Origin of the sequence: Brevibacillus sp. HB1.3, assembly GCF_013186635.1 — a bacterium.
Lineage (GTDB): Bacteria > Bacillota > Bacilli > Brevibacillales > Brevibacillaceae > Brevibacillus > Brevibacillus brevis_D.
In genome coordinates, this window is sequence record NZ_JABMIT010000002.1 from 1 (window position 1) to 57,671 (window position 57,671).

The 57,671-nt window shown below is 47.9% G+C and carries 52 protein-coding genes and 1 riboswitch (1 of these 53 running past the window's edge); of the genes, 8 read left to right on the top strand and 44 right to left on the bottom strand.

From position 1 onward, the window contains the following. Nucleotides 1-274 precede the first annotated feature (274 nt). The 14 genes from hisIE to uvrB form a co-directional block, all read right to left on the bottom strand. The gene (gene hisIE, locus HPY31_RS04715; RefSeq protein WP_172138971.1) at nt 275-919 is read right to left on the bottom strand and encodes a bifunctional phosphoribosyl-AMP cyclohydrolase/phosphoribosyl-ATP diphosphatase HisIE; all 645 of its coding nucleotides are present in this window, start codon (nt 917-919) and stop codon (nt 275-277) included. Further along, nucleotides 916-1,674 (bottom strand): imidazole glycerol phosphate synthase subunit HisF, encoded by a 759-nt coding sequence (hisF, locus tag HPY31_RS04720; protein WP_172138973.1) that lies wholly within the window; start codon nt 1,672-1,674, stop codon nt 916-918. Before hisF ends, hisIE begins: the two co-directional genes overlap by 4 nt. Continuing rightward, a complete protein-coding gene (gene hisA, locus HPY31_RS04725; RefSeq protein ID WP_172138975.1) occupies nt 1,664-2,413 on the bottom strand; it encodes a 1-(5-phosphoribosyl)-5-[(5-phosphoribosylamino)methylideneamino]imidazole-4-carboxamide isomerase in 750 nt (249 codons plus the stop codon). The genes hisF and hisA overlap by 11 nt, the downstream gene beginning before the upstream one ends. Next, complete coding sequence (gene hisH, locus HPY31_RS04730; protein WP_172138977.1) at nt 2,410-3,024, bottom strand: imidazole glycerol phosphate synthase subunit HisH; 615 nt, start codon at nt 3,022-3,024, stop codon at nt 2,410-2,412. The genes hisA and hisH overlap by 4 nt, the downstream gene beginning before the upstream one ends. Before the next feature lies 1 nt (nt 3,025). Beyond that, nucleotides 3,026-3,625: an imidazoleglycerol-phosphate dehydratase HisB gene (gene hisB, locus HPY31_RS04735; protein ID WP_172138979.1), complete on the bottom strand. Its 600-nt coding sequence runs from the start codon at nt 3,623-3,625 to the stop codon at nt 3,026-3,028. Then, nucleotides 3,622-4,920, bottom strand: a complete 1,299-nt coding sequence (gene hisD, locus HPY31_RS04740) for a histidinol dehydrogenase (protein ID WP_172138981.1) — start codon at nt 4,918-4,920, stop codon at nt 3,622-3,624. Before hisD ends, hisB begins: the two co-directional genes overlap by 4 nt. Before the next feature lie 19 nt (nt 4,921-4,939). Continuing rightward, nucleotides 4,940-5,587, bottom strand: a complete 648-nt coding sequence (hisG, locus tag HPY31_RS04745; protein WP_016742315.1) for an ATP phosphoribosyltransferase — start codon at nt 5,585-5,587, stop codon at nt 4,940-4,942. Nucleotides 5,588-5,590: 3 nt separating this feature from the next. Next, entirely contained in the window at nt 5,591-6,766 is a 1,176-nt protein-coding gene (locus HPY31_RS04750) for an ATP phosphoribosyltransferase regulatory subunit (protein WP_172138983.1), read from the bottom strand. Nucleotides 6,767-6,947: 181 nt separating this feature from the next. After that, nucleotides 6,948-7,451 (bottom strand): acyltransferase, encoded by a 504-nt coding sequence (locus HPY31_RS04755; RefSeq protein WP_172138985.1) that lies wholly within the window; start codon nt 7,449-7,451, stop codon nt 6,948-6,950. A gap of 15 nt (nt 7,452-7,466) precedes the next feature. Next, entirely contained in the window at nt 7,467-8,402 is a 936-nt protein-coding gene (gene hprK, locus HPY31_RS04760; protein ID WP_172138987.1) for an HPr(Ser) kinase/phosphatase, read from the bottom strand. A gap of 155 nt (nt 8,403-8,557) precedes the next feature. Further along, nucleotides 8,558-8,926 (bottom strand): phage holin family protein, encoded by a 369-nt coding sequence (locus tag HPY31_RS04765; protein ID WP_064200491.1) that lies wholly within the window; start codon nt 8,924-8,926, stop codon nt 8,558-8,560. Nucleotides 8,927-8,965: 39 nt separating this feature from the next. Then, a complete protein-coding gene (locus HPY31_RS04770) occupies nt 8,966-9,595 on the bottom strand; it encodes an HD domain-containing protein (RefSeq protein WP_172138989.1) in 630 nt (209 codons plus the stop codon). A gap of 65 nt (nt 9,596-9,660) precedes the next feature. Continuing rightward, complete coding sequence (gene uvrA / locus HPY31_RS04775; RefSeq protein ID WP_172138991.1) at nt 9,661-12,528, bottom strand: excinuclease ABC subunit UvrA; 2,868 nt, start codon at nt 12,526-12,528, stop codon at nt 9,661-9,663. Between the two features lie 15 nt (nt 12,529-12,543). Continuing rightward, entirely contained in the window at nt 12,544-14,520 is a 1,977-nt protein-coding gene (gene uvrB / locus HPY31_RS04780) for an excinuclease ABC subunit UvrB (RefSeq protein WP_016742320.1), read from the bottom strand. Nucleotides 14,521-14,700: 180 nt separating this feature from the next. Here uvrB and HPY31_RS04785 point away from each other — a divergent pair, with 180 nt between their 5' ends. Next, nucleotides 14,701-15,633: a flagellar hook assembly protein FlgD gene (locus tag HPY31_RS04785; RefSeq protein WP_172138993.1), complete on the top strand. Its 933-nt coding sequence runs from the start codon at nt 14,701-14,703 to the stop codon at nt 15,631-15,633. Between the two features lie 63 nt (nt 15,634-15,696). On the opposite strand, the gene HPY31_RS04790 is transcribed toward HPY31_RS04785, so the two are convergent. The 6 genes from HPY31_RS04790 to ftsE all read right to left on the bottom strand — a co-directional run bounded on the left by HPY31_RS04790 (nt 15,697) and on the right by ftsE (nt 23,268). Continuing rightward, a complete protein-coding gene (locus HPY31_RS04790; RefSeq protein WP_172138995.1) occupies nt 15,697-17,406 on the bottom strand; it encodes a hypothetical protein in 1,710 nt (569 codons plus the stop codon). 120 nt (nt 17,407-17,526) lie between these two features. After that, on the bottom strand, nt 17,527-18,888 hold the full coding sequence (locus tag HPY31_RS04795; protein WP_172138997.1) for a PDZ domain-containing protein: 1,362 nt from the start codon (nt 18,886-18,888) through the stop codon (nt 17,527-17,529). 15 nt (nt 18,889-18,903) lie between these two features. Then, a complete protein-coding gene (locus HPY31_RS04800) occupies nt 18,904-20,373 on the bottom strand; it encodes a S41 family peptidase (protein WP_172138999.1) in 1,470 nt (489 codons plus the stop codon). A 92-nt stretch (nt 20,374-20,465) separates the two neighbouring features. Continuing rightward, nucleotides 20,466-21,668, bottom strand: coding sequence for a murein hydrolase activator EnvC family protein (locus HPY31_RS04805; protein ID WP_172139001.1), 1,203 nt, complete (start codon nt 21,666-21,668; stop codon nt 20,466-20,468). Between the two features lie 27 nt (nt 21,669-21,695). Then, nucleotides 21,696-22,592, bottom strand: coding sequence for a permease-like cell division protein FtsX (gene ftsX, locus HPY31_RS04810; RefSeq protein WP_016742325.1), 897 nt, complete (start codon nt 22,590-22,592; stop codon nt 21,696-21,698). Further along, on the bottom strand, nt 22,582-23,268 hold the full coding sequence (gene ftsE / locus HPY31_RS04815) for a cell division ATP-binding protein FtsE (protein WP_015893511.1): 687 nt from the start codon (nt 23,266-23,268) through the stop codon (nt 22,582-22,584). The genes ftsX and ftsE overlap by 11 nt, the downstream gene beginning before the upstream one ends. 336 nt (nt 23,269-23,604) lie before the next feature. Between ftsE and HPY31_RS04820 the strand changes: the two genes are divergently transcribed. After that, nucleotides 23,605-24,762: an iron-containing alcohol dehydrogenase gene (locus HPY31_RS04820; protein ID WP_172139003.1), complete on the top strand. Its 1,158-nt coding sequence runs from the start codon at nt 23,605-23,607 to the stop codon at nt 24,760-24,762. 43 nt (nt 24,763-24,805) lie between these two features. Here the strand turns inward: HPY31_RS04820 and HPY31_RS04825 are convergent, their stop codons facing one another. Then, the gene (locus HPY31_RS04825; RefSeq protein WP_172139005.1) at nt 24,806-25,894 is read right to left on the bottom strand and encodes a GerAB/ArcD/ProY family transporter; all 1,089 of its coding nucleotides are present in this window, start codon (nt 25,892-25,894) and stop codon (nt 24,806-24,808) included. Between the two features lie 132 nt (nt 25,895-26,026). Here HPY31_RS04825 and HPY31_RS04830 point away from each other — a divergent pair, with 132 nt between their 5' ends. Beyond that, nucleotides 26,027-26,938, top strand: coding sequence for an acetamidase/formamidase family protein (locus HPY31_RS04830; RefSeq protein ID WP_172139007.1), 912 nt, complete (start codon nt 26,027-26,029; stop codon nt 26,936-26,938). Between the two features lie 60 nt (nt 26,939-26,998). Here HPY31_RS04830 and argH read toward each other — a convergent pair whose 3' ends face one another. Both argH and HPY31_RS04840 read right to left on the bottom strand, forming a co-directional pair. Further along, nucleotides 26,999-28,444, bottom strand: a complete 1,446-nt coding sequence (gene argH / locus HPY31_RS04835; protein ID WP_172139009.1) for an argininosuccinate lyase — start codon at nt 28,442-28,444, stop codon at nt 26,999-27,001. Continuing rightward, a complete protein-coding gene (locus HPY31_RS04840) occupies nt 28,441-29,700 on the bottom strand; it encodes an argininosuccinate synthase (RefSeq protein WP_047069728.1) in 1,260 nt (419 codons plus the stop codon). Before HPY31_RS04840 ends, argH begins: the two co-directional genes overlap by 4 nt. A gap of 277 nt (nt 29,701-29,977) precedes the next feature. On the opposite strand from HPY31_RS04840, the gene HPY31_RS04845 reads away from it, so the two are divergent. After that, complete coding sequence (locus HPY31_RS04845; protein ID WP_172139011.1) at nt 29,978-30,517, top strand: histidine phosphatase family protein; 540 nt, start codon at nt 29,978-29,980, stop codon at nt 30,515-30,517. Nucleotides 30,518-30,545: 28 nt separating this feature from the next. Here the strand turns inward: HPY31_RS04845 and HPY31_RS04850 are convergent, their stop codons facing one another. The 10 genes from HPY31_RS04850 to HPY31_RS04895 form a co-directional block, all read right to left on the bottom strand. Next, nucleotides 30,546-31,883, bottom strand: coding sequence for an HD-GYP domain-containing protein (locus HPY31_RS04850; protein ID WP_172139013.1), 1,338 nt, complete (start codon nt 31,881-31,883; stop codon nt 30,546-30,548). Continuing rightward, on the bottom strand, nt 31,867-32,418 hold the full coding sequence (locus tag HPY31_RS04855; RefSeq protein WP_172139015.1) for a DUF5317 domain-containing protein: 552 nt from the start codon (nt 32,416-32,418) through the stop codon (nt 31,867-31,869). The genes HPY31_RS04850 and HPY31_RS04855 overlap by 17 nt, the downstream gene beginning before the upstream one ends. A 255-nt stretch (nt 32,419-32,673) precedes the next feature. Further along, a riboswitch (cyclic di-GMP riboswitch) is annotated at nt 32,674-32,754 on the bottom strand. Nucleotides 32,755-32,849: 95 nt separating this feature from the next. After that, nucleotides 32,850-33,821, bottom strand: coding sequence for an ornithine carbamoyltransferase (gene argF / locus HPY31_RS04860; protein WP_172139017.1), 972 nt, complete (start codon nt 33,819-33,821; stop codon nt 32,850-32,852). Then, nucleotides 33,766-37,008, bottom strand: a complete 3,243-nt coding sequence (gene carB, locus HPY31_RS04865; RefSeq protein ID WP_172139019.1) for a carbamoyl-phosphate synthase (glutamine-hydrolyzing) large subunit — start codon at nt 37,006-37,008, stop codon at nt 33,766-33,768. The genes argF and carB overlap by 56 nt, the downstream gene beginning before the upstream one ends. Next, nucleotides 37,001-38,107 (bottom strand): carbamoyl phosphate synthase small subunit, encoded by a 1,107-nt coding sequence (locus tag HPY31_RS04870; protein WP_172139021.1) that lies wholly within the window; start codon nt 38,105-38,107, stop codon nt 37,001-37,003. Before HPY31_RS04870 ends, carB begins: the two co-directional genes overlap by 8 nt. 148 nt (nt 38,108-38,255) lie before the next feature. Further along, on the bottom strand, nt 38,256-39,437 hold the full coding sequence (locus HPY31_RS04875) for an aspartate aminotransferase family protein (protein ID WP_172139023.1): 1,182 nt from the start codon (nt 39,435-39,437) through the stop codon (nt 38,256-38,258). Between the two features lie 19 nt (nt 39,438-39,456). Continuing rightward, on the bottom strand, nt 39,457-40,254 hold the full coding sequence (gene argB / locus HPY31_RS04880; RefSeq protein ID WP_172139025.1) for an acetylglutamate kinase: 798 nt from the start codon (nt 40,252-40,254) through the stop codon (nt 39,457-39,459). A gap of 13 nt (nt 40,255-40,267) precedes the next feature. Further along, nucleotides 40,268-41,308 (bottom strand): N-acetyl-gamma-glutamyl-phosphate reductase, encoded by a 1,041-nt coding sequence (gene argC, locus HPY31_RS04885; RefSeq protein WP_172139027.1) that lies wholly within the window; start codon nt 41,306-41,308, stop codon nt 40,268-40,270. 136 nt (nt 41,309-41,444) lie between these two features. Beyond that, a complete protein-coding gene (locus tag HPY31_RS04890) occupies nt 41,445-41,861 on the bottom strand; it encodes a c-type cytochrome (RefSeq protein WP_172139029.1) in 417 nt (138 codons plus the stop codon). A 76-nt stretch (nt 41,862-41,937) separates the two neighbouring features. Next, nucleotides 41,938-42,207: a YciI family protein gene (locus HPY31_RS04895; RefSeq protein WP_015893531.1), complete on the bottom strand. Its 270-nt coding sequence runs from the start codon at nt 42,205-42,207 to the stop codon at nt 41,938-41,940. Nucleotides 42,208-42,349: 142 nt separating this feature from the next. Here HPY31_RS04895 and HPY31_RS04900 point away from each other — a divergent pair, with 142 nt between their 5' ends. Next, the gene (locus HPY31_RS04900; protein WP_172139031.1) at nt 42,350-43,786 is read left to right on the top strand and encodes a PAS domain-containing sensor histidine kinase; all 1,437 of its coding nucleotides are present in this window, start codon (nt 42,350-42,352) and stop codon (nt 43,784-43,786) included. Here HPY31_RS04900 and prfB read toward each other — a convergent pair. The 4 genes from prfB to hpf form a co-directional block, all read right to left on the bottom strand. Continuing rightward, nucleotides 43,776-44,889 (bottom strand): peptide chain release factor 2 gene (gene prfB, locus HPY31_RS04905; RefSeq protein ID WP_015893533.1). Its coding sequence is split into 2 segments (ribosomal slippage): nt 43,776-44,807 and nt 44,809-44,889, totalling 1,113 coding nucleotides; the frame shifts between segments, so codons are not numbered across the junction. The two genes, HPY31_RS04900 and prfB, sit on opposite strands and share 11 nt — an antisense overlap. A gap of 114 nt (nt 44,890-45,003) precedes the next feature. Continuing rightward, nucleotides 45,004-45,465, bottom strand: a complete 462-nt coding sequence (locus HPY31_RS04910; RefSeq protein WP_172139033.1) for a hypothetical protein — start codon at nt 45,463-45,465, stop codon at nt 45,004-45,006. A gap of 245 nt (nt 45,466-45,710) precedes the next feature. Next, nucleotides 45,711-48,230, bottom strand: a complete 2,520-nt coding sequence (gene secA, locus HPY31_RS04915; RefSeq protein WP_172139035.1) for a preprotein translocase subunit SecA — start codon at nt 48,228-48,230, stop codon at nt 45,711-45,713. A 198-nt stretch (nt 48,231-48,428) separates the two neighbouring features. Continuing rightward, nucleotides 48,429-48,986 (bottom strand): ribosome hibernation-promoting factor, HPF/YfiA family, encoded by a 558-nt coding sequence (gene hpf / locus HPY31_RS04920; protein ID WP_015893536.1) that lies wholly within the window; start codon nt 48,984-48,986, stop codon nt 48,429-48,431. Between the two features lie 209 nt (nt 48,987-49,195). On the opposite strand from hpf, the gene HPY31_RS04925 reads away from it, so the two are divergent. Beyond that, a complete protein-coding gene (locus HPY31_RS04925) occupies nt 49,196-50,248 on the top strand; it encodes an HD-GYP domain-containing protein (RefSeq protein WP_172139037.1) in 1,053 nt (350 codons plus the stop codon). A gap of 82 nt (nt 50,249-50,330) precedes the next feature. On the opposite strand, the gene HPY31_RS04930 is transcribed toward HPY31_RS04925, so the two are convergent. The 4 genes from HPY31_RS04930 to HPY31_RS04945 all read right to left on the bottom strand — a co-directional run bounded on the left by HPY31_RS04930 (nt 50,331) and on the right by HPY31_RS04945 (nt 53,773). Then, nucleotides 50,331-51,005 (bottom strand): amino acid ABC transporter permease, encoded by a 675-nt coding sequence (locus HPY31_RS04930; RefSeq protein ID WP_172139039.1) that lies wholly within the window; start codon nt 51,003-51,005, stop codon nt 50,331-50,333. A gap of 87 nt (nt 51,006-51,092) precedes the next feature. Beyond that, complete coding sequence (locus HPY31_RS04935) at nt 51,093-51,896, bottom strand: basic amino acid ABC transporter substrate-binding protein (protein WP_172139041.1); 804 nt, start codon at nt 51,894-51,896, stop codon at nt 51,093-51,095. 292 nt (nt 51,897-52,188) lie between these two features. Then, nucleotides 52,189-52,971: an OmpA/MotB family protein gene (locus HPY31_RS04940; RefSeq protein WP_172139043.1), complete on the bottom strand. Its 783-nt coding sequence runs from the start codon at nt 52,969-52,971 to the stop codon at nt 52,189-52,191. Continuing rightward, the gene (locus HPY31_RS04945; protein WP_015893541.1) at nt 52,964-53,773 is read right to left on the bottom strand and encodes a motility protein A; all 810 of its coding nucleotides are present in this window, start codon (nt 53,771-53,773) and stop codon (nt 52,964-52,966) included. Before HPY31_RS04945 ends, HPY31_RS04940 begins: the two co-directional genes overlap by 8 nt. A 158-nt stretch (nt 53,774-53,931) precedes the next feature. On the opposite strand from HPY31_RS04945, the gene HPY31_RS04950 reads away from it, so the two are divergent. Beyond that, a complete protein-coding gene (locus tag HPY31_RS04950; RefSeq protein WP_172139045.1) occupies nt 53,932-54,108 on the top strand; it encodes a putative motility protein in 177 nt (58 codons plus the stop codon). Nucleotides 54,109-54,156: 48 nt separating this feature from the next. Further along, nucleotides 54,157-55,254, top strand: coding sequence for a DUF2920 family protein (locus HPY31_RS04955; protein WP_371811674.1), 1,098 nt, complete (start codon nt 54,157-54,159; stop codon nt 55,252-55,254). Between the two features lie 217 nt (nt 55,255-55,471). Here the strand turns inward: HPY31_RS04955 and HPY31_RS04960 are convergent, their stop codons facing one another. The 3 genes in view from HPY31_RS04960 to fliD are tightly spaced (at most 15 nt apart) and all read right to left on the bottom strand, a layout consistent with a single transcriptional unit that may run on beyond the window. Then, nucleotides 55,472-55,831 (bottom strand): flagellar protein FliT, encoded by a 360-nt coding sequence (locus HPY31_RS04960; protein WP_253901695.1) that lies wholly within the window; start codon nt 55,829-55,831, stop codon nt 55,472-55,474. A gap of 7 nt (nt 55,832-55,838) precedes the next feature. Beyond that, nucleotides 55,839-56,216 (bottom strand): flagellar export chaperone FliS, encoded by a 378-nt coding sequence (fliS, locus tag HPY31_RS04965; protein ID WP_172139856.1) that lies wholly within the window; start codon nt 56,214-56,216, stop codon nt 55,839-55,841. 15 nt (nt 56,217-56,231) lie between these two features. Then, nucleotides 56,232-57,671: the 3' portion of a flagellar filament capping protein FliD gene (gene fliD / locus HPY31_RS04970; RefSeq protein ID WP_172139049.1), read on the bottom strand. 48 nt of this gene lie beyond the right edge of the window; the window shows 1,440 of its 1,488 coding nt (coding positions 49-1,488); its start codon lies off the right edge, out of view; the stop codon is at nt 56,232-56,234.

Consider the following 57,671-nt stretch of genomic DNA (forward strand, 5'->3'; position numbering starts at 1 on the left):
TTGTCGAACGTTTTACATCTTATCACGTTCGTTATTAGCGAGTCAAGAAGTTTTTTATCGAATCTCGTTTTCTTTTCTCGTATTTTGTCGTCGTTCTTGGCGACAAGGAATAATCTATCACATATAAAATTCTAAATCAAGAGTAATTTTAAAAGTTTTTTTATCAAAAAGAGAAAAATAGCTAAAATATCGCGATACGAAAGGAAAAAGAGCGAGAAAAACATCCCGCTCTTTCTATCAAAAATCTCTACTACATTCATGCTTGAGCTATCTTTTAACGACGTCTCTGAAGCTCCGTCAGTACTTCATCCAGTGGCAGCTTTTGCTCGCGCAACAAAACCATCAAATGGAAGATCAGATCAGATGCCTCATACCGCAGTTCCTCACGACTTCGATTTTTCGCTGCAATAATGACCTCGGCAGCCTCTTCCCCGACCTTTTTCAGGATTTTATCTACGCCTTTTTCGAACAAGTAGGTGGTGTAGGAGCCTTCCGGGCGCTCTGCCTCCCGCTCAGCAATTAGTTCCTCTAGCTCACTTAAGATGGCAAACCGATCTACTTGTACTGGCTCATCATCTGTATCGGTGAGAACCTCCTGCGAGAAACAGCTATACGCTCCCGTATGACACGCAGGCCCATTCGGTTCGACCATCACAACCAGTGCATCTCCGTCGCAATCATACCGCATAGAGACGATCCGCTGTGTATGACCCGAGGTCTCACCCTTGTGCCACAATTGTTGTCGAGAACGGCTCCAAAACCATGTTTCTTTGGTCGCCAATGACTTTTGTAGCGATTCTTCATTCATATAGGCAAGCGTCAAGACCGTCTTGCTTCCGGCATCCTGCACGATGACAGGGATCAAACCCTTTTCGTCAAAACGCAATTTTTCCACGGCAAACGCTTCTGCTCCTGTCATGGTCGTATGACAACTCCTTTGGTTTGCAAATACTCTTTGACTGATTGAATCGATGTCTCGTCATAGTGAAAAATGGAAGCGGCGAGCGCGGCATCTGCCTTTCCTTGCGTCAGCACATCGTAAAAATGCTCCCTCAAGCCCGCTCCACCAGAAGCAATGACCGGGATTCCAACCGCCTCTGATACCCGCTTGGTCAATTCGAGGCCAAAGCCTTTCTTTTCCCCATCGTCGTCCATGCTGGTCAAAAGAATTTCACCCGCTCCCAGCGCTTCTGCCTCCTTTGCCCAGCGGATGACGTCCGTACCCGTCGCATTCCGTCCACCATGGGTATACACTTCCCAGCGATCTTCCCCGACACGTCTCGCATCAATCGCCACGACGATACATTGTGAGCCAAAGACTGTCGCTCCCTCGCGAATCAATTCCGGACGCAAAACAGCCGCTGTATTCAACGAGATTTTGTCCGCACCCGCACGCAAAATCCTTTTCATATCGTCGACACTGTTAATGCCACCGCCAACCGTGAAAGGAATCGTAATGTTTGCGGCCGTTTTTTCGATGACATCTACCATCGTCTTGCGCCCTTCATGGGACGCAGAAATATCGAGAAAGATCAGCTCGTCTGCTCTCTCGTCGCTATACTTTTTTGCCAGTTCAACCGGGTCGCCTGCATCGCGAAGTCCGACGAACTGCACGCCTTTTACCACCCGTCCGTCTTTTACATCGAGACACGGGATGATTCGTTTAGCCAGCATAGGAGTCACGCCCCTCCATACGCTGGAGCGCTTCTTCCAATGTAAAAGCGTCCGTGTAGAGTGCTTTGCCAACAATGGCTCCTGAGACTCCGTCCGAAGCATGGGCAGCCAGCGTCAACACGTCGTCCAGTTGGCTGACACCTCCCGAAGCTATCACCGATTTTCCTGTTGCCATCGCCAAGGCTGCAATTTCTTCTACATTCGGTCCTGTCATTGTGCCATCACGGGCGATATCGGTGTAAATAAACGTCTCGGCGCCATACGTAACCAACCGCTTGGCAAGCTCTGTCGCTTGCACATCTGTCGTGGTCAACCAACCTCTGGTGGCCACCAGCCCATTCCGGCAGTCCAGACCAATCGCAATTTTGTCTCCATCGTTTTGAAGAATTCGCTTCGTAAAAGGCTCGTCTTCGATTGCAGCAGTCCCGACAATCACTCGCGCGACGCCCGCTTCCAAATAGTCCGCGATCTGCTCTTCTGTCCGAATGCCGCCTCCAACCTGCACGGGTACAGGGATCGAGCGCGCTATCTCCTTGATGATCGCTGCATTTGCAGGCTTGCCTTCCTTTGCTCCGTCCAAATCTACGAGATGAACCCAGGATGCACCTTGCTCTACCCAGCGTTTCGCCATCGCGAGCGGTGAATCGGCGTACACTGTCTCTTGTCCGTAATCTCCTTGGAAAAGTCGAACACACTTGCCCCCGCGAATATCGATCGCCGGATAAACAATAAAGCTCATGTCAAAACCCCCTCGCATTGAACGGCAAAGTTGCGCAGCAGCAGCATTCCTGTCTCTCCGCTTTTTTCCGGGTGAAACTGCATACCGTATACGTTGTCACGATTTACAATGGCTGTGACCTCCTGGTTATAGTCACTCGTCGCCAGCAAAACATCAGACTGACACAAGACATGATACGAATGGACAAAATAAACGTAATCGCCATCCTGCACACCGTTTAGTAACGATTGCTTTTGCTTAATCATAAGTTGGTTCCAGCCCATGTGCGGTACCTTGTAATCCCCGCGAAAACGAACGACCTCACCACCGAGCAGTCCCAAGCCCGTATGCTCGCCATGCTCCGCACTTTGCTCGAATAAAAGCTGCATGCCGAGACAAATACCCAAAATCGGACGACCTGTTGCTGCGTATCCCTTGATTGCTTGCTCTAATCCGAGCTCACGTATATTGGCGATAGCATCTCCGAACGCCCCGACTCCCGGCAAAATCAACCCGCTATATTCTTGCAGACGCTCTGCTTGTGAGACGAACTCGTACGAATAGCCCAATCTTTCCAGCGCCTTGCTCAAGCTGTACAAATTCCCCATGCCGTAATCGATGATGCCGATCATGTTACAAAACCCCTTTTGTTGACGGAACCCCTTTTACACGCGGATCGATCGTCGTCGCTTCATCCAGTGCACGGCCCAGTGCTTTGAAAATCGCCTCGATCATGTGGTGCGTATTGTGACCGTAGTGCAGGATCACATGAAGATTGATCCGCGCCTCCAGTGCGAGTTTCCATAAAAATTCGTGCACCAGCTCCGTCGGAAACTGACCAACCATATTCGTCGGGTACGTAGCGCGATATTCCAGATGAGGACGGTTACTGATATCAATGACGACCTGTGCGAGCGCGTCATCCATCGGGACAAACGCATTTCCATAACGCTTGATGCCTCTTTTGTCTCCCAACGCTTCCCGCAGTGCATTCCCAAGACAAATCCCGATATCCTCTACTGTGTGGTGATAATCGATTTCGATATCTCCCTTTGCCTTTACAGTCAGGTCAAAATGTCCGTGTCGGGTAAACAGGTCTAGCATATGATCTAAAAATGGTACACCCGAGTTTTGCTTGCTTTCACCCGCACCGTCTACTGCAAAGGAAAGCGCGATCTGCGTCTCATTCGTATTGCGTTCGATCTGTGCTACACGTTGTTTCCCTTCACTCATCTCTTTTCACTCTCCTGCTCTTCGGTCTCAAAATCTCGCAAACGCGCAAGGATCGCTCGACCGTGCCCAGACAATCCTTCCTGCTCTGCCAGCGCCACAATTTTATGTCCATTTTCCCGCAAATCTCGCTTACTGTAGGAAACAACACTCGACTTCTTGATAAAATCATCGACGGATAATGGCGAGGAAAATCTCGCTGTTCCATTCGTAGGAATCACATGATTGGTACCAGCAAAATAATCGCCAACCGGCTCTGAGCTGTATGGGCCGAGGAAAATCGCACCTGCATTTTCCACTTTTCCGAGATGCTCAAACGGCTCCGCTATCATGACTTCCAAATGCTCGGGTGCGATGCGGTTAATGACAGCAAAACCTTCTTCCAAATCGGCGACGAGTAAAATAGCCCCGTAGTCGCGTATTGCCGCTTCTGCAATCGATTTGCGTGGAAGATCGGCAAGCTGTCTCTCTACTTCCTGTGACACCTGCTCCGCCAACGTTTGCGATGTCGTAACCAATATAGCGGCTGACATCGGATCATGCTCGGCTTGAGACAGCAGGTCTGCCGCGACGTAGCGTGGGTTGGCTGTTTCATCTGCGATCACCGCAATTTCGCTAGGCCCTGCCACCATGTCGATACTGACCAATCCGAATACTTCTCGCTTTGCCAGTGCGACGAAAATATTACCGGGTCCAACGATTTTATCGACCGACTTGATTTGCTCCGTCCCGTAGGTCAATGCTGCAATCGCCTGCGCTCCGCCTACCTTGTATATCTCACTTACTCCTGCAATTTGAGCTGCAACGAGTATCGCCGGATTGATTTTTCCATCCGCTCCTGGTGGTGTTGTAATGACGACTTCAGGAACACCTGCGATTTTGGCAGGGATGGCATTCATCAATACACTAGATGGATAAGCTGCCGTCCCGCCTGGAACATACAACCCTACGCGCTGCAATGGCCGTATCAGTTGGCCCAGCAATGTGCCACTTTCTTTGGTGGTAAACCAGGACTGGCGTACTTGCCGCTCATGGTACACCCGAATGTTTTCGGCTGCTTCTTCCAATGCCGCTTTGACTTGTGAAGAAACGAGCTCACATGCTTCTGCAAATTCTCCTTCGCTCACACGGAAGTTTTGTAGAAGCACACGATCAAATCGCTCTGTGTAATAGCGCAACGCCTCGTCGCCTTGCTGGCGAACCGAGGTGAGGATCGCCTTCACTGCTTCTTGCTGTTCTCTCGTCCCAGCGTCTACCGATCGTTTCCCGTCATACTGGCTGGCTGACATGATACGCATAGCTGTCTCCCCTTCTCCACTAGTTCCCGCGAGGAATGACCTCCAGAAATTTTCCAGCGATCTCATCCACCGCTTCACTTTTCATCCGATAGCTGGCTCGATTGGCAATGAGCCTCGTCGTAATTTCACAAATGCTCTCCAGTTCGACCAAGCCATTTTCCCGCAATGTCCTCCCTGTCGAAACAATATCCACTATACGGTCAGCCAGCCCAATCATCGGCGCAAGCTCCACTGACCCATTCAGCTTGATTACCTCAACCTGCTGTCCCTGCTCTCGAAAATAACGTGACGCAATCTTCGGATATTTCGTCGCAACACGCAGGGCTTCCGTCGGTTTCCAGTCTGGCAGACCCGCTACCATCATGCGACAATAGCCAATATGCAAATCCAACAGCTCGTAAACATCTCGTTCTTCTTCCAATAAAACGTCCTTGCCGACCACGCCAACATCAGCCACCCCATACTCGACATAAGTAGGAACATCGGTTGGCTTCGCCATAATGAATTCGAGCTTGGCATTTTCCACAGGGATGATCAGTTTGCGCGAATCTTGTAGATCCGCAGTGACCTGCAAGCCAGCCTGCTGAAGAAAGTAGACGGCCTCTTCAAAAATCCGCCCTTTTGGCATGGCGATCGTCAGTTTTTGGTCGTTTTTCGTGAGTGCCATCTCCTACTCCTCCTGTTGTGTCATGCAAATAACCTTGGTAAATCCCGCATCTTGTCCAACCTGTGTATCATCTATCTTGGAGACGAGACGTGTCACTACTACGAGCCCGTCTTCACGTAATAGCTGTGCCTCTGCCAAAGCGGTGCCGCGGCAATCCTCCGTGTAAACAAGCAAAACGCGCGCAGGTGCTTGCCTTTTTACGGAAGGAGTGACCTGAAGTAGCCGATCCATCTTGATCGCAAAGCCTGTAGCGGATGCAGCCCGCCCAAATTGGGAGAGTAATTGATCGTAGCGTCCTCCGCCCAATAGCGGGGAGCCCAAGTCAGCAGCGTATCCTTCAAAAACGACGCCTGTATAGTAGTTCAAGTTGATGATCAGATTGAAATCGATCAACAAATCTTCTGTCACCCCGTAGGCTTCTAACGACTCCCACAAGGAAGCAATCGTCTCGACTGCCCTCCCTGCCTTTCCGTTGCCTGCCAGTTTGCGGGCGACCTCGATTTTCCCTTTTCCCCCTTGCAACCGTAGCAAGGCTTCCAATCGGCTTTTTGCTGCTGTCGAAATATCTACTGTCGCGAGTAGCTGCCGGAAGCCAACGAAGTCCCGCTCGTACAAAAACTGGCGGAATTGATTGCGAATAGGCTCATCCTCAATCTCTTCCTCCAAAAGACCGTCTACAAAGTCGACATGCCCAATGGCAATCCGAAACGTTTCCACACCAGCTGCCCGCAAGCACACTACCGCAAGCGCAATGGCTTCCGCATCCGCGTCGACAGACGCATCTCCGATCAGCTCGATCCCGGTTTGAGAAAACTCCGCATTCCGTCCCGCTTCCTTTTCTTGTGCCCGAAACACATTCGCCTGATAATACAGCCGAATCGGCAATGGAACATCTTTATAAAGGGAGGAAACAACTCTTGCAATTGGCGTCGTCATGTCCGGCCGCAGGACAACGGTGTGACCTTGTTTATCCAAGAGGCGAAACATCCGATCTGTCAGCGTCGCACTTGCGGCTCCTACCGTATCGAAGTATTCCAGAGAGGGTGTGGATATTTCGTCATAGCCCCATCTCTCGATACACTGCCGCAGTTCCCGCTCCAAGTGCCGTTGCTTCGCCAGTGATTCCGGCAGTATGTCCCGCATCCCGAGCGGCTTTTCAAATCCCAACGGCTTTGCCATCTTTGTTCCCTCCATCACATTCGCTTTACTCTGCTAATATGGTAACAAACTAAAGTGTTATGAAGAAGATTACCACGTCGAGAATCTTAGGTCAACCAAGATAAGAATAGTCGGAAAATTTAACACAAAACAAAAAACCGCCAGGATAAGCACCTGACGGCTGATCATAATGGAAGTGACACTACATGACTTCTTCCTCTGAAGCTTTCATTCGAATGAGCTGCATGGGATTCCCACCTACAAAAGCACCAGGCGGGACATCTTTATGAACAACCGTTCCCGCTGCGACAATGGCGCCTTTTCCAATCGTTACCCCAGGCAAAATGGTAGTGTTGGCCCCCACTAGGACAGCATCCTCAATAATCACTTCCCCCAAACGGTATTCATCTATTAAATATTCATGGGCGAGTATGGTCGTATTGTAACCGATCACGCAATTACGACCGATCTTGATTTTCTCGGGAAACATGATATCCATCATCACCATCAACGCAACCGCACTATGCTGCCCTACTTCCATACGCAAAAATGTGCGAAACATCCAGTTCTTCCATGAAACAATCGGCGTATATCTGGAGAGTTGGATGACGATAAAATTTTTCATGACTTTCCAGAAGCTTACCGTTCGATACATGTGCCAAAGCGGGTTTACCCCATTTACGGGATAACGTGTTGTCTTCCTCATATGCGTCTCTTTCTCCTACAAGTCAGAATCGGCATCTTCTAAAATGGCATTCGACTGTTTCCGCGTGAAGTGCATCGCTGCGTTGTAACCCATCCGTTTCAGACGGAAGTTCATCGCTGCAACCTCAATGATGACTGCCAAGTTTCGTCCTGGTCGAACAGGAACGGTAATAATCGGAATTTCCGTATCCATGATCTTCAATGTTTCCTCATCGAGCCCCAACCGCTCGTACATTTTATGTGGCTCCCACAACTCTAGCTGGACAACCATCTCGATGTTTTTCACATTGCGCACGGCACCTGCACCAAACATCGTCATAATGTTGATAATCCCCACACCGCGGATTTCCAAGAGATGTTGAATCAGCTCAGGAGCGCTACCGCTTAGCTGCCCCCCCTGTGTCTGCTTAATCTCCACTGCGTCATCTGCTACGAGTCGGTGCCCGCGCTTTACAAGCTCAAGTGCAGCTTCACTCTTCCCGATTCCGCTCGATCCCATAATCAAAACACCGACGCCGTAAATGTCTGTGAGTACCCCATGTATCGTCGTCGTTGGTGCAAGACGATTCTCCAGGAAGTTGGTTACTTTCCCGACCAACGTCGTCGTTGCCAGAGGGGACTGAAGTACAGGTACCCCCAACCGATTGGAAACATCAATCATCTCTTCAGGCACCATCTGATTACGGGTCACACAGAAGCAAGGAACCTGACTTTGCATGAGAAAATTCATCCGTTCCAGCCGTTCCTCTGGCGTCAGGGTTTGAAAAAAGTTGATTTCCGTCAAACCGAACAATTGAATCCGCTCTTCCACAAAGTACGAATAGTAACCGGCTAACTGCAGTCCCGGACGACTCAAATCCGTTACGGTAATCTCACGACCCAAGCCCTCTTCCCCGCTCAAGATCGTCATATTGAAATGATCCACTAAATGGCTCACATTCGTCTTACGCATGAAGCTTCCCCCTCACATGGGATTTTCCGTCCCTATGGTTGTGTCTCTATTGTATCGAAACCTTTGTGCTTACGACAACCTCATAAGACCGAGCATCCTGATTAACCAAAAACCCCGCTACTCGTTTGAGAGAATACGGGGCTTTTTCGAACATACTACCTCTTTTCTTTTCTCGTCCCTACCACAACTTCAATGAGGTAGCCAAAAATACTCATCAGTGCTGCTGCCACGATGACCGTGCCAATGTTATCAGGCCATGGTCCCACTTCAAATCCATCAATAAAGTAGGCAGTCAATGCAAACGTCACGGCATTAATGACAAACCAGAACAAACCGATCGTCAATACTTGCAAGGGAAAAGTAAAAAACAGCAGAATCGGCCGAATCACTGTGTTGACCATCCCCAGAATCAATATAGCCCATAGTGCTACTGTGAAATTCGCGACATAAATGGAATGGAACCAATTGCTGATCAAAAGCAGCGCAGCCCCATTTAAAAGCATTTTGATTATCCAGCGGCTCATGGTGCATTCCCCCTATACAGTCTGGACTTCGCGCAACAATTAGCGAATCCCTTTTACTTCCCATTCCCATTGTTCAAAAAACGTTGTCATGAATCGATGTCTGTCTTCGGCGACTTTCTGGGCAGTCTTGGTGAAGAGCATGTCTTTGATGCGCTGCAGCTTCCACGTGTATTCCTTATAAGGCGTATGCTGATTGGGGTCATCCGATTGTATGGGTTGCCCAATAACCCCAGTATAAGCAAAAACCCGCGCTACTCCAATAGCCCCAATCGAATCCAGCTTGTCGGCATCAAACAAGACCTTTTCTTCCAGGGTATGTGGAGGTCGTTCTTTGCGAAAACGATGGGCGAGAATCGCAGACTGCACACGTGAGATGAAGGCCTCCGTCATACTGCGTTCGGCGAGCCATTCCCCTGCTAGTCTTGCGCTGATTTCGGCATGGCACTCTCCTGTTTGCCGTTCTTCTGCTCTCCCGATGTCATGCAGCAAAGCAGCGAGGCGTAGCACTTCCATATCTGCCCCTTCCTCGCGGCCAATCCGCTCACACATCGCCATCACACGCAAATTATGCTGCCAATCGTGTGCAGGATCTTGTCCATCAAAGCGCTTCTGTGCTTCTGCCACCAGCTCAGCAGGTAGTGCGGGAATAGAATCCTTCACGTAATCCATCTTTTCTCCCCCTTTGCGCTCACGTAGAAAAGATGCCCCCCTGAATCAGGGAGGCAGTCTCTCGATTACTTTGAAACGAATTGCTCTAGCTTGGCATTCGTCCGTTCTTTATCGCGTTCCAAAATCGGCTTCAAATAGATACCCGTGTAGGAGCCCTCCATTTTTGCCACTTCCTCTGGTGTACCCGTTCCGACAATTTCTCCGCCACGGGTACCACCCTCTGGTCCCAAATCCACGATGTAATCCACCGTTTTGATGACATCCAGATTGTGCTCGATGACCAGCACCGTATCTCCGTTTTCCACCAATCGCTGCAGTACTTTCAGCAAACGATCGATATCGTCTGTATGCAGACCGGTTGTCGGCTCATCCAAAATGTACAGAGTTCGTCCTGTGCTGCGTCGATACAGCTCAGAGGCTAGCTTGACGCGTTGTGCTTCCCCGCCAGAGAGGGTGGTGGCAGGCTGCCCAAGCTTCATATATCCCAATCCTACGTCTACGATGGTCTGGAGCTTGCGCTCAATCTTCGGCAGATTGCGGAAAAACTCTACACCATCCTCGATCGTCATTTCCAAAACATCAGCAATGCTCTTGCCTTTGTATTTCACATCGAGCGTCTCGCGGTTGTAGCGCTTGCCATGGCAAACTTCGCAAGGCACGTACACATCCGGCAAAAAGTGCATCTCGATTTTAATGATCCCGTCACCACTGCACGCTTCACAACGGCCACCCTTGACGTTAAAGCTAAAGCGACCTTTTTTATAGCCGCGCACTTTGGCTTCGTTGGTGGAAGCAAACAGGTCGCGAATATCATCAAAGACACCTGTATATGTCGCCGGATTGGAACGTGGTGTACGTCCAATTGGAGATTGGTCGATGTCGATCACCTTGTCCAAATGCTCCAGTCCCAGGATGCGACGATGCTCACCTGGCTTCACCTTTGCCTTATTCAAATCGCGTGCCAGTGTCTTTTGCAAAATTTCATTGATCAGCGTACTTTTTCCTGAGCCAGATACACCTGTTACGGCAACAAAAACGCCAAGAGGAAGCTTCGCAGTGACGTTTTTCAGGTTATTTTCCTTCGCGCCCTCGATCTTGATCCATTTGTCCGAAGGCTTGCGACGCTCCATCGGAACAGGGATGAATTTGCGCCCACTCAAATAGGCACCCGTCAAAGAGTTAGGGTCCTCCATGACTTCATCCGGAGTTCCTGCCGCTACGATTTGACCGCCATGTATGCCGGCTCCCGGGCCAATATCGATAATGTAATCGCAGGCCATCATCGTATCTTCGTCATGCTCGACGACGATCAATGTATTCCCCAGCTTGGTCATATGCTCCAGCGTCTTGATCAGACGCGCGTTATCCCGCTGATGCAATCCGATACTCGGCTCATCCAAAATGTAGAGAACACCCATCAGACTAGAACCGATCTGCGTAGCCAGTCGAATCCGCTGCGCTTCTCCCCCGGACAGTGTTCCCGCCGCACGGTTCAGCGTCAAGTAATCCAGTCCGACATCAATCAAGAAGTTCAGTCTTGCCTTGATTTCTTTTACGATCAGGTTCGCGATCTTTGTTTCCCGCTCTGTCAGTTCCAGGCCATCGACAAACTGATGCGCATCGAGAATCGACAGGGTAGTCAGCTCGGAAATGCTACGCTCCCCGACCTTAACCGCCAAGCTCTCCTGACGCAAACGTTGGCCTTTGCAGACAGGACACGCCTTTTGGCTCATAAATCCTTCAATTTGCTCGCGGATGTAATCCGAGCTGGTCTCCAGATGACGTCGTTGCAGGTTGATGACGACACCCTCGAACGGTACGACTGCCTCGCGTACTTGCCCGAACTCGTTCTCATAACGGAAGTGAATTTTTTCGCCTTCACTACCGTACATCAAGATTTGTCGGTGCGCTGCCGTAAGCTCCTCATATGGCACATCCATCCGAATGTTAAAGTGGCGACATGCTGATTCCAACAATTGTTGATAGTACGTCGAGGTCTTCGGCTCCCATGCGCCAATCGCCCCTTCATCGAGTGTCTTCGTCGCATCCGGAACGACCATATCCGGGTCGACCTCCAGTTTGACACCTAATCCGTCGCACTCTGAACAAGCACCAAATGGGCTATTAAAGGAGAAAATCCGCGGCTCCAGGTCTCCAATGGAAAATCCGCATACCGGACAAGCATGCTTTTCACTGAACAGCAGCTCTTCTTGCTCCATCACATCGACGATGACCTTGCCATCTGCTAAACGAAGTGCCGTTTCCAAGGAGTCTGCGAGACGCGCCTGTACATCCGGCTTCACGACGACCCGGTCAACGACAACCTCAATGTTATGCTTCTTGTTCTTTTCCAGCTTGATGTCTTCGGATAAATCGGTAATTTCACCATTGACCCGAACGCGGACAAAGCCTTGCTTGCGGATGTCCTCCAGCAGCTTGACGTGCTCTCCCTTTCGTCCTTGCACCATAGGAGCTAGAATCTGCATTTTCGTGCGCTCAGGATACTCCAATAGTCGATCGACCATTTGTTCAATGGTCTGGGATTGGATCTCGATGCCATGCTCCGGGCAAACCGCTCGACCGACACGCGCATACAAAAGGCGCAAATAGTCGTAGATTTCCGTAACCGTTCCTACCGTAGAGCGCGGGTTGCGGCTCGTCGTTTTCTGGTCAATCGAGATTGCAGGGGAAAGCCCCTCAATCGAGTCCACGTCCGGCTTGTCCATTTGCCCGAGAAATTGACGGGCGTATGCAGACAGAGACTCAACATAACGCCGTTGTCCCTCTGCGTAAATTGTGTCAAAAGCAAGCGAAGACTTACCCGAGCCAGACAAACCCGTCAGAACGACGAATTTGTCCCTCGGAATGACTACATCAACATTTTTCAAATTGTGGGCACGTGCACCCTTTACGACAATATGTTCTAATGGCATGAAAAAAACCTCTCCTTAGAGTTCCGCCTTCAGCTCAAGAATCAAATCACGCAATTCGGCCGCACGCTCGAACATGAGGTTGCGTGCCGCTTCTTTCATTTCTTCTTCCATACGTTCTATGACAGCCACGCGATCCTTCTTCGGCATTTTTTTGAAGTCTGCATGTGGCAAGTAATCCGCTTTTTCTTCTGCTACCTTGGTAGCCTCGATCACTTCGCGGACAGACTTTTTCACAGTTTGCGGCGTGATGCCGTGCTCTTCATTGTAAGCCATCTGAATGGAACGACGACGTTCTGTCTCTCGAATCGCAGAGGCCATCGAATCTGTCATTTTGTCCGCGTACATGATAACGCGTCCCTCAGCGTTCCGCGCAGCCCGACCAATTGTCTGAATCAACGAGCGCTCATTGCGAAGGAAGCCTTCCTTGTCTGCATCCAAAATCGCCACGAGTGATACTTCCGGCAAGTCTAGACCTTCCCGCAAGAGGTTGATCCCGACCAGCACATCAAACTCACCTAAACGCAATGAGCGTAAAATCTGCATCCGCTCAATCGTTTTAATATCCGAGTGAAGATAGCGGACCTTGATTCCGATTTCTTTCAGATAGTCCGTCAAATCCTCAGACATTTTCTTCGTCAGAGTCGTGACGAGAACTCGCTCATTTTTCGCAATCGTGGCTTGAATCTCGCCAATCAAATCGTCAATCTGTCCTTTGATCGGACGTACCGTAACCGTTGGATCAATCAAGCCTGTCGGACGAATCACCTGCTGCACCATTTCCGGGCTGTGCTCCAGCTCATAAGGACCAGGCGTAGCCGAAATGTAGATCGCTTGTTTCAGCTTTGCTTCAAACTCCTCGAACTTAAGTGGGCGGTTATCGCGTGCAGAGGGCAGACGGAATCCGTGTTCGACCAGTACATCCTTCCGTGCGCGGTCACCGTTATACATCCCCCGCACCTGCGGCAAGGTCATATGCGATTCATCCATCATGACGATAAAATCTTCTGGGAAGTAATCCAGCAAGGTATACGGAGCATGCCCGGCAGGCAGTCCCGTCAGATGGCGCGAGTAGTTTTCGATTCCGGAGCAAAATCCCATCTCCATCATCATCTCAATATCGTACCGTGTGCGCTGCTCCAGTCGCTGTGCTTCCAGGAGCTTGCCCGCATCACGGAATTCTTTCAGTCTTTCTTCCAGCTCGGCCTCAATGCTTTGGACAGCCAGCTTCATTTTCTCCTCGCGTGTCACATAGTGAGATTTAGGGAAGATGGCAATGTGATCACGCTGTCCCAAAATCTCGCCGGTCAGTACGTCAATCGAAGTAATCCGCTCAATTTCATCTCCAAAAAACTCAACGCGAATCGCCTGCTCACTCTCTGAGGCAGGGAAAATCTCCACGACGTCACCCCGCACACGAAACGTACCGCGCGTGAAGTTGATATCGTTGCGTGTGTACTGGATATCGACCAGACGATGCAATATCTCGTCCCGTCCTGTTTCCATACCAACACGTAAAGACAAGAGCAGCTCCCGATACTCCTCGGGCGAACCCAATCCGTAAATGCAGGAGACGGAGGCAACGATGATCACATCTCGGCGTTCAAACAGCGCACTGGTAGCCGAGTGACGGAGCTTGTCGATCTCCTCGTTGATGCTCGAGTCTTTTTCAATAAACGTATCCGATTGGGGAATGTATGCTTCGGGTTGATAGTAATCGTAGTAGCTGACGAAGTATTCCACCGCGTTGTTCGGGAAAAACTCCTTAAACTCTGCACAAAGCTGAGCGGCCAGAGTTTTGTTGTGTGCCATCACGAGCGTTGGCCTGTTCACCTGAGCAATTACTTGGGCAGCCGTATAAGTCTTTCCCGTTCCCGTCGCACCCAGCAATGTCTGGTGTCGCTTGCCAGCCTGTAACCCTGCCACCAGCTCGGCAATGGCGGTTGGCTGGTCCCCGGACGGTTGAAACTCCGATACCAATTCAAAACGCTCCATTCCCTCGTTCATCTCCTCATAGCATGACTGTTTCTACTTCCATTATAACACAATTCCGGCTAGTTTAAGCCCAAAATTCGAACAAACGTTTGTCTTCATCTTTCCACCGATTTTTCCGATATAAGATGAAGGAAGTACAAACATACGCAGATAGACTCGCCACCTTCAGGGAGGATTGACATGTCAGATAACGGAACAACCGTCAAAAATAACCCTTATATACAACCGCATATGAGCTATAAAGGCAAAAAAGAATTCTCCACCGAGCTCGACCAAAACGCCTTTATGAAGCTCATGCTGGAGCAGTTAAAGCATCAGGACCCTATGTCCCCCATGGACAACTCTCAGTTCATCCAGCAAACAAGTATGCTGACCATGGTAGAAAAAATTACAAAAATGACCACGCTGATGGAGCAATCGAACAACAGCATGGTCACTTTGGATAAGTACGAAAAGCTGGTAGGTCGTACAGCTTCGTATTCCCTCACTACAAAAGACGAGATGACGGGAGAAACGAAGACGGAGAAGAAAGAAGGCGTACTTGATGCCGTCTACATGGATCAAGGCAAAATCTACTTCCGTATCGCAGGCGAATCGACACCGATTCCGCTGGCAGACGTCTCCGGATTGGAATCGCAAGGTCTGGCCGGCAATACGCTCGACAACAGCGTGAAGTACATGGAAATGATCGGTCGTGAGATTTCCTATAAAGTAACAAAGGAAGTCGACCGGGATGGCAATCCAGATACCAAAAACGACATTTCCAAGGTTGATGAAATCTTGAATGGCGTCATCACTGGCTTTACCACCAAAAACGGTACCGCACAATTCCAACTGGATAATGGATCAACCGTAAAAGCCGAAGAAATCGTAGGCATGACAGTGAAACCTGAAAACAGAGCAATGGGCAACTCCCTTGCCTACGCGCAAATGATCGGCTACAACATCACGTACAACCAGTCTCAGACAAACCCCGACGGCACCACTTCCAATACTCCTTTTTCTGGAGTGGTCAAAGCTGTCAGCATGAAAAACGGAGTCGTCGAATTCGTCCTCCAGGATGATAAGAAAGTCGCTCTCAATCAAATCACAGGATTCGAAGCAACTGCCTAGAATCGTATACAAAAAGCCGCACATCTTCGAAATCGGAGAAGGCGGCTTTTTCTTTACAAGTTCCTATTCGTTTACGATCACTTTTCCGGTTATCGCATCCACATAAAATGTATCATCTACTTTAGATTCTCCCCCGCAGAAGCAATGCGAGCGAGTTTGGCGAAACGAAAGGTCATAGCCGAGCTTCCAGGTAATCGTGTTTTTCTTATAATTTGGCTGGTGGATATAGGTCAGCTCGAGTGGATAGGTTTGCAATAATCGGGTCATGGCCACTTGTTCTTTAAGGGCTTGGGAACGGGCCGGGTATTTGACACTGGCCGGTTTGTTTATGCTCACCTGATCCCATGTACCCGTCCATGAATCGATCCGAATCGTATACATCCCGTTCTCCACACTCTGATTGACCCCATAAACTGGAATGCCGTTCACAAGGGGATCCGCTATGATCGAAGTGTACCTTTCATCTCTATCCTCCGTTATTTGGATCTGATTGCTTCCAGACGGAGTCAGTCTTTTCAAAAGCTTATCCGCTTCCATCCGATCCCGCTTCTTATCCGTTTTCACATGAGACCATTGCGGATTGTTCACCTTTGTGGAAAATGCAAGCAGTTCACCAGTCTTTGCATCCGTCACGAGAAGATGATGCTGCTCGCCATTACTGCTTCCCTCAGGAAAGGTAGCCATTCGAGATATCTTGTCAGCATCGGGAACCCCCTCACCAAAATTTCCCCATATGAAATAACGAAGGGCTGGACCATTATCGTAACTCGCCTCGTAGGTGGACAGCGGCAGCTTTTCTGTTTCGATTCTAAACAATATGCGTAACAAATCACGCGCTTGTGCCTCTGTTTGCGCTACCCACTTCTCACCTGTTCCAGTCACATTGATGTTCTGTGCCGGGTTGGTTGTCGTTCGGGAATTCGCTGTGACCAATCGTTTGCCACTGAAGGCATCCAAGGCACTACCTGTATGTTGTTGCGTTATGACTCCATTTTTCAGGACATAAGCGAGCTTTGCTTCTACCTGTTCGCTTTGATTATGAATGGGCAATAAATAAACAAGCTCTAACGGCCGACTTTCTTGCCACTTTCGTACAGCTTGTTCGGAGGAGATGACACGCTGCGGAGATGGGAGTGAAGAGGGACTTACTTTTTCGTATAGCCTGCCATCAAACGTAGAAAACCAAACGATTCTTCCCGATGTATCAAAACTGACGAGACAATCGTAATCGTCATCGAGCACCACATTATTCAGGACTCGCACCAGTCGAACCGTCAGTAAATCCTTATTTTTATAAACCTCTCTCGCTTGATAGGTGTTTCCTGTGCCAGTCCCCTGCAATCCAGCGATAAAAGCCAGCGCACGTGCTTTGGCTTGCTGCTCAGTCGGGTAGGCAGGCTTTGTTGCTGCTTTCGGGGTAAGATTCAGTCTGAGCAACTCCCCTGTCTGTCCGTCAAAAATCGCATCATCCATGGACGATTCAGCTTCTGCGGCAGACTGTGCAAACGTGACCACTACCCCGCTAACACCAGGTCCATCTACATCGCCACCGTAAACGACAAAGCGCGAAGACAGCTCCGGCAAAAGCTTGACTAGCTTTTGGACACCTTTCGTCACATGCATCGGTACAGCCACAACGGATTGTGCCTGTGCTACGGTCACAGCTGTCGTTGCGCCTGCTCCTGATAAGGGTGCGGCAAAAACCGTGGCAGCAGCTAATGTACCCGACAAAAACCACGAGACCGTTCTTTTTACCTTCAACACCGAACCCACTCCCTCTTTTTTCCTCCTACATTGAGACGCAACAGCCACCGGTAAGTTTCCCAATGGACAAGCTTATCTCGAAAAAAAGAAGGTATGCACGTTTGCCTGCATACCTTCTCCCAACTATCCTTATGCTCCTACATTCAGCTTCTCCAGTTTTTGCTTGATCAGCTCGACTACACTGGAGCGTTTCAAATCTACAAATGCACGGGTATTTGCATCTGGAACCACAATGATCCCCAGTTGGTGATGATTGCCCGCATAGACCGCACACTGTACGAACTTCAGCTCACCTTCATGCGTGAGTACTTCCATTTTACAAAAAGCAGGATTGACTTGTAGTGCTGGATATAAATCTTCTTTTGCCCGCACCGAAATGCCATTTACTTTCACGATAATCTCACCGGGCGTAATGCCGATTTCCTCTGCTCTCGTTCCCGGAATGACACCCATTACTTTTACACCACGCGAAGACTGGATGAAATAAGGCGAACGCTTTCTTTCTTGATACTGACTCCAGAAAAACAGCGCCTCATGACCGAATAGTGCAAAGATCGCGGTCAGCATGATCAACGGATAAAACCATACAGTCAGAGCACACAATCCCAACAAAATGAGCGCATATAGCGTCAAATTTTTTGCAACCTGCGTTGCTTTTCTATACGGAGTCATCGTTTGCGTCATATCAGAGAATCCCGTCACTGTCGGCAGAAGCATCAGTCCGAATGAAGCAGCCTCGGGCGAAAAGAACGGCCACCCCGGATACAACGCACCACTGATAGCACCTGGCTCCATCTGTACGAACAGCACGGCTGGCGTCAGCCAAAAAGAATGAAGCAAATAGGCACCGACAATCCGACCACGCTGCCCTTCCACGAACAGTGGAGAAGCATCCCGCCCGCCATTCCAGCGTACGAGCATCGCTTCAATTAAATGCATGATCGCAACTAACGCAAGCAATGGCAATGGTTTCGCCTGACGAATCATTTCCCAGATATAGCTCAATCCTGGAACATCCGTAACCGGTGGAATAACCAGTGTGATCGCGTGTAAAATCGCCAAAATCCCGGCAGCATATGCGAAACAGAGAAATCGTAAACGAATCAGCGCCAAGATGAGCGCCAATCCCCATAGTATCCACAAATCCTGTGCTTGCACGACCACGCCAAGTCCTGCACTAAGAAGAGAAATCAGCAAGCCTCCCACCAAGCCCATCCCTACAGCCCGAATCGTTGAGAGCAAGGGGGACTGAATGCGTGCAGAAAAAAGCTGTCTTTCCAGATTCATCTGTCTGCGATAATGCAAATAAATAAAAACCAGAAAGAGATAGAAGACAGGATTGATAAAAAACGCGGCAAAGCCATATGCAATGGTAAGCATATCTGCCTGTATCGCCAATTGCCTCACCTCAACTAAAAGAAAGAAAAACCACGGCATTTGATTTGCCGTGGTTATCATTTCTACAGGTAGCAGGGAATTACCTGCTTCCATTTTCTTGATTATTCATTACTTGCCCGTGACTACATCCAGAGCTTTTTGCAATTGCAGATCATTTTCTGGCTTCGTCATCGTTTTACGGAGACTTTCTTCCAGCGAAGAGCGTGTCTTCGCGTCTACTTTGCCAGTTACCTCAAGTTTGCTGGAGGTTTGGAACTGCTTGATTGCTTCCTCTGTCTTTTCATCGAAATAGCCATCTTCTCGTCCTGGGGACAGATTCAAGCCTTTCAGGATGAGCTGCAGGTTTTTCACGTCAGTACCAGCCATGTCGCGCTGCAATACCTTATCTGCCGGCAGCAGAGTTGCATTGAAATAGTCAGGTTGCTTGACTTCAAAGTCTGGCTTAATTCCTTTTTTATGGACCCAATCCCCACTCGGTGTGATCCACTTGGCAATCGTCAGCTTCAATTGGCTCTTGTCGTTCATTTCCATGGTACTCTGAACGGTTCCTTTACCAAAGGTCTTCTCACCGACCAGCTTGTAGCTGCCGCTATCCCGCAGAGCACCCGCGAGAATCTCAGATGCACTGGCGCTTCCGCCATTAATCAGTACCGAGATTGGATAAGGCTTGGCAGCTTCTGTCGTCGAGAAATACTCTTCTTTTTGCTGTCCGCCATTTCCATACTCGATTTGTACGATCTTGCCTTTATTCGGTACGAGGATTTCGCCGATTTCCTTTACAGCCAGCAAATACCCGCCCGGATTGCCTCGAACGTCAATTACCAGACCGCCAATCCCCTTCTGCTCAAGAGCAGCCAGCTGTTCTTTGAAGTGCTTAGCTGTGTCTGTCGAGAATTGGGTAAGGTTGATTACCCCTACTTTAACACCGTTCTTCTCTATAATCTGACTGTTTACCGTCTCAATCGGAATATCGTCACGTACACACACAATGGTAAGAGGCTCTGGTACTCCGGCTCTCACTACTTTGAGAACCGCCTTCGTTCCTTTTGGACCACGAATCTTCGTCACTGCCTGATGCAGGTCCAATCCTTCAAGGGATTCCTCATTTACGCTCAAAATTTGGTCGTTTGGACGCAGCCCCGCACGCTCCGCTGGGGAGTTTTTGAATGGGGAAACAACCGTTACCCGACCATTTTGCATCGTTACCTCTGTCCCGATCCCTTGGAAAGTCGAGTGTAGGGTAGATGTGAACTCCTCAGCAGAGCGAGGGTCCATGTAATCACTATACGGATCTTCAAGCGACCCGACCATTCCGCCAATTGCACCCTCTACTAACTGCTCAGTGGTGACATTTTGGATGTAATCTTTCTTGATTGCTGAAAACGCCTCGTACAGCTTCTGGAACTCTTTCGGATAATCTCCGCTTCCAGAAAACAGCGCCATGCTGGATGCTGTTAAAGCCCCACCTTGACTCGAACTGGCGCTAGCCGAAGTCTTCATGATCGCCATCGTAACAAAACTACTGGCTACCATGGAGATGAGTACAAGCGCGATTACGGTACGTCCTTTCCATCTCACTGTTACGTCACCATCCTTTGTGCTACCGGAAAAAGATATGCTGCTAGTGTATGCATGTTCCGTTCACAATATTTGTCTGGTCGCACGAGGGTCTACTTCAAGTACGGCATTGGGTTAACTGCTACGTCGTTTTTATAGACGGTAAAGTGCACGTGATTTCCGGTTGAGCGACCTGTTGATCCTACCTCTGCGATCTTTTGACCTCTCGATACGGATTGCCCAACAGAAACCTTGATACCACCCTCGCGAATATGACCGTACAGAGTGGTATATTCTGCGTTATGCTTGATCATTACTGTATTCCCGAAGCCGCCGTTATATCCTGCAAAGAGAACAATTCCGTCAGCCGCAGCCAAAATTGGCGTTCCCTTCCGTGCTGCCATATCTACACCATTATGCCCAGCTGAACGGCCTGTAAACGGGTCTGACCGCACTCCGAAGCCTGAAGTGAAGCGGAATTGCCCATTTGCGACAGGCAAACCAAACTTTCCACCCTTGTAGCCTGTACTGGATGCGCTCAGCGCACGTACTCGCTCCGCGTATTTGGCTGATTCTTGTTTGGTGATAGCCAAAAGCTCCTGCCCATACTGCTCCAAATCCACTTCAAGAGCAGACTCTTTTTTATCCAGTTCAGCCTTGACCACTAGACTTTGCTTGTACTGCTTGTCCAATTCGACTTTGAGCTCCTCAGCTTCATCGAACATCCCAGCGTACACGGTCAGCTGATGATCAATTTCTTTCTTTTTGGTCTCGATGGTTTCCTTATCACGGATGTTGTCCTCTAAAATACGCGTGTCCTGCTCCAAAATAAGCTGCAAGGCCTGCATACGCGTCAAAAAGTCCCCAAAATCAGAGGAACCCAGAAGAACATCCAAATAGGAGACCGTACCGCGTTCATACATGGAAGTCACACGTGTTCTGAGCAAGGCATCCCTTTTCGCCACGCGATCCTTTGCCTCATCCAGCTTATCCTGCGCGTTTGCTGCTTTTTCCTTGGTATCATCCATTTGCTGCTCAAGCTTGTCCAGCTTATTCTGTGTATCGTTGCGACGCAAATCGATTTGCATCAATTGCGTTTCCAAACCCTTTTTCTCTTTTTGCACGACATTGATCTGTTCTTCTGTCTTCTTCATTTGCTGCTGCTGGCTTTTCTTCTTCTTTTGGATCTCTTTTAGCTCTCGATTAATCTTGTCCAAAGAGGCCTTACTAGGCGCTGCCAAGCTCACATTTGTCGGGAGCACCGTACCGACTACAAGCCCAGTGATTACGAGTGCTAGCAGGATTCTCTTTCTCATGATACTCCTCCCACGCTCTTCAAATTATTAAACTCGCAAGAAGCGACGTACGGACACCAAACTTCCCCAAATCCCGATGAATGCACCAATCGCCAGTAAAGCCAACGCCACTTGATACACGAGCGGGAATAGCGGCAACAGTTTAAACAGTTGGGAAGCTTCAAAACTGGAGTGAATGGCATCCAGGAGGTAGTAATACCCAACCATTAACATAATGGTCGGAATCAATGCCCCTGCCACACCCATCATGAGCCCTTCCACAAAGAATGGCCAACGGATAAACCAGTTCGTGGCACCAACCAGCTTCATGATTTCAATCTCTCTGCGACGTGCCACAATTGTCAGCTTAATCGTGTTGGCAATCAAGAACATCGCAGTAAAACCAAGTCCAATAATAAAGGCAATCCCGACATTACGAACTGCTCCTGTCAAGGAGAACAGCTTTTCCACAGTGCCTTCTCCATAGGTTAGGCTTTTGACATACTGGATATTTTTAATTTGAGCAGCAACAGCAGCAGTGTCTTGCGGTTGCTTCGTTTTTACGGTAAACGCATCTGGCAGAGGATTGCTTTCCTCCAATCCTTCAAACAAATACGCTTTTTCACCAAGGCTCTCTTTAAATTTCTTTAGTCCCTCGTCTTTTGGAACAAATGACACAGACTCCACTTGCGGAAGCTTCTTGATGTTATTCTCAACCTGTGTGATGTTTTCTTTTGTTGCCAGCAAGTCCATGAAGACGCGGATTTCTACCTGCTTTTCCACGGTTTGCGCAAAGTAATTGACGTTCATCGCCAGAATGAGGAAAACTCCCAAGATAAAGAGAGTAATGGTCACGGCACTAATTGAAGCGAACGACATCCAGCCGTTCCGCCCGAGGTTTTTGACCCCTTCACGGACATGGCGCCCTAGCGTCCTAATCTTCATAACCGTATTCCCCTCTCTGCTCATCACGGGCAATTTGGCCTGCTTCGATCGCAACCACCCGTTTTCTCATGGTGTTTACAATTTCTCTATTGTGGGTAGCCATAACGACTGTCGTTCCACGCTGATTAATTTCTTCAAAGAGCTTCATGATTTCCCAAGAAGTCTCTGGGTCCAGGTTCCCCGTTGGCTCGTCCGCGATAATAATTCCCGGACTATTCACCAATGCGCGCGCCAAGGCAACCCGTTGCTGCTCACCACCGGACAGCTCGCTTGGTAGCATTTTGGCTTTATGCTTGAGCTTTACGAGACCCAAAACATCCATCACGCGCGGCTTGATTTGTTTCGGATTGCTCTCGATTACCTCCATCGCAAATGCGACATTTTCGAAAACGGTCAACGTCGGCAGCAGCTTGAAGTCTTGGAACACGACACCGATGCTGCGGCGGACTAATGGTATTTGGCGCTCTTTGATTCTGCTGACATTGAAGCCACCCAAAAAGATTTGTCCTTTCGTCGGCTTCTCTTCACGGTACATCAGTTTGATAAACGTAGATTTACCCGCACCACTGGGGCCTACTACGTACACAAATTCACCTTTCTCAATCCGAATGTTAATACCTTTCAAAGCATTGGTTCCATTCGGGTATGTTTTCCATACATCGAACATTTCGATCAAGCCAATCACATCCTACTTCGTCAGATCCTTGTCTATGTATCTTGATCCTGATTTTTTGTTAACGGTAAAATCGACAAAACCCCTCTACCCACTAGCAACCGCTGCCATACCTTGCTGAAAAACAGCGGGATTTCCCATCTTATCCATTATACCACCACGTTTCACGGATGGTATCCACTAAATCTCTCATTTCTTGTCGAAACAGCTTCGATTGTTAACAACTGTCACGAATTAGGGAGAAAATAAGATTGCACATTCCCGCCTAGCATCATGGAAAACAGTTGGCTACAATGATTGTGACAAGAGGTCATCAGAAAAAAGGAGCTGGTTATCAACGTGGAAAATTTTGTTTACCATAACCCGACACAGCTGATTTTTGGACGGGGTCAATTGGCCCAGCTCGAGGAAAAGGCAAGACTGCTAGGTCCCACCGTTCTTTTGGTATATGGTGGTGGCAGTATAAAGCGTACTGGTCTCTACGACAAAGTGATTTTTCTCCTCCAGTCTGCGGGCTGCCGCGTGCATGAGTTGCCCGGAGTGGAGCCAAATCCACGTCTGAGTACCGTGAACAAAGGAATTGAGTTATGCCGCCAAGAGGGGGTCAATTGGATCCTCGCGGTAGGTGGTGGTAGTGTAATCGACGCGGCCAAAGCAGTCGCGATTGGTGTGCCTTACGAGGGAGATGTTTGGGATTTTTATACGCGCAAAGCGGTCGCACAAGAGGCTCTGCCCCTCGGTACCGTACTGACACTTGCTGCTACTGGTTCTGAAATGAATCGGGGAAGTGTCATTACCAACTGGGAGACACAAGAAAAACATGGAGCTGGCACGACGTTTCCGGCGTTTTCGATTTTGGATCCTGAGCATACGTTTAGCGTACCTCGCGACCAAACGATCTACGGAATCAGCGACATTTTGTCTCATGTATTCGAGCAGTATTTCACGCATACAGCCGAAATTCCACTGCAAACACGTTTTGCCGAGTCGATCATGAAGACCGTCATCGAAAATGCAGAACGCGTCCTCACCAATCCGGAAGACTACGATGCCCGCGCCAACATCCTGTACTGCGGAACAATGGCATTGAACGGCACTCTCCCGGTTGGCGTCACAACAGACTGGGCAACCCACTCCATTGAGCATGCTGTCAGTGCTGTTTACGACATCCCGCACGGTGGCGGTCTGGCAATCATCTTCCCGAAATGGATGCGCTATGTGTACCGTGAAAACGTCGCTCGCTTCGTGCGCTTTGCAACAGAGGTATGGAATGTCGATCCTTCCGGCAAGACAGACGATGAGATCGCCTTGGAAGGGATCGCCGCTACGGAAGCTTTCTTTGCGCGTATCGGTGCCCCGACCCGATTGGCTGATTACGACATCACCGACGAGCACTTGCAGCTCATGGCCGAAAAAGCTACTCCGTTTGGACCGATCGGTCAGTTTAAAACATTGACGAGTGACGATGTGGCACAGATTCTTCGCATGTCTTTGTAAACACAAACAAACGCCGTATTCCAGAATGGGAGTACGGCGTTTGTTACCTTTTTTTCCGAATAACATTTCCGCATAACAGCACCAACGGTACACCGATGCTATAGGTAACATCATAGAATGGCCAGTACTTCGCAATGATGTCACCATAGACAACCATATTGGGCGAGAAAATCATAGACATTACCATGAGCAAAACGATGTACGGAAGGATGAGAACCCTGAAGTTGTCGATTCGAAAGACGTGACGGATGCCCAAATGGAAAAACAGGCAATACAATGTAATTTTGACGCTCACCGCGATAAACCAGATTACTGCGATAATCGCCTCTAGCCGCTGAATGAAATCCCCGAGCTTTAGCTGTTTGATGAGAACATAGGTTGGATAAAAATGCCGCGCAGTCTGTTCTGCCCCCAAAACAAGGATGCACATCAGCATGATGATGAACAACACAATGCCTCCAAGCAACGTCCCCAGAAAAAAAGATCTCATCCGTTTTTGGATGGGTGAGACAAAAGGAAGAACCGCCATAAAAATGACCAGCTCTGAAAAAGGAAAGGCGAATGCCGCAGTAGATCCCTGCAAAATAGGCTTCCACCCATTCTCAAATACAGGTTGAATTCTCGACATGTCCGCCTGTGGCAGCAGGGTAATCATGAGTAAACCAAAAAAGAAAAAGAACCAGACAAAATAGATTTCTGCCGATTCTGCGACTGTTTGCAGTCCCAAACTCACACCAAACATAATCACAATGACAAATAATAGCTGTATCGCGAATCTTGGAGTCGAGACTAATAGATGCGTGCCAACAAAGTCGCCGATTTCCATCACATGCGCCCCTGCTGAAAACACCGTATAGCAAATAAACGAGAGGGTAATGATCGTTCCTAATACTCTCCCAACGGTTTGATCAACGAAGGTAAAGAAGCTCTGATCCCGATAAAGCTTCCCCACAGCTATGAGTAAGACAATATTGAGCAGTCCCACCACAAGCCCGATCAGGACGGATATCCATGCATCCTGTTTAGCGAGTGCAGCCGTCATGCCAGGCAGGACGAGAACGGAATCCCCAATGGTAACAAGGGTAACGAGCATCAATAGTTGCCGGGGATTGATCTTGTAGCTCTCTTGCATGATTGCTCCCTGCTCTCTTTAGGCCTTCGATCCCTTTATACAATTATTTCCTCCATGAATCGGCGCTAAACACGTATGCATTTCATGCTATGATAAAGAAATATATGTAAAATGGATGGGAGGACTGCAACCATGTACAGAGTAAAAAAACAGGACGTAATTTATGCCATGTCTCCTGAAAATCGGCCGGTCTTGCAGGTAGAAGCAGGCAGTATCGTAACGTTTGAAACCTGCGATTGCTTCGAGGACCAAATCCAATCGGCTGACACGGTGTTTCAAGAGCTTGATTGGAATCGGATCAACCCTGCTTCCGGCCCTATTTATATAGAAGGAACAGAACCAGGCGATATTTTGGTTGTCCATATTCAGAAAATTGAGATTAAAAACCAGGGCGTAATGGTTACAGGGCCAGAACTGGGTGTAATGGGTTTCGATCTACAGGAAAATGTGATCAAAATGATTCCGATACAAGATGGAAAAGCTGTCTTGTCGGACAAGCTTCAGGTTCCGATCAGTCCCATGATTGGCGTAATTGGAACAGCTCCTGCCAAAGAAGCCATTTCATGCGGTACGCCAGGCGATCACGGCGGTAACATGGACTGCAAGCAAATGCGCGAAGGTACTACATTGCTTTTACCCGTAAATGTTCCCGGCGCATTGTTTGCCCTGGGTGACCTTCATGCTGCAATGGCTGACGGTGAAGTTGCTGTATGTGGTGTGGAAATCGCAGGGGAAGTAACCGTAAAGCTCGATGTGATAAAAGGAAAACAATGGCCGTTACCGATGGCAGTCAACCAAGAGCATTTGATCACAATTGCGTCAGAAAAAGAGCTGGACAAGGCTGCGGATCGAGCGGTCATCAACATGGTACAATTTCTACACGAAGAGCTCGGCGTAGAAAAGGCGGAAGCCACCTTCCTGCTCTCGGCTGCGGGAGATTTGCGCATCTGTCAGGTCGTAGATCCTTTAAAGACAGCCCGTATGGAGCTGCCTCTCGCGTACGCAACCGCAGTTGGCTTTGATTCGAAAATAGTCGGTAGATAAGGATAGAACGCAAAAAAACCCCAAGCCTATGGGGTTTTTCCTTTTTATACATGTACGTTTTTATGCAGGTGAACCAACATCGATCAGAGATTCAATCATGACCTTTTGGCTGTTTTTATCCACCCAAGCATGTGTATCTACTAGTTGCTTGCGGTACCAATCGATTTGGACTTCTACCTGATTACGAGCGGTCCCACCCAGCACGTTGCGCGCATTGACGACGGTCTCAACAGCTAGTGCTTCATACACATCTGCTCCAATAGCCTCTGAGAAGCTCTGGAATTCTTCCAAGGTCAGATCGAGAAGATATTTTTGCTGCTCGATGCAGTACAAAACGGTTCTCCCTACAACTTCATGCGCCTGACGGAACGGCATGTCTTTGCGAACCAAGTAATCTGCCAAATCTGTCGCATTGGAAAAGTCGTTGGTAACTGCTTGACGCATACGATCTGCTTTGACTTGCATCGTCTTAATCATCGGTGTGAGCAACGCTAGCGCACCATGAATGGTAGCTACCGTATCGAACATGCCTTCTTTATCTTCTTGCATGTCCTTGTTGTACGCCAGCGGCAAACCTTTCAATACGGTCAACAATCCAAAAAGATTGCCGTAAACACGCCCTGTTTTTCCGCGAACCAGCTCTGCCACATCAGGATTTTTCTTTTGCGGCATGATACTGGACCCCGTGCAAAAAGCATCGTCTAGCTCCACAAAAGAAAATTCCTGACTGCTCCAGATGACGAGCTCTTCGCACAGACGGGAAAGATGGGTCATGACCAAAGAAGCGTCCGCCAAAAATTCCACAATGAAATCACGATCACTCACTGCATCCATGCTATTTTGATAGATACCGTCAAATTGCAGCAATTCCGCTACAAATGTGCGGTCGATCGGGAATGTTGTACCTGCGAGAGCACCTGCTCCAAGCGGCAACACATTCACACGCTTCCACGTCTCGGTCATCCGTTCGATATCGCGTTGCAGCATGGACACATACGCCATTAGGTGATAACCAAACAATACCGGTTGCGCACGTTGCAAATGTGTATAGCCTGGCATGACGGTATCGAGATGCTGGCCTGCTTGTTCCAACAATGCCTCTTGCAAATACATCGCCAATTGGATAATCTCCATCAGCTTTTCTCTGAGGTACAAGTGCATATCCAACGCAACCTGATCATTACGGCTGCGTCCAGTGTGGAGTTTGCCCCCCACCGGACCGATCTCTTCAATCAGCATCTTTTCAATATTCATATGCACATCTTCGTGCGCAACGAGAAACTCCGCTTGCCCGCGCTCAATTTTCTCTTTTACTTTTTTCAAGCCAGCAATGATCTGTCTTACTTCCTCCATCGGCAGGATGCCGCACTTGCCCAACATGGCAACATGAGCCAGGCTTCCAACGATGTCCTGTCGCCACATTTTCTGGTCGAAAGAAATAGAAGCGGTATACTCTTCTACGAGTTGATTTGTCGGCTTCGTGAAGCGTCCTCCCCAGAGTTTCATTGCTTGATCGCATCCTTTTCATCCAAAATCTTAATGGCCGTGTTTTTATTCTCGTGCAGTACACCCTCGTTTACCTGTGCGTATACCTTTGTTGGCAGACCCCACAGCTTGATGAAACCGAGTGCTGCTTTGTGGTCGAATTGGTCACCTGCATTGTAAGTCGCCAGCTCATGGCTGTAGAGAGACGATGCAGAGGTACGGCCTACAACGATCGCATGTCCTTTGTGCAGCTTCACGCGTACGACACCCGTTACGTGTTTTTGCGTTTCTTCAATGAAGGCCTGGACAGCATTGCGAATTGGCGAATACCAAAGCCCCTCGTAGATCACTTGCGCCAGTTTTTGCTCGACAATCGGTTTGAATTGAGCGACCTCACGTGGTTGGGTCAAGAATTCCAGCTCACGGTGCGCCAAAATCAAAGTAGTCGCAGCCGGTGTCTCGTAAACTTCACGAGATTTGATGCCCACTAAACGGTTTTCCACATGGTCGATTCGGCCTACACCATGATTTCCAGCGATCTTGTTCAGCTTGAGGATCAGCTCAGCCAGTGGGAGCTCTTCGCCGTTCAATGCAGTTGGCTTCCCTTGCACGAAAGTGATTTCGATTTCTTCTGCTTCGTCTGGAGCATCCATGATTGACTTCGTCAGATCGTATGCACCTTCTGGAGGAGCTGCCCATGGATCCTCCAGAACACCGCACTCGCAGCTTCTGCCCCACAGGTTTTGGTCAATGCTGTATGGATTGTCCAGATCAATTGGGATCGGAATATTGTTCTTTTTCGCATATTCGATCTCTTCGTCACGCGTCCAGCCCCATTCACGAACCGGCGCCACGATTTTGATATCCGGGTTCAGCGCTGTAAAGGAAACATCGAAACGTACCTGGTCGTTTCCTTTTCCTGTGCAACCGTGTGCGACAGCTACCGCACCTTCTTTTTCCGCGATTTCAACCAGCACGCGCGAAATTAGGTAACGCGACAGTGCGGACACTAGCGGATATTTCCCTTCGTACATCGCGTTTGCCTTCAGAGCTGGCAACACGAATTCCTCCGCGAATGCATCTTTTGCATCCACTACGATCGATTTCAATGCCCCTACCTGCAATGCTTTTTTCTGTACGAAATCGAGGTCTTTCCCTTCCCCTACATCCAATGCAACTGCAATAACATCGTAGTTATACGTATCTTGCAGCCATTTAATTGCTACCGATGTATCTAAACCGCCTGAATAGGCCAACACAATTTTTTCTTTTGCCATCATTCTCTCTCCCCGTTTCGAAGTTTCTCTTATGCGAGTAATTATACAAACGAACTAATAAAAATACAACTATTTTTCTTGTGAATTTCTTGTTAATTCGCATTCAAAGACGAATACGCAATGAAAATATACACTTCTCGCATAAAGAGCGGCTTGTTTTTATGCACACTCATCATCTGTTTATGCATAAACGTTTTCGTGATCAAAAGGGGAATTTATCCAGGGTAGCGAATGAGTGAATGGAGGAATTCCATAGGAGAAATCTGTTGGAGGGAATATGAAAACAATTTATTTGGTACGTCATTGTCAGGCTGCTGGTCAAGAACCCGAAGCCTTGCTCACGGAAAAGGGAGAAGTACAAGCTCGGGAGCTTGCCACCTTCTTCGCTGGTTCCCCCATTGATCGAATCATTTCGAGTCCGTATCAACGGGCGGTTGCTACCATCCATCCACTTGCACAGGAACGCGGAATCGTGGTTGAAGAAGACACGCGCTTGGTCGAGCGTGTCCTTAGCGGAGTACCACGTGAGGATTGGTTCGAGCGACTCCGCGATACGTTCGATGACTTGACCCTTGAGCTCGAAGGAGGCGAATCCAGTCTTACTGCTATCCACCGGGCAAATTCGCTGCTCACTGAGATTTTGGCAGACGTGCATAAAAACATCGTGCTTGTTAGTCACGGATGCCTGCTGGCCTTGCTCATCAAATCAATAGATAATCGCTTTGGCTTTCACGATTGGGAGAAATTAAGCAATCCAGATGTCTTCAAGCTTACCTGCCATTTAGAAACCAGAGAACTCATCCGCATATGGTCGTAAACGAATAAAAACAGTTACAAGGGGCAGCTCATCTGATTGCCTCCTGTAACTGTTTTTGTGGGATGGACTCTATTCCGATAATGCTCTGCAACTCTTCGCACGGCAGTCGCTGAACGATTCCGATAAAATGCTCCGCCAATATCGGATCAAATTGGGTACCGGAGCCCCTTTTGATTTCTTGAAGCGCTTCCTCCACAGGCAAGCCCTTTCGATAAGGCCTGTCCGCAACCATCGCATCGAAAGCGTCTGAAATCGCCAAAATTCTCGCCATCAGCGGAATTTCATCCCCGGCTAAACCATCTGGATATCCTCTTCCATCTATACGCTCATGATGCGAGCGGATCGCGGGAAGCAATTCATTGAACATCCCTGCTTGCAAAATGATTTCGTAACCAATGACCGTGTGTTGCTTGATCTTGTCGTACTCTTCTGGAGTGAGCTTTCCTTTTTTATTGAGAATTTCGTCTTCGATGCCAATTTTTCCAATGTCGTGCAGGATTCCCCCGATATAAACATCCTCCACTTTTCGTTCGGTCAAACCAATATCTCTCGCAATTTCTCTTCCCCAGTAAGCTACACGCTGAGAATGTCCACTTGTGTATCGATCTCGTGCGTCAATGGAAGCAGCCATCGTCGTTAAGAAGTTGTGATTGAATGATTTGACCTCTTCCACTTTTTGTTGAAGCCTTTGAAGATTGTCATAGTAATGATGAAAAACGTAGCTGATCGTAATAAACGCAATCATCATAGGAATTAGTGTTAACGAACCATATAACTCTACTAATCGTGAACCTACACCGGCAAGAATTAAAAGCAACAAGTAAGTCGAGGTAAAGCCTTTTGCCATCATCTTTACGGTTCGCGCCCAGGTCATTTGATGAAAATAGGAGATACCCAATCCACATAAAGTCAAGTTCACAAACCAATACACAACAGCCAAAAACAAATCGCTAATAATGGGAGAAACAGTTCCAAAGCCCTCGATCCAATCCTTCAAAAACGCTACTGTCCATATAGTCATTAACAATTGCCCAATGTTAATAATAGCTTTTAGCGGATTAAACCTTACCAGAAAAGCAATGATTAAAGATTCAATAACAGCAGCCCATACTCCGACCCAGACTCCGTACAACAAGATACCCGAAAAGATGACAGCATTGTTCACTGTTAAAATCGTATTAGATATACGCACGGGAGCAAAACAGGAAAAAATGGTCAGGAGGGTATAGGTAGATATTACTCCCCAATGCTCACGAGCAGCCCATTCAGATGAAGATGTGTAAAAAATATAGATTGCTGCAATGACAAATCCAACCTGGACAACAATCCCTTTTATCCAAACCGCAAAATCAGTTTTTTGTCGCATAACTTTTACCTTCGCGAAGTTGTAGTAATGAAATCGGTTTATTCATCAATCGCTGAACAAGTAAAAAGGCACCTAACATAATAAAAATATCGCCGATGCTAATAATCCGAGGAATGAAAGATGGCATGTAAATGACATCCGTCAAAAACGGAAAATTTGAACTTTCCGTCAATACACTATGCTTGAAATTCGTTCCATTTATAACTGGCTCTAAATCATAAGGAAGCTTTGCTGCTTGAACTAAATCGATTGGCATTTTCCCATTGTTAGACCAAATTGCAATCGCATTCAGAAACCAGCCGATTAAAAAAATCCGCATATCTTCAAATTCTCGATTAAAAACGAGGAAGGCCAAAATAAACACATACGCGATCGATATAAAAATGCCACCGATCGTAGGGAAGAAGGCTGCACAAGCCTGCAGCAATATGGTAACGATAAGAAGTTTCATTTGGTTGAACTTAGGTAATTCTTTGATTCTTCCCCCTCGCAGCAATGCTACGAGAAAAGATAGGGCAATTACATCCAATAGCATGTTGTTTCCTCCAAGCTTGAAGAAAAAACACCACTCAGCCAAGCGGTGTTTGTTTCTCCGATACGCTTATTTATCCAATATGGAAGTTTGCAGAAGTAGCTGCTACGATTGCTACCACCATCATAATTGCCGCGAACCATTTTTTCATTTTCTTTTCCCCCCTTTAGGCATAGTGGAGAAAGCTGGCTTCGCTACTGTCCGTGATGCAGAGGCCAAGCGACCAAGTACAGCCCCTGCTCCCCTTTCCTTTTCCATTAAGAAAAAGGTTGGATTCGCTACTGGCTCCATACGGACCAAGCGACCAGATACAGTCCGTACTTCTTCGCTTCTTTCCTACCTTTATTTTACACATAAGTGACAAAATTCGGCAATCATAGATTCATAGTCTATTCGATTTAATTGCAGATAGTTCTATTTAACTAGAACTATGTTCACACCAGCGCCGCCAAGATCGCTTTTTGTGCGTGCAATCTATTTTCAGCCTGATCAAAAATGACAGAGCGCGATCCGTCGATGACCCCGGTTGTCACTTCCTCCCCACGATGTGCTGGCAAGCAGTGCAAGAAGAGATAATCACGGTCTGCCGCTGCTACCAATTTTTCGTTTACTTGATAGTCGGCAAATGCTTTCAATCGCACCTCATTTTCTTCTTCAAAACCCATACTAGTCCAAACGTCCGTGTATACAGCATCTGCCCCCATGACAGCCTCTATCGGATCAGTGGTCACCATCATTTTTCCACCGCTTTGTTTCGCGTACCCTGTAGCTTTTGCAACAATGTTTGTATCCATCTCGTAGCCGACCGGAGTCGCCACCCGCACATCAAGACCTAGCAGAGCTGCGCCCAGCACCAGTGAGTTCGCCACGTTATTGCCGTCTCCTACATAGGCGAGCTTGATTCCTTTCAGCTTGCCTTTATGCTCCCAGATCGTCAGCAGATCAGCCAAAGCCTGACAAGGATGGTACAGATCGGTCAAGCCATTGATAATCGGGATCGACGCGTGCTCGGCAAGCTCTTCTACATAGGAGTGGGAAAAGGTGCGAATCATGATGGCATCCACGTACCGAGAGAGAACTTTTGCTGTGTCACTGATCGGCTCCCCGCGTCCGAGCTGTAACTCTTTTCCGCTCATGAACATCCCCAGGCCGCCCAACTGGTGCATCCCTACTTCAAAGGAGACGCGCGTGCGGGTCGATGCCTTGTCAAAGATCATGCCCAACGTCTTGCCTTGCAAAGGCTGGAATGGCTGACCCAGCTTTTGCAATTGCTTGACGTGAGCAGACAGATGGAGCAGCTCCATCAATTCTTCCCCGTTGAATTCATCGACGCGCAGGAAGTCCTTTCCTTTATGCTTTTGTAACGGCAAGTTTTGAAAGTGTTCCAATATCTTCACTGGCTGCATGCGAGCCACCTCTTTTCTTCAAAATAGACTTCACGTATAACTCGAACGTATCGACAGCGGAGAACAATGGCACACCTTGTTGTACCATCCTGCTTCGCAGGGCAAATCCTGTCCGGCCCTGACGATTGCCTTTCGTCGCAGTAACGAGAGCAAAGGCCGCTTCTTCCTTTTGCAACAGCTCGATCCACGCCGCTTCATCTGCCACGATATGCTTCACGACAATTTCTTTGGCTGTCAGCCACTCGGCCGTTCCCGGAGTCGCCGCCAGTTCCGCTCCGTCAGCGTGGAGTCTTCCCAGCAGCTCTCTTACTGCTTCCTGCTTATCTCCATCTGCCAGAGAAATCATGACCAACTGACCTTTTTGCCAGTCGCCGTACAAATTGTCCTTGAAAGCAAAGGCTTTGCCTGCTGCCTCTTCGAAAGAATGCCCCAAGCCGAGAACTTCGCCCGTCGATTTCATCTCTGGACCAAGTACCGGGTCTACACCGTTCAGCTTGATCGTGGAGAAAACTGGTGCCTTGACGACTGCAAACGGAATCTCTGGCAAAAGCCCTGTACCGTAGCCCATCTCCGACAGCTTTTCACCCAATTGTGCGCGAACTGCCAGTTGAACCATCGGGATGCCCGTCACTTTGCTTGTAATCGGTACGGTCCGTGATGCCCGAGGATTTACCTCTAGTACATAAACTGTTTCGCCATCAATGACGAACTGGATATTGATTAACCCGACCGCTTCCATTTCCTTCGCGATTGCTTCTGTATAGCTCGCGATTTTGTGCTTGATGTCATCCGTCAAATGAGGAGCCGGGAACAAGGCTACACTGTCGCCTGAGTGGATGCCCGCTCTCTCCACATGCTGGAAAATCCCCGGGATGATAACAGATTGTCCGTCGCATACCGCGTCTACTTCTGCTTCCTTGCCTGGAACGTATTTATCCACGAGGAGCGGGAAAAACATGCTCATTTCCGGATGGTTCAACCAGTCGTGAAGGGTAGCTTGCAGCTCGTCGATATTGTGGACAACTACCATACCTTGCCCGCCGATGACGTACGAAGGTCGCATCAAAACAGGGAAGCCGATCTCCTCCGCTATCGCGGTTGCATCCTCCAAGGACGATACTCCTTTACCGGGGATATGCGGAATGTCCAGCTTGCGCAGCATGGCGTAGAACAGCTCGCGGTCCTCCGCGCGTTCGATGGCGGTAAGCGACGTACCCATTACTTTCAGCCCCGCGTTCTCCAGCTTGGCTGCCAAATTGATCGCGGTTTGACCACCGAATTGAACCATGACGCCCTCAACCTGTTCGCGTTCTGCGATATGCAGCACGTCTTCAACGTGAAGCGGTTCAAAATATAGATGGTCGGCAGTTTCATAGTCAGTACTGACCGTCTCTGGGTTGTTGTTCACAACGACTGCCGCAATACCGCTTGCCTGAAGTGCTTTGGCTGCATGCACAGAGCAGTAGTCAAATTCGATTCCCTGACCAATGCGTATAGGACCAGAGCCAAGTACCAGTACTTTGCGGCCAGACAGTGACTCGACCTCATCTATTCCTTGCCAATCGGAATAGTAGTAAGGGGTTTGGGCATCAAATTCTGCTGCACAAGTGTCCACAATTTTATAAGTAGGCGTAATGCCTGATTCTTGACGAAGTGATTTGATTTCGGCAGGTGTAGCACCAACCAGTGTAGCGATGGTTTCATCGGCAAACCCGCGACGTTTTGCTTCCAACAGCAGCTCTGGGGTTATTGTTTTGCTGTCGTGACAAGACAGCTCTACTTCCAAGTCCACGATTTTACGCAAGCTCCGCAAGAAAAACGGATCGACACCAGTCAGATTGTGCAGCTCACTTTCTGTAAAGCCTTTGCGAATCGCCTCGGCAAAAACAAACAGTCTGATATCCGTCGCGTCCTGCAAGGATTGGGCAAGCTCCTCACGCGTCCATGATGCCAGCTCTGGTCGAGTCAAATGTGTGCACCCCTGTTCCAGAGAACGAACTGCCTTCAAAAGTCCTGCTTCCAGATTGCGGGCGATCGACATGACCTCGCCAGTCGCTTTCATTTGCGTCCCCAGCTTGCGGTCTGCCAGTGGAAATTTGTCAAACGGGAAGCGCGGGATTTTGACAACGATGTAGTCCAACGCTGGTTCAAAGCTAGCGTACGTGTAGCCCGTGATTGGATTGAGTACCTCATCCAGCCCGTAGCCCAATGCGAGCTTGGCTGCGATCCGCGCGATTGGATAGCCTGTTGCTTTGGACGCCAACGCACTGGAACGACTGACACGAGGATTTACTTCGATCAGCACATACCGATCAGAATGCGGATCGAGCGCAAATTGAATATTGCAACCGCCAACTACCCCAAGCGAACGAATCACTTTCGTTGATACGCTGCGCAGCATTTGGTACTGACGATCTGTCAGCGTCTGCGAAGGCGCAACGACAATACTGTCTCCTGTATGAATACCTACCGGGTCCAAATTTTCCATATTGCACACGATTATGCAGGTATCGTTTGCGTCCCGCATTACCTCGTATTCGATTTCTTTCCAGCCTTTTACGCTGCGCTCAATCAGTACCTGACCGATTGGGCTAGCTGCAATCCCGCCGGCTGCAACCTTTCGCAAGGACGTTTCATCCCCCGCGATCCCGCCACCTGCTCCTCCGAGTGTATAAGCAGGACGGACAATTACTGGATAGCCGATAGCGTTCGCAAACTCGATTGCTGCCTCTACAGATTCGACTGTATCGCTCTCTGGAACAGGCTCTCCGATTTGTTGCATCAATTGCTTGAACAGCTCACGGTCTTCCCCGTTTTGAATGGCAGCCAGCGGCGTACCCAGCAGCTCCACGCTATACTTTTCCAGCACGCCCGCTTCTGCCAGCGAAACAGCAAGATTAAGTCCCGTTTGGCCGCCTAACGTAGGCAAGAGACCATCGGGACGCTCTTTTGCGATAATAGCTGTCACGGATTCCACCGTGAGCGGCTCCAGATATACTTTGTCCGCTACTTGTTCATCTGTCATGATCGTTGCCGGATTGTTATTCACCAGCACGACCTGCACGCCAGCTTCTTTTAGGGAAAGGCAAGCCTGTGCACCTGCATAATCAAACTCCGCTGCCTGCCCAATGACGATCGGGCCAGAACCGATGACCAATACTTTATGAATGTGTGGCAATTTAGGCATATCTCTTCGCTCCTACTACGCGCATCGACTGCAAGAATTGGTGGAAAATGTGGGATGTATCACTCGGACCCGGATGTGCCTCCGGATGAAACTGCACACTGAAAACAGGCAAACTGATGTGACGCAATCCTTCGACTGAACCGTCATTGACATTGCGGTAAGAAACCGTTAGCTGACGTTTATCCAGAGACTCTTCCTTGACCACGTACCCGTGATTTTGTGAACTCATATATACTTTGCCAGTCATCAGATCCTTGACCGGATGGTTGCTACCGCGGTGACCGTATGCGAGCTTCTCTGTCTTTCCGCCGTACATTAGCGCCAATACCTGATGCCCCAAACAAATACCCAATGTCGGGTACTGCTCCACAGCTTTGCGCCATTCGCTGCAATACGCAAGCAAGTGCTCCGGATCGCCAGGCCCATTGGAAAACAACAAGCCGTCTGGTGCGAGAGCATTGAGTTGAGCAAAACTCGTATCAAAAGGAACGACCGTAACACGGCAGCCTTGCTGGAGAAGGGCATCCAAAATCGATTGCTTCATGCCGAGGTCAATCAAGACGACATGCTCCCCTGTTCCGGGATAACGCTCCACCTGTTGTCTGGATACGTTAGCAACTAATGATTTCTTGGCGTGCTTGTAGCGCAGGGACACCACTTCCTCTACCTGCATAGGCTGATCGGAAATGACACCAAATACGGTACCGTCTTGACGGACGCGCTTGGTAATCGTTCGCGTATCAATCCCCGCAAGGATCGGGAATCCAAATGCTTCTGCGGCTTGGGCCAAAGTCATGTTGGATTCGTAATGGCTTGGCTCCGTGCATAGCTCGCTGACAATCATCCCTGTCAACGCTGGCTTGGCTGCCTCATAATCCTTTTTGTTGATCCCGTAGTTTCCGATCAAGGGATACGTGAAGGTAACGATTTGCCCTGCAAAGGAAGGGTCCGTCATCACCTCTTGGTATCCCGTCATTCCTGTATGAAAAACCACTTCTCCGAATCCGTTAATGGGTGCGCCATACAGCTTTCCTGTAAAAACCTCGCCGCTCTCCAGCGTTAAATACCCTGTTCCTAACGATTGTTTCTCTCTATCCATCTATGAAGCCACTCCTCTCCAATGGGCGCCGGCCTGATCGCTCTTACCGAAAATTTATGCAACCTTTTGTATTAATATACATTCGAGATTATAAAAATGCAACGAGTTTTTTGACCACTTCCACTCGTTGCATTCTTTGCTTTTTCATCTAAACCTGCGATAGTGCCTCGCTTAATACAGTAATGGCCTGCTTTACTTCCTCGTCGGTGGTTACAAACGAAGGCAAGAGTCTCACTACTTGTGGGCCAGCCATCAGCAGAATGACTCCTTTTTCCCGTGCATACGCAACCGGCTCACCAGCAGGAATCGTTAGCTCCACACCGAGAAGCAGCCCTTTTCCCCGAACCGTAACCACTTTGTCTGGATGCTCTGCCTTGAGCTTCTCCAGCTCTTTGATCAAGACGTCATGGATATGAGCTACCCGCTCCAAGATCTGCTCCTCTTCCATCGTCGTAAGCGTTGCGATCCCAGCAGTTGCTGCCAATGGATTCCCACCAAAAGTGGTACCATGCGTACCCGGGGCAAACGCTTCTGCTACTTCCTTGGTTGCGACGACCGCTCCAATCGGGAAGCCACTTCCTAAGCCTTTTGCCAATGAAATCGCATCAGGCTTCACATCATAATGCTGGAAGGCAAACCACGTACCCGTGCGACCAATCCCAGTCTGTATCTCATCGATTAACAGGAGCAATCCGTGCGCATCGCACAATTCGCGCAGTGCCTTCACCCACGCCTCTTCTGCCGGATGCACGCCGCCTTCTCCCTGAACCAGCTCCAGCATGATCGCGCATGTCTTGTCTGTAATGGCTGACTTGACCGCATCAAGGTCGTTGTAAGGAACGGTGACAAAACCTTGCGGCAGTGGTGCGAAGCCGTCCTTCACCTTTTCCTGCCCAGTAGCCGTCAGGGTAGCCAATGTCCGCCCATGAAAAGACTGTTCAAAGCTGATGATTTCGTAACGATCGGTCCCTTTTATTTTTTGTGCATAGCGGCGAGCGAGCTTGATCAAGCCCTCATTCGCCTCTGCTCCACTGTTGCAGAAAAAAGCCTGATCCAGTCCAGACAGACGACTCAGCTTTTCCGCCAAAATCTCTTGCTGAGGAACATGAACCAGATTTGAGCAATGCCACAACGTATCGAGCTGCTCGTGCAGCTTTGCCGTTACTTTTGGTGGGACATGTCCTAACGAGGTCACGGCAATTCCCGAGGTAAAATCGAGATATTGCCTACCTTGATCATCCCACACCTGGTTTCCTTGTCCTTTTACCAAACTGATTGGCCATCTCGCATAGTTATTCATGAGATGCACAGGCGTTGTTGTTGTATGCATATTCATTTCCCTCCTCATCCTAAACGTAATTGACATTCATACGGACTGTTGTCCCAACTGCCTGCCCCGCACAAACACCGAGCAGATCTTCAGCGGTTCCCCGGCAGATGACAACCTGCTTCACGCCTTGTCCGAGAGCGTCGAGAGCTGCCTGAACCTTCGGAATCATTCCGCCAGTAATAATTTCTTCCCGAATCATTTCCTGTATCTCTTCTGCACTTGTGGCTGACACTACTGCCTTGGTTCCGTCTGGCTGCGGCTGCATAATGCCCGGAACGTCTGTCACCATGATCAGTTTTTCGGCGCTAAGTGCTGATGCAATCGCCCCTGCGGCTACATCCGCATTGACATTAAATGTCTCTGTGCCATCTTCGCTAACGGAAAGGGGAGCAATCACCGGGACGTAGCCCTGCTCAAGAATCGCTTTCGGAATAGTCGTATCCGCCTTCTTGATTTCTCCTACCCACCCGAGTGGCTTTGGCGTTTTTGTTGCCAAAAGGGTCTGACCATCGATTCCGCTAACTCCCCAAGCCTTGGCTCCTGCCTGCGTCAGTCTTTTTACCAGCGCCTTGTTGATACTGCCGCATAAGACCATCTCTACAACACGCAGCGTGTCCTCGCAGGTAACACGCTGCCCATCGACAAATTGCGGAGTGATCTGAACTCGATCGAGCATACTGTTAATGGCAGGTCCGCCCCCATGGACGATGACGATCTCTAGTCCTTGCTCCTGCAGTTCAGCAATCGCCTGAAAGAAGGAGTCAGGCAATTGATCCATGGTGCTTCCGCCACATTTGATCACGACAATTCCTTGCATCTGCTCTCCTCCTCTACGGGTACACAGGTACGAGCGGCAAGCCCGTTTTCTCAGGCAAATCAAACATGACATTCATGTTTTGTACAGCTTGACCGGCTGCGCCCTTCATCATGTTATCGATTACCGACAGCAAGATAACACGCTTCGTGCGCTGATCAACATGGATGGCGATATCGCAGTAATTGGAGCCATAAACTTCTTTCGTATGTGGGTGACTGCCTGCGGGACGTACACGCACAAAAGGCTTATCCGCATAAGTAGCTTCATATAGCTCCTGGATTTGCGCTTGAGTGACATCAGCCGTTAGCTGTCCGTAAGCCGTGACTAAAATCCCGCGGGTCATCGGCACCAGATGCGGCGTAAATTGAACAAGCGTCTCTTCCCCGCTCTGTTTTTGCAGCTCCTGTTCAATCTCTGGTGTATGCTGATGACTTGCAACTTTATAAGCATGAATACTTTCGTTAATTTCGCTGTAATGAACACCTAGCGATACTCCACGTCCAGCACCGGACACACCTGATTTGGCATCGACGATCCAACTGTTCGACTGTACCCAGCCTGTCTTCATCAGCGGAAGCAAGGCGAGGAGCGTAGCAGTGGGATAGCAGCCAGGATTCGCGATGAGACTGGCACCCGCCACTTGCTCTTGATTCCACTCGGTTAAACCGTAAACCGCTTTTTCTATCCATTGGGACGGGGCTGGCTCATGTTTGTACCAGGTTTTGTAGACCGCACCGTTTACCAGACGAAAATCCCCGGATAAATCAATAACCTTCACGCCTTTTTCGACCACCTTAGGGGACAACGTGCTACTAACCCCCGCAGGTGTAGCAAGGAAGATCAAATCGTTCACACCGCTCATGCTGTCTGCATCAATTGGTGACAATGTGGGCAACCCGAGCCCAGTTGCATGTGGAAACGATTTTTCCAAGCCATCTCCTTCAGATGAACTTGAATATAAATTGGCAATCTCAACATGCGAATGCCCAGCCAAAAGGCGGATCAACTCCGCGCCACCATACCCCGTTGCTCCAACAATCCCGACCCGAACCATGCTCTCTCCCCTTTATTCCCATCTGTATTTTTATACAAGAATAATAATAAAAATCCATATAGAATACAACAGAAAAAACTTTATTATGTCCAAGAAAAAAGCGCCCGATTGCTCGAGCGCTGGTTTGTTGCCCTGTTTACTTTTTGTCCGCTAACCATGCAGCGATGTTTTCTGCATCTTTTCCTTTGACGAGACCCGGAGGCATTGCTCCTTTTCCTTTTTCCAAAATGGACAGGATCTGTTCCTTGTTCAACTCGCTACCGATCTTTTGCAAGTTCGGTCCAACTGCCCCTTCCAACGTCTGTCCGTGGCAGCCTGAACAAGTATTTTTGAACGTGGATTCTGCAGTTGCTGCATCATAGCTGCCGGATGGAGTCGTCGAAGGTGTTTCTGTTGCTGGTGTTTCTGTCGCTGGTTTTTCACCTGCCGGCGTTTCAGTCGCAGGTTGTTGTGCTGGTTGTTGTGCTGGCGGCTGTGTTTGCTTGCTGGTACCACAGGCACTTAGCGAGAATGCGAGTACAGCCGCTGTCAAAACGAGTGGAATACGTTTCAAGGCTGTTCCCTCCTTTATTCGGATTTCTTCGCTAAGTATGCCTCCAACTACCACTTCTCATTCTTACTACAGTCATTTAGGACAAAGGAAATTCCAATGGACTCCATTCACGTAACTCCAACGTCCGCGCGCCTTCCACGACAACTGGATCAGCCTCAGCTAATTTGCGGGCTTCTTCCAGAGAATCCGCTTTGTAAATGACCAATCCGCCAAGCTTATCTGTAAAGGGTCCTGCCATGACCACTTTTCCCTGCTTGTACAAATCATTGATATACGAAAGATGCGCAGGTCTTACTTGAGCATTCAACTCTTGATTCACGATTGGCAAAAATGCGACATACAACATGACGGTTTCTCTCCTTTTTCATGACCTTGCTCTTTTCAGAAGTATAACATAATTATGAATACGGACTTTGGTCTAGTAGGATTTTTCCTTTCTACAGCGAACGATTCAAGGGTAGCAAGTAGCAACAGAGAGGCGGATAGGTATGGACACGCAGATACAGTTATATACATCTCTCTTCCACAACAATCCTGACGCTGTTTTCATGTTCGACATGGAGGGCAGATTCACAGGCGTAAATGCTGCAGGTGAAGCATTGGTAGGATTCACCTCTCAAGAATTGCTGCGTATGCAAATTTGGGAAATTCTCGCTTCTACTGAGGGGCTCGATAGTAAGAACCAACAACAAATCCTCTCCACTGGAATCAGAAAAAATAAGCATTATCAGTTGCTCCATAAAAACGGGCAGGTTGTGGATATTATCGCTTCCAGCTTTCCCATTTTTCAAAACGGCGAAATCATCAGCCGTTATTCCATTGCCAGAGACATCACGCAGCAAAAGAAGATGGAAGAGGCTCTTCACCAGATGCAAGAGAACTTTCGGTTAATATCCGAAAACATTATGGATTTGATCTTTATTGTAAATGTGGAGGGAATGATTACCTACGCATCCCCTTCTGTTCAGGCGGTAACTGGTCTCACGATTGATCAAGTGATCAACCAGCATTTTTCGATCTTGATTCATCCTGAGCAAGTAACCAACGCCAAGAGCGATTTTGCCCAAATGTTGAAGCAGAAGATCACACTCGACGCCGAGTACCATTACCTGCATCCAGACGGGAGAATGTTGCTGTTCGATGTGAAGGGAACTCCTGACATTTGTTCAAACGGTCATATTCTCAGCACGGTTTTTGTGGCACGTGATATTACAGAACGTCGGCAATCAGAGGAATTGCTTCGTTACTCTGACAAGCTGTCGGTTCTAGGAGAGCTTGCCGCGGGTATCGCCCATGAAATTCGCAATCCGCTTACGGCCTTGAAAGGGTTTATTCAACTCATGGAGGGGGACGAGTTCGCCAATCAGCAATACCTGCAAATTATGCGATCCGAAATTGACCGGATCACCTCGATTACCAGTGAGCTTTTGATAATGGCGAAGCCGCAAACGTTGCGATTTGCTCCCAACGGCCTTTTGCCATTGCTTTCGTCTGTCATTAAGCTTTTGGAACCGCAGGCACTTCTTAAAAATGTATCCATTCTTACTGATTTTCCGCAGGTCACGTCTCTCATATTGTGTGATGAATATCAAATCAAGCAAGTCTTCATAAACATCATAAAAAACGGCATGGAAGCCATGCCGTTAGGTGGAAATCTCACAATCAAGGTTGTAGAGCGCCCTTCTGATGTGATCATCCGAATCAGCGATCAAGGACAGGGCATCCCTGCCGAGCTACTTCCCCGATTAGGAGAGCTTTTTTATAGTACAAAAGAAACAGGAACTGGCCTGGGGCTAATGGTAAGCACAAAAATTATTCGCGATCACGGCGGTACCATCAACATCGCCAGCGATGTCGGCAAAGGAACCACCGTGTCGATCTCCATACCAAAAGCCTTGAAGCCAACTGTTTCGTTTAACGATTAATCTGCGCGCGCAGATAGGCATCGATAAACGAATCAATTTCACCATCCATGACTGCTTGAACGTTCCCTACCTCCATATTCGTCCGGTGATCTTTTACCAGACTGTATGGGTGGAAGACATAGGAACGAATTTGGCTGCCCCATGCAATATCTTTTTGTTCACCTTGAATCGCGGCCAACGTTTTCTCTTGTTCTTCCCGTTTCTTCTCAAACAGTCGTGCCGTCAGCATCTTCATCGCACGCTCTCGGTTTTTAATCTGGGAGCGTTCTGTTTGACACGTCACCACAATTCCAGAAGGCAAGTGAGTAATCCTTACCGCGGAGTCAGTCGTGTTGATATGCTGGCCGCCCGCCCCACTGGAACGATACGTATCGACTTTCAGGTCTTCAGTACGTATGTCTACCACGTTATCGTCTTCGATCTCCGGCAGGACGTTGCAAGACACAAACGATGTGTGACGACGTCCAGAGGCATCAAACGGAGATATCCGCACAAGACGATGAACCCCTTTTTCTGATTTGAGGTAGCCATACGCATTGTAGCCCTTAATGAGGAGAGTGACACTTTTTACACCGGCTTCATCGCCAGGCAAATAGTCCAATGTTTCGACCTTGAAGCCCTTCGCATCCCCCCAACGTGTATACATACGCAGAAGCATGGACGCCCAATCCTGGGACTCCGTACCACCCGCTCCCGGATGCAGCTCCAGAATGGCGTTGTTTTTGTCGTATTCATCACTCAAAAGCAATTCCAGCTCAAAGCTCTCAAATGACTTGCGTAGCTCCTGCGTACTGTCATACAGATCTGGAATGAGGGAGGAATCCCCTTCTTCGATGACGAGTTCCAACATTACCTGTAGATCCTCGTATTGGGAATCCAGCTTGGCCATCGTCTCCACGAGGCTTTTGATTGCATTCAGTTCACTGATTGTCTTCTGCGCTGCATCGTTGTCATCCCAAAAATCGGGTGCCAGCATGCGCTCTTCCAGTTCACCGATTCGTTCCTGTTTTACTGGGAGGTCAAAGAGACCCCCTGATATCCGCTAAACGCTTAGCCATGCTAGACATCTCTTGTTTGATGTCCGCAATATCGATTAATGCCATGTTGCGAATCACCTTCTCTTTACGTAAGCTATGTTTTATTGTAACGTAATTTGCCGGATGCGCAAATACGGCAGCTTGTCACGTTTAGAAAAGGGACTTCGCCGCTACCTTTTTTTACGTTACCACAGGTGGTGATGGCGAGGATCTCAGGTCTCGAATTTCATGTCGTTGTTTATTTTCCGCCTGTGGTGCAGCAACCATATTGAGATGGGTACGGCGAGCTTCACTTGCTTTTTGCTGGTATGCTTGCTTGATGATAGCTTGCCGCTTCCAGTTGTGTGTTTTTCGATAGGTTTTGGCTAGCGGACTTTCACGCGTTCGATCCACCATTCCACTCGGCGGTGCGATCAAGGCCTCATTCCAATTCGGCTCCGGAATTTCCTCCATCAGTCGCTTGTCCTCAAAGACCGGATCTTGCGCTGAGATGACTCTCGGTAATTCAATTCCCTCCTCCTTTTCAATGAGCTGTACTTTTTTATTTTCTTTTCCTGTCTTTAGGACTGCTTTTAAAGTAACGGAAATGCGCTCCATCGTATTCTTCGTTTGTATCCCCATCACGTTCACTGACGTTCTCATTTGTTCATTCCCCCGTCTTCGTGAAATTTTGGTAAAAGTGTTGTACTTACGATTCTATTTATTTTTCAGATAATTACCACCTGAATCGTTCGATCACATTTACCAGTGTTAGACAAATAGATCGTTAATATCAGACGAGGAAGAATAGATGAGGACGAATACTGTCAAGGCATTAGGAATGGGCAAGAAAAAAACATTCCCCTCGTACCGATTTTGCCGATACGAGAAGAATGTTCTGTTATTGCTTATTGTTTCTTATTTTGGCGTTTGCGTTCCTGCTCCTGAGCGCGACGCTGTGCACGGTTTTTCGGATCAGCATCACCGGAGGTCTCCGGATCTGGACGATCGGATGGTCCGGAGGTTTGCAAGTTGTCCATATCGATTCCTTGACCGCGAATGACATCTTGACGCTCCAGGTTTTGGCTGACTTCGGCCTTCATGATATACATAGCGACTTCTTCCTGAACAGCAGCCAGCATTCCTTGATACATTTCGTATCCTTCGAACTGGTACTCACGAAGCGGATCGTTTTGTGCGTAGGCGCGCAGGTGAATCCCTTGACGCAACTGATCCATTGCATCGATGTGATCCATCCACTTGCTGTCGACAGCACGCAGAATAACGACTTTTTCAAACTCGCGAATCGATTCGCCGATTTCTTCTTCACGCTGTTTGTACTGCTTATCGACTTCTGCTTTCAACAGCTCGAGAATTTCCTCTGCTTCCATGCCTTTCAGCATTTTAGCCGTAATCGTTTCTTCATAGAGGAATCCATTGTTGGCAGCATCGGCCAATGCTTGCAGATCCCAATCCTCTGGTACCTCTTCTTTTGGGCAATGCAGAGACACTGCACGCTCCATCACTGCGTAGATCATATTCAAAGCAATATCGCTGAGGTTTTCGTGTTCCAGGATGTCTTTACGCTGTTTGTAGACAACCAGACGCTGCTGATTCATCACGTCGTCGTACTGGAGAACGCCTTTACGTGCATCGAAGTTCGATCCCTCTACACGCTTCTGCGCGGATTCTACCGCACGAGTAACCAGGCGGCTCTCGATCGGCATATCCTCTTCCATACCCAAACGATCCATCATATTCATGATGTTGTCCGCACCGAAACGACGCATGAGCTCATCTTGCATCGAGAGGAAGAACTGGGATGAACCCGGGTCCCCCTGGCGACCGGCACGACCGCGCAGCTGATTGTCAATCCGACGGCTCTCGTGGCGTTCTGTACCGATAATATGAAGACCGCCCAGCTCCGCAACACCTTCGCCAAGCTGAATGTCCGTACCACGACCCGCCATGTTTGTGGCAATGGTAACCGCTCCGTACACACCTGCACGTGCAACAATTTCTGCCTCGCGCTCATGCTGCTTCGCGTTCAATACGTTATGCGGTACGCCTTTTTGCTTCAGCATTTGGGACAAGCGCTCCGAGTTTTCGATGGAAATGGTACCTACCAGGATCGGTTGGCCCTTTTTGTGACGCTCAACAATGTCGTTTACAACCGCACGATATTTGGCTGCCTCTGTTTTGAAAACAAGGTCAGGTGAATCGACACGCTGTACTGGCTTATTCGTTGGAATAACCACAACATCGAGACCGTAAATCTTTTTGAACTCTTCTTCTTCCGTCTTCGCTGTACCTGTCATGCCCGCCAGCTTCTCATACATACGGAAGTAGTTTTGCAAGGTAATGGTCGCCAGTGTCATGCTCTCGCTCTGAACACGCAGACCTTCTTTTGCTTCAATCGCTTGATGCAAGCCATCGCTGTAGCGACGTCCAACCATCAGACGGCCGGTGAACTCATCGACGATCACAACTTCGCCTTCCTGCACCACATAATCGACATCACGCTTGAACAGCACTTGTGCTTTCAACGCCGCCGTAATGTGGTGGTTCAACGTGATATGTGCCGTATCGTACAGGTTGTCGATGTTGAATGCCTGCTCGACTTTGCTTACACCTTCATCTGTGAGGTTGACGATTTTCAGCTTCTCATCGATTGTGAAATCTTTTTCTTCTTCCAAGCGCTTCACAAAATGCGAGCAGATGTAGTACAGCTCTGTCGATTTGTTAGCAGAACCGGAGATGATCAACGGCGTACGTGCTTCGTCAATCAAAATGCTGTCCACCTCGTCGATGATAGCGAAGAAGAGTGGGCGTTGCACCATTTGTTCCTTGTACAGAACCATATTGTCACGCAAGTAATCGAAGCCAAACTCATTGTTCGTACCATACGTAATATCACATGCGTATGCTTCCCGCTTTTCTTCTGGGTTCAGTCCATTCTTGTTCAAACCGACTGTCAGCCCGAGGAAGTTATACAGTTTACCCATGATGTTCGAGTCACGCTCAGCCAAGTATTCGTTTACGGTAACGACGTGGACGCCTTTTCCCATCAGGGCATTCAGGTATGTCGCCAGTGTCGCAACCAGCGTTTTACCTTCCCCCGTCTTCATCTCGGAGATACGGCCTTCCTGAAGCACCATACCACCAATCATCTGGACGTCGAAGTGACGCATGCCCAGTACACGGATCGACGCTTCACGTACAACGGCAAACGCTTCATTCAAAATTTTGTCCAGCTCTTCTCCATTTGCCAAGCGAGCCTTAAACTCAGCTGTCTTCTCCCGCAATTGGTCATCCGAGAGTGCCTTAATCGTTGGTTCCAGCGCGTTGATACTTTCTACACGCTTAAACATTTTCTTTACTTCGCGTTCATTGCTATCGCCGAATATCTTTTTAACGAGTCCTAGCATGAGGACACCCCTTCCATATACTGCCAAACGAAAATGCACAAGCCGGCATGAGTCCAATAATAAAAAAGGATACCGATTCTACGAAAATAATACTTTCTAAAAAGATATTTTATCAAATAGAGCATCCTCTACACAAGTAAAGGGAGTTGCCAATAGCAACTCCCTAGTCTTATACGAATGAGAATGTGTAAAGTTTCGTTATTTTGGTTCAATCAATCCATAACGCCCATCATTGCGGCGATACACCACACTGACGTCATTGGTGTCACTGTTTTGGAAAACGAAGAAGCTGTGTCCCAGCATATCCATCTGCATGACCGCTTCCTGTGCATCCATCGGCTTCAGATCGAAGCGTTTGGTTCGAACGATATCGATGTCGATATCCTCCTCATCCACATCCGGGATCATGACTGCAACTGGCTGACTCTCACGCTGTGCGATTCTTCCAGTCGAATCCACTCGAAGTTTCCTCATCAGCTTCGTTTTGTGTTTGCGAATCTGACGTTCCAGCTTTTCTACTACCAGATCGATAGCAGCATACATATCTTCGTGCGTTTCCTCCGCTCGGATAATCACCCCACTCAACGGGATTGTTACCTCGATCGTGCCTTCTCCTCGGTGTACATGCATGGTGACTTGTACTTCTGTAGGCTGTGGAGTTTCAAAATATTTTTCCAGACGGCCGACTTTCTTTTCGACATATTCTCTAAGTGCAGCGGTGACTTGAATGTTTTCTCCACGAATGTTAAATTTCATGGTTCCAACCTCCTTCCGTCTATACATACGTATTCGCCACCTCTGTAAATAATCCTTCCACTCAGCTTAAAAAAATCTTTGCAAATCTTTTACAAACCATCAATATCCGACATTATTTTACCAATACTTACTAGATTCCCTATGCTATAATAAGACACGTAATCATCCCAACCTATATCGCGGTCGTACATCGCACTGGAGGAGTCCTCATGGCCGAGGTAAAACCTTCCCATTCACTTATCGGAACTACGCTCGCTCAAGACGTCTACAATGAATACGGACTGCTTTTACTACCCGCTGGTGCAATCCTTCATCTTAGTGATATACGACTACTAGAGGCCCACCAGGTAGAAGCCGTACACGTTACTACAGACTCGGAAGCACCCGAAATGCCCTTTCCTCTCCTTCATTGGAGTGAGTCGGAGGCTGCAAAGGCCTATATGGTGGCCGTACAAAAAACCGAGTATTTATTTAACCAGCTCGCAAATGGGGATACTCCCAAACTGCAACAATTTAGCGACGCTGTTCACCCTATGCTCGATCAAGTTCTTCATCACATGAGATTTCTGCGCTTCATTTATTTGAATGAAGGAACAGAAAGCTATACGTATCGCCATTCCCTGCATGTAGGTATCGTGGCAGCTTTAATCGGAAAAATAATAGGATTGCCGCAACGTGATGTTCATTTTTTGGGCCTTGCAGGTCTTCTCCATGACATCGGCAAGATGAAAATTCCCGATGAGCTGCTGTCCAAGCCAGAGCGTTTGACAGACGAAGAGTATACGATAATGAAAAAGCATACCGTATACGGCTACGAGCTTCTGCGCACCATGGACGATGCCGACAACTTGCTGGCACAGTGCGCCCTGATGCACCACGAACGTTGGGATGGAAGTGGATATCCTCTCGGACAAAAAAAAGATGGCATCCCTTTTGAATGCCAAATCATCAGTGTCGCAGACACATTTGATGCGATATGCACAGATCGCGTGTATCGAAAGGGAACCTCTCCCTTTGAAGCCGCGAATGTTCTGTGGGAGTCAGCTTGTACAGGCCAATTAAATCCGATGATTGTATCTCGTTTTATCCACTACATTATCTTACTTTACGTCGGCTCCCATGCGCTTTTGAACAATGGCGACCACGTCGAAATCATTATGATTCATACTGATGAGCCTATGCGCCCTCTCGTTCGTAGAGGGGATGAATTTATAGACCTGAGACTCCAGCGTTCGCTACGCATTCAAAGAATGATCAGTTAAACACGTGAAAAAAACAAATCCCCCTGTCCGATTAAGGAATCAGGGGGATTTTGCTATTGTTTCGTCATCACTATCTCACTCACTACCGCGTGGAATATTTTTTCTCGAGTCCTCTTACGACTACACGGGACAAGAACAACGTAAGCACCAGATAAACCGCCGCCTCTGTTAGATACGGGGGGTAGCGCTCAAATGTACTTTTCGCCACGTTCATGGCTGCGTAGTTTAATTCCGGTGTCGCGATTACTGCCAGAAGAGATGAATCTTTCAAAAGAGCAATAAACTCATTTCCGATCGCAGGCAGCATTCGTGTAAACGCTTGTGGAAGTATAATTTGGCGCATCGCAAGGCCCTTGTTCATGCCAAGTGATCGTGCCGCTTCCATTTGTCCCGGATCAATGGATTGGATGCCTGCCCGAAAGATTTCCGCCATATAGGCAGCCGCATTGAGTGAAAGCGCAACGAAGCCTGAATAAATCGCTTCCGGGCTGCTCACTCCCGGATACAGAATACCCCAAATCGACGGAATCACTGCAAAATGAATCAGCAAAATTTGGACCAGCATCGGAGTTCCCCGAAACAGCTCTACGTAAATCGAACAAGTCCAACGTAAGATTCGCTTGGAGGACATTTTGCCCAAGCTGATGAATAACCCCAAAAATGTTCCGCAAACCGTAGCCACTGCCGTTAGTAAAATCGTATTCATAATGCCTCGGATAAACAGTTCACGGTAGTCGTAGATGACACTCCAGTCCAATGGCTCATCCTCCCTTCTTCCTGTCAGCAAGCCAAGCTGCGAACAAACGCCGGCTACGTCGAAAGACGCACCCGGCCATTTTGCTGCCTACTTATTGCCAAAGTACTGGGTGTAAATTTCCTGCAGCTTTCCATTTTCTTTTATCTTTTTCAATCCGTCGTTAATTTTGTTAATCGCATCGGCATTGCCCTTTTTCACGATAATTCCATAAAACTCCTTTTCAAAGGAATCATCTTTTATCTGCTTAAACTTCTTATCTTTTACTTTATTAACGTAGTATGACAAAACGCCATTGTCGCCAATCACTGCATCGACTCGACCATTAAAGAAGTCATCGACGGAAGATGGCATATCATCATAGCCCTTCAAGCCTTCATACGTATCTCCAAACGCTTTCTTGACCACTTCTTCACCCGTGGTCGCAGCTTGAACCCCAATCTTCTTGCCCTTCAAATCTGCCAGCTTCGTCACTGGAGAATCTTCCGCTACCAGAATGAGTTGATTCGCTTCAAAGTATGAGTCCGAAAAATCGTATTTCTCCTTGCGCTTCTCCGTGATCGTGATAGACGAGATTCCAATATCAACCGTCCCTTTATCCAGTCCATCAAAAAGCGGGTCCCACCCGGTGTTTTTCCATTCGATCTTGAATCCGCCAGCTTCCGCGATCGCGTTCATCACATCGATGTCATGGCCACTAATCTTGTCAGCCTCAAGCATTTGGAACGGTGGATATGCCGCATCTGTACCCACTACGTAAACCTTGTCAGCCGAACCACCACTCGCTCCGCCACTACCAGACGTTTGCTGACCACCTGATCCACAGCCTGCGAGGAGAACCCCCACACCGACGACCAATGCGAGCGATTTGAACCAATTTGTCCCGATACGCATCTCGAAATCCCCCTTGTGTCTCTCTATCTGCCCATTTTGTCCCCAGCAATGTCCACATGGAAATTACGGATTTTTTGCGTTCTCCACAGAGTTATCCACATTATCCACATACCATTGTGCACAAGCTGGGCATAACTATTTTCCTGTATATTCTGCCACTTTAGTACGAAAGTAAGGGGAATTAAATGGGAAAATAAGTATATCTAGCAGCAAAAAAACAGGATTCATATATACGGGATATAGTTCTATCCTGCATATAAAAATCCTGCTTTTATCTGAAAATAATGAATTATTATTTTTCCCCCAAAATCACGATCTCTACCCGGCGATTCTTCGCACGGTTCTCCGCGTTGGAGTTATCCACAAGCGGTTTGTACTCGCCCAAGCCAGCCACTGTAAAGCGCGACGCTGGTAAGGAGTTAGCATCCACCATTTCACGCATGACAGAGATCGCGCGCGCCGAAGATAGCTCCCAGTTGGATTGGAAGGAACTGCGAGATATCGGCACATCATCTGTATAGCCCTCGATTCGCACCTTGTGCTCAAAACGCTTCAAAACCCCTGCTACCGTCCCGACGACTTGCTTCCCTTGGGCCTGTAAGTCTGCCGAACCACTCGTAAACAAAATCGTTTCCGGCAAACGGATACGCAGGCCTTCTTCGGTCTCCTCGTAGTCGAGATTCAGCTCGGCCAAAGCGGAGGATAGCTGGTTGCGTACCGTCTCCATATCGCGCTCACTTGAGTCAGACAGGCCCATTGGCCGCTTCGGCACGTTTACGGTGTCTTCGGAGCCTTCTTTTCCTTTTTCGCCCTTGAGCTCCTTCTGGCGAGCCTCCAATTGGTAGACCTCGCGCTGCAGCTCCAGCTTTTGCAGGTTGAGCAGGTCGAGGCTCTCATGCACCTTCTCCAAGCTCGCTTTTTCCTTTTGGACATCTTCCTTTTGTGACTGAATGCTCTTCGTCTGTGTCGCCGCAATTATAATCACGATCACGAACAACAGTGTAATCAGGTCACTGTAGCTAAGCAGCCAGCTTTTTTCTAGCTCTTTTTCGTCGTACAACCGTTCGTCATGCATAGCGGTCCTGCCTTTCAATCGTGCCCTTCATGCTGCCTGCTTCTTTAATCAGCACCAGCTTTTGGTCACCTGGCAAGAAGGAGTTCAGCTTTTCAAACAACAAGCGTGGTGTCTCCATGCGCTGGAGACCGACACAGCCTTCGATGAAAAGACGTTTCTCAAACATTTCCCGGTCGTACAGATCCATCAGGCGGTAGTAGCATGGCAACGCGAACAAGTTTGCCAAGAGCGCGCCATACAATGTCGCCACGACCGCTGCGCTCAGACTGTGTCCGGTCAAGGCCATGTCTTCGAGCGACTTCAGTACACCCGTCATCCCCAAGAGCGTACCGACCAGCCCCATCCCCGGTGCCAGCAAGCTGATCAGACGGAAGAACCCTGCCGACTGTTGGTAGCGATACTGCTCGCCCTTGAGCTCGTTCTCCAGGATCAGGCGAAGCTCTTCTTCGGGAACACCCTCGACCGCCAATAAGCATCCTCTCTGGATAAACGAATCAGGTTCTTGTTGCAGCTCCTTTTCGAGCGCGATATAGCCCTGTTCCTTCTGGACGAGCGCGTAGTAGTAGAAGCGCTTGATCGTTTCTTCGACGTTGCTTTGTCGGCCATGGATGAGCAGGCGCCAGATTTTTTTCAAGTCGAGGTGCTTGCGTTTGACTGCGTAGGACATGACTACGGAGAGCGCGACTAGCTCGACGGCGGTTACGTTGAGGAGGTCCGATAAGGTTCCGTTTAGGTAGACCGCGTGTATGAAGATGAGGAGGACGGCTCCGATTAAGACGAGTGAGCGGCGTTTTGTGGACACAAGTGATTCACCTTCCTAGTTTTTCAACAAGTTGTTCTTAAAGTATAGCAGATGGTGGCAAAAAGATGAGAGAATAGAGTCATGGTTATAGTGAAGCTTGGTATAAAAAATGTCGATAATGATAAAGAAAGTAATTCTAACAAAAGAGGTGATCATCTGTGAATGCCGTACAATTAAAGCAAGCTGTTGCTATTAGTTTGACGAAGCAAGTACAGGAGACTTCGCAAGCGCAAGCTTCCATCATGTTGGAGGATTTTGCTAAGACGCAACAAAATATTCAAGCGGCTCAGGCAAGTCATCCATCGTTAGGGAAGGTATTGGATATTAAAGCTTAAGTCTGTAGACCGGGTTACTCCGGTCTTTCTTTATTTTCATAAATAGGAGTGTTCATTTTGGCAAAGGATTACCAGGTGAATTGGTCTGCACACCCTAACATCTACAACAATTATAGTGAAAGAACGTTTAATTTTTACTTTTCCGAACCAGAGTCTGGAGTAAATACAGAAACTGGTCTATTGCTACTAATAGCCGGATTTGGCGGCAATGCTAAATCGAATGTCTATAAGAAAATGCGGAGAGTGTTTGCAGATCAATATAACCTTGTTACAGTACAATGTGATTATTTTGGTCAAGAGTTCATGCAAAGCGATCAATCACCACAATTTAACCTTACTCCGCAAGATATGGAACCGGTTTTTACTCCAGATGAAATTAAAATGATCTATAAGGAAGGTTTTAATCCATCGCTATTCTTAGACATAGCAAGCAAATATCATATCGGAGTGGCTGCATATGAAAAGCTAAACGAAAGTAAGGAAAATTTTAATGATATGGGAATAATGCAAGCCATGGATAACATCACCGCCATTTGCTACGTCATCCAAATTCTTAAAGATAATAACTTGAAGTTTAACCCTAAAAAAACGATTATTTATGGCCACTCTCATGGAGCCTATCTAGGCTATTTATGTAATGCATTTGCGCCTAATCTTTTTCATCTATTAATCGATAATTCATCATGGCTACTCCCCGCTTACTTGAATAAGGAGCGCCGTTTACGCCATAAAATAGGTAACATGCTATTAGACATTGCTTTCAAATACACAGCTTCTACAATTGATTACGATCCAGAAATCCTTCACTTACCTACTCTTTATAAGAAGTTTAATAATTTCTGTGAGATACAATCTTTCCATGGTACTACTGACAATTTAATTAGTCATATTAATAAACAGCAGTTTTGCAAATCACTGAAGAATTGTACATACCATGAAATTTCTGAAGAAAAGCTTGACGGGATCACCTTTCAATCAACAAATCATGGCTTGGACGCAGATTTTCTAGCTCTATTTGATTATGTGATGAAAAATAAGTCCTTTGAAAAATCTGATGAGTTACAGTTAAATCCTATTCATTTTCAAACAAAAACTCGTAACTATCATTTCGATTACAGTTCCGGTATTCCCTTACTATACAAATAACTCAATAATCTTTTACGAAGACAACAGAGTCAAGGGCTTAAGGCGAAGCAAGCCCTTGACTCGTTGGTGGAGAGAACCGCTTTTATAAAACAAACGTGTATAAAGGTAATACCTGTCGCCCTCAATACACGTTTGTTTTTGTATTACGATGCTTTATTACTCTAGTTACTTCATTAAAGGTTGAGTAACATCACCTTTAACCAATTCGAACTTGTTCCTATTTTTTTCGGTCAAAAAACGCTCCGTAACCATTTGGTCCTGCATCCTGATAAGAATTTGTAGCCATCCTGCTACGTTGAACATTGTTCAATTTTTTTTGGATCTCTTGCTTGTGTCCTTCTATCAGTGGAAACACTCTTTGATTGATGGCAAGCACTTGCGAGAGTAGTTGACGATTGGAATCTGTTAGCATATCCTCCAGCCCTTTTTCTTGCAGCAACTCAATGAGCTTTTCCCTCTCATCCAAAATAGCCAACCACTCTTCGGGCTCCGAGCCATCTTGCATCACGATCTCTTCTAAACGAAGGGTCTCTCTTAGCAAACGTTCCAAGAGTTCCTCAATTGTCTTTTCCATCATTTGCTCCTTACCCTTGTGATTTCGCGAGCTGCATGGCCTCTTTCCATGTGTCGCGGAACTGGAGGAATAAGCTTTCCACTTCACTCAGAATCTCTATATCTTTACGCATATTTGCTTCAATCGTACGGTGGAGCATATATTCATAGAGCTTAATGAAGTCTTTAGAGATCGTATAATCACTATTCAAAGTAGACATCAGCTCATATAAAATATTTTGCACTTTAAGAGATGCTTCGTGTGCTTTTGCTACATCCTTTTCCTCGATTGCGCCTTTGGCTTGTTTAATAAACTTAAGTGCCCCATTGTATAACATCAATGTCAAATCAGCAGGAGTAGCGGTCGTTACCTGATTAGATTGGTATGTCTGAGCAGCATTTTGCAACATCTGCATCACTCCCTATTATCGTTGCCCTAACATTTGTGCGAACCAAGAGCCTTGGGACTGACTTTTGGACATTGCTTTTTCCATCGCAGAGAATTGCTTCCAGTAGCGATCTTCGATTAGCTTTAGGCGATCTTCCCAGCGATCTATTTCTTCAGATGTTTGTTTAAGTTTTTTACCCAGGCTACTGTCATCATAACCGCTACTAACGGATCCTGCCTCTTTGGTTACCTTGTCCATCACCTTACTCAGTTCACTATATAGCCGCTCTGCTACACCACTTTCTTTATATTTATCAGAAGTGGTACCTGCACTGCTAAAGTTTGTAAACAGTTTCAAGACATCTTCACCGTTATTTCGGATTGATTCACGCAGTTTTGTCTCATTAATATACAGTTTTCCATTTTCCTGATAAGCATTCTTCCCACTTGGTGGGCCCGTAATTCCCATCTGAGAGAGTGATAATGATTTGTCCGCAGCTACTTGTACAGGTGTACTGAGAGCTCGTCTAAGTTCATTTAGACCGCTTGACAGAATTGGATCACGCAAAAGAATTCCACTGCGCGCCATTGTTTCCATTTTTTCAGCCGTTTTTTCTGGTAAGGCATCCTTTTCCTCATCTAGTAACGGTTGATACCCCTTATATTTCGGCTCTGATATTTTCTTATTGATTGTCTCAATAATGGCATTATACTTGTCTACAAAATCTTTAACTGTGTTAAATATTGAATCTTCGTCTGTTTTGGAACTGACCGTAATAGCTGCATTCACATTTGTCTGTTTTAGTGTAAAATCAATACCGTCATATTTAAATGTGTTAGTTGCAGATGTATACTCCACACCATTAATCTTGAATTTTGCTGGGACACCTGCAGTTCCTGATGTATAGGTTTTGTTAGCATCTAAGTTCAAGCTGTTATTTGTACTGACAACATCAAAATCTTTCCCATCTTCAGCTGTTAAAACGAGCTTTTTATCGAAAAAACTCGCTTTCACTCCTGATTTTGAGCTATTTATTTTGTTCACAATACTTTCAATAGAGTCAGTACCACCTGCAAAAGTAAGAGGCACCTCTTCCATTGTGCCATCTCCATTTGTATCTTTCTTGATTGTTAATGTAAAGTCAGGGCCCCCAACTGCTGCTTTAGGGTCAGTAACGGTTGTCAAAAACTCAGCTCTTGCTGGTGTACTAGCTTTAGCCAATGATTCTACTTCAACCGTATAAGAAGGTAATGAAGGAGTCCCAACCACCTTTGCCGAAGCAATACTATCATTATCTGATGCAACCGCTTTTTTGGTGAAAGTGCTTGACATCCTGAGATTCTTCATTGTATTTTGCAAATCAGCAAAAAGGGAATTCATATCACGATAAGCATCCCGTTTCCACTCAACAGAATACTTACTTCGTTGTAATCGATTAACTGGCTCACGCTGTGCTTTCATTAAATCCTTAATCAT

Coding starts and splice junctions, on each gene's coding strand:
- argB (WP_172139025.1), bottom strand. CDS start 40,254: ATGCAAGGAATTGTCGTGATCAAATGTGGCGGAAGCACCATGGATCAA.
- HPY31_RS04855 (WP_172139015.1), bottom strand. CDS start 32,418: ATGCTATTGGATGTAATTGCCCTATCTTTTCTCGTAGCATTGCTGCGA.
- HPY31_RS04765 (WP_064200491.1), bottom strand. CDS start 8,926: ATGAGCCGCTGGATAATCAAAATGCTTTTAAATGGGGCTGCGCTGCTT.
- fliS (WP_172139856.1), bottom strand. CDS start 56,216: ATGTTGCAAAATGCTGCTCAGACATACCAATCTAATCAGGTAACGACC.
- HPY31_RS04910 (WP_172139033.1), bottom strand. CDS start 45,465: ATGAGAACGTCAGTGAACGTGATGGGGATACAAACGAAGAATACGATG.
- HPY31_RS04795 (WP_172138997.1), bottom strand. CDS start 18,888: ATGGAAGCAGGTAATTCCCTGCTACCTGTAGAAATGATAACCACGGCA.
- uvrA (WP_172138991.1), bottom strand. CDS start 12,528: ATGCCATTAGAACATATTGTCGTAAAGGGTGCACGTGCCCACAATTTG.
- HPY31_RS04770 (WP_172138989.1), bottom strand. CDS start 9,595: ATGGATTACGTGAAGGATTCTATTCCCGCACTACCTGCTGAGCTGGTG.
- HPY31_RS04805 (WP_172139001.1), bottom strand. CDS start 21,668: ATGAGAAAGAGAATCCTGCTAGCACTCGTAATCACTGGGCTTGTAGTC.
- hisA (WP_172138975.1), bottom strand. CDS start 2,413: ATGAGCTTTATTGTTTATCCGGCGATCGATATTCGCGGGGGCAAGTGT.
- HPY31_RS04850 (WP_172139013.1), bottom strand. CDS start 31,883: ATGCGACAAAAAACTGATTTTGCGGTTTGGATAAAAGGGATTGTTGTC.
- HPY31_RS04925 (WP_172139037.1), top strand. CDS start 49,196: ATGGCCGAGGTAAAACCTTCCCATTCACTTATCGGAACTACGCTCGCT.
- carB (WP_172139019.1), bottom strand. CDS start 37,008: ATGCCTAAATTGCCACACATTCATAAAGTATTGGTCATCGGTTCTGGC.
- ftsX (WP_016742325.1), bottom strand. CDS start 22,592: ATGAAGATTAGGACGCTAGGGCGCCATGTCCGTGAAGGGGTCAAAAAC.
- hisB (WP_172138979.1), bottom strand. CDS start 3,625: ATGAGTGAAGGGAAACAACGTGTAGCACAGATCGAACGCAATACGAAT.
- HPY31_RS04845 (WP_172139011.1), top strand. CDS start 29,978: ATGAAAACAATTTATTTGGTACGTCATTGTCAGGCTGCTGGTCAAGAA.
- hisF (WP_172138973.1), bottom strand. CDS start 1,674: ATGCTGGCTAAACGAATCATCCCGTGTCTCGATGTAAAAGACGGACGG.
- HPY31_RS04900 (WP_172139031.1), top strand. CDS start 42,350: ATGGACACGCAGATACAGTTATATACATCTCTCTTCCACAACAATCCT.
- hisD (WP_172138981.1), bottom strand. CDS start 4,920: ATGCGTATCATGTCAGCCAGCCAGTATGACGGGAAACGATCGGTAGAC.
- HPY31_RS04825 (WP_172139005.1), bottom strand. CDS start 25,894: ATGCAAGAGAGCTACAAGATCAATCCCCGGCAACTATTGATGCTCGTT.
- argC (WP_172139027.1), bottom strand. CDS start 41,308: ATGGTTCGGGTCGGGATTGTTGGAGCAACGGGGTATGGTGGCGCGGAG.
- HPY31_RS04755 (WP_172138985.1), bottom strand. CDS start 7,451: ATGAGGAAGACAACACGTTATCCCGTAAATGGGGTAAACCCGCTTTGG.
- HPY31_RS04840 (WP_047069728.1), bottom strand. CDS start 29,700: ATGGCAAAAGAAAAAATTGTGTTGGCCTATTCAGGCGGTTTAGATACA.
- HPY31_RS04895 (WP_015893531.1), bottom strand. CDS start 42,207: ATGTTGTATGTCGCATTTTTGCCAATCGTGAATCAAGAGTTGAATGCT.
- HPY31_RS04785 (WP_172138993.1), top strand. CDS start 14,701: ATGTCAGATAACGGAACAACCGTCAAAAATAACCCTTATATACAACCG.
- hpf (WP_015893536.1), bottom strand. CDS start 48,986: ATGAAATTTAACATTCGTGGAGAAAACATTCAAGTCACCGCTGCACTT.
- HPY31_RS04960 (WP_253901695.1), bottom strand. CDS start 55,831: ATGATGGAAAAGACAATTGAGGAACTCTTGGAACGTTTGCTAAGAGAG.
- secA (WP_172139035.1), bottom strand. CDS start 48,230: ATGCTAGGACTCGTTAAAAAGATATTCGGCGATAGCAATGAACGCGAA.
- argF (WP_172139017.1), bottom strand. CDS start 33,821: ATGCAGCCAGTGAAGATATTGGAACACTTTCAAAACTTGCCGTTACAA.
- uvrB (WP_016742320.1), bottom strand. CDS start 14,520: ATGGAGCGTTTTGAATTGGTATCGGAGTTTCAACCGTCCGGGGACCAG.
- hprK (WP_172138987.1), bottom strand. CDS start 8,402: ATGCGTAAGACGAATGTGAGCCATTTAGTGGATCATTTCAATATGACG.
- HPY31_RS04750 (WP_172138983.1), bottom strand. CDS start 6,766: ATGGCAAAGCCGTTGGGATTTGAAAAGCCGCTCGGGATGCGGGACATA.
- HPY31_RS04830 (WP_172139007.1), top strand. CDS start 26,027: ATGTACAGAGTAAAAAAACAGGACGTAATTTATGCCATGTCTCCTGAA.
- HPY31_RS04870 (WP_172139021.1), bottom strand. CDS start 38,107: ATGGATAGAGAGAAACAATCGTTAGGAACAGGGTATTTAACGCTGGAG.
- argH (WP_172139009.1), bottom strand. CDS start 28,444: ATGAAACTCTGGGGAGGACGCTTCACGAAGCCGACAAATCAACTCGTA.
- HPY31_RS04875 (WP_172139023.1), bottom strand. CDS start 39,437: ATGCATACAACAACAACGCCTGTGCATCTCATGAATAACTATGCGAGA.
- hisG (WP_016742315.1), bottom strand. CDS start 5,587: ATGGCACTCACGAAAAACGACCAAAAACTGACGATCGCCATGCCAAAA.
- hisH (WP_172138977.1), bottom strand. CDS start 3,024: ATGATCGGCATCATCGATTACGGCATGGGGAATTTGTACAGCTTGAGC.
- HPY31_RS04940 (WP_172139043.1), bottom strand. CDS start 52,971: ATGCATGACGAACGGTTGTACGACGAAAAAGAGCTAGAAAAAAGCTGG.
- HPY31_RS04935 (WP_172139041.1), bottom strand. CDS start 51,896: ATGCGTATCGGGACAAATTGGTTCAAATCGCTCGCATTGGTCGTCGGT.
- hisIE (WP_172138971.1), bottom strand. CDS start 919: ATGACAGGAGCAGAAGCGTTTGCCGTGGAAAAATTGCGTTTTGACGAA.